Here is a 57,671-nt window from a genome sequence, read left to right on the forward strand (position 1 = left end):
GTCCGGTATGTTTACGATGCACTGTGGATCGACAGCCATTATTAGGAGTGGAGTTTCGATGGACAGGATCGCAGCGACACCCGACGCGATTCGTGAATTCGGGAACGCCTCGGCGACGATGGCCACTACCGTGGCCGCGCTGGGTAACGTCGACCAGGCCGCCACCATGGCTGCGGCGGTGCCGGTGTTCGGTTTGTTGGGGCAGGATTTCCTGTTCTCGTACGCGGGCGCGCAGCTCAACCACATCACCTCGGTGAACGAGCTGGCCGCGGTGCACGCCGGCACGGCGCTGACGTTGCACGAGGCCGCGGCCCACTACGAGCACACCGACGGCGGCTCGGCCGCGAACCTGGACGACATCGGCCGTCAGGCCTGACGATGTCGCAGCCTTCGCTCGACCCCACGGTGCTGGAACTGCTTCGGGGCAGCAACCTCGCCCCGATGCTGGACCAGCCCGTGAGTCACATCCTGCATCAGATGGGCCTGCCTCAGCTGCCGATCATTCCGCCGGCACCGCCGCTTCCGGGCCTGCCGCCGCTCCCGCCGCTGGACATCGGCGCGCTGATGCGCCCGCTGACCGATCTGGCGGGCGCCTTCGGCACCGGTCAGATCGGCACCCCGGCCGTCCATGACGCGCCGGCCGCGCCCGCGCAAACTCCGGTCCCGGCAGCGAATCCCGAGGCCGCCCCGGCCCACAACGGCCTGCCCACCCCCAATGGTGCTGACGCCCCCGGCACCCCGCAGGACTCCGCCGCGCCGATGCCCCCGAATGGCGTGCCCGGCCCGGTCGCCGGGCAGGCTCCCGCGATCGATCCGATGCACGTGCTCAACGGCATCACCCAGGGCCTGCAGATCGTGATGCAGCTGGGCACCACGGCCCTACAGATCGCGATGCAGCTCTGGCAGAGCGACGGCGCCCAGTCGGCCGCTACCAAAAGCACTGCCGCACAGGTGAACGGCGGCGAGCTGGCCACGCAGAGCGGCGGTCAGCAGGCCGTGCTCGGCAACGCCGCCTTCTCGATGTTCACCGGGAACGCGCTGATGGCGGGTGTGGTGGGCCAGTACGCCACCACCACCGCGATGGTGGCGCCGTTCCTGGTTACCCCGCCTGGTCAGGCGTTCCTGCTGTCCTCGACCATCGAGGCGATCAGCGAGGGCCTTGCGGTGGTGGGTAAGACGCGCGCCGAGATGGCCGTGCACTCGGTGAATATGGCGCATGTCGGTACCAAGATCCCGATCACCGGCGCGCCCAAGGGCCTCAATGCCCAAGGTCTGCAAGAACTCATGCAACTGGTGCAGCCGCTGGCACAGGTGGCGCAGACCGGCGCCCGGGCCGCGCAGCAGTTGCAGACCGCGAACACCTCGCTCAGCGCGCCGAAGTCGATCGATGCGGCGCAGAAGGATTCGATGTCGCCCGCGTCGTTCCCCCGAGGGGGCGGCGTGCCAGGTGGTCTCGGCGGTGCTGGAGTCGGTGGCGGCGGTATGCCGGTACTGGGCGTCCCGGCCACGCCGTTGAGCCCCTGGACCGGCACCAGCGCCACGGGTGCGCCCCGCATACCGACCCAAACGGCCGCGGCCGCAAACCTTTCCGCACTGGAGCCGATGTCGAGCCCGGTCTCGTCCGGTGCCTCGCCGGGCATGCTGCCGACGGGCGGTGCTGCCGGCGCCGCCGCCTCGGCCGTGCGGGATACCGGGCAGGCGGCGCACCAGGCGAATCTGGTGACGGGCAGCAACGGCGACGCCGTAGTCGGCCCGGTCGTCGGGGTCACGCTGCCGGTGGTAGGCGCCGCAGGCAAGCAGACCGCTGAACCCCCGGCGGATAAGGAATTCACGCTGTAACACTCCGGCGGTGGACCCACCGACCTGAGTTCATAACAAATGAGGGAGGTCGTCATGGCCGGTACGGATAATTTCGACGGGGTGTATTTCGACCCCGCGGCGGCGCGTGGTGCGGCCGCCGGCCTGGACGGCTTGGCGCAGCGGCTCGAGGACGAGCTGCGGGCCGCTGAGCCCACGCTGACCGTCGCGCCCGCGGGCGCGGAGGAGGTGTCGTTGCGCGCGGCGCAGTCCATGAACGGGGTCGCCGAGTCCTACACCACCAGCGCCGCCGCCGGGGTGCAGGAGATCCGGAAGCTGGCCGCCGCGCTGCGCGCCCAGGCCGGCCACTATGAGCAGATCGATAGCGACAGCGCCGCGCACGTCGCCCGATCGGTCTGAGCCGCAGCGCGATTCGGACAAAGGGTTACCGACGATGATCGAGTCACCACAGCCCGGGTTCACCGGTGTGGTCTGGGAGGCGCGCGAGGCCGGTCGGCTCGCGCACGAGCTGACCACCGGTCCGGGTCCCGTGCCGATGGCCGAGGCGGGCGCGAGCTGGTCGCGGCTGTCGCTCGCCTTCGGTGCAGCGGTCGTCGAGTACCAGCAGATCCTCGCGGCGCTGCAGAATGCCTGGCAGTCGCAGGGCAGTAATGCGGTGCACGAGCGGATCAGCAAGTTGCGAGACTGGCTGGCCGACGCCGCCGCCCAGGCGGCAAACAACGCCACCCGGGCCGCGAGCCAGGCTGCCGCTTACGAAATCGCCCGGCTGGCGATGCCGAACACTGCCGACATCGCCATCCTGGAGGCGGTGCAGCGCTCGCTGGAGCAGATCGGTACCGCGCTCGGCGCCCCGATCAAGGCGGTGGCGGCAACCACCGAAACCGACGCCGATGTCGCGAAGGCCGCGGCGTCGCGGGTGATGCGCACCTACGAGGCGGCGACCGAACCGCTGGCCGAACCCTGGACGCAGGCACCGCCGCCGGCGCTCACCTCCGGTATCGCGCTGGCCGCGGAACAGGCTGCCGCCCAAACGGTCGCGACGCCCACGATGTCCTTGGGTGCGCTGCCGGCCATGCCGAACTTCACCCCGCCCACGTTCACCATGCCGCCGGTACAGACGGTGTATCGGGCGCCCTCGGTGGTGCAGACCCGGACTACCACGGAAGCGCTGGTGACACAGTCGACTCCGGTGACCACCGCGTCCGCGAGCAGCAGTCCGATCGCCTCGCCGATGGCTGCGGGTGCCCCGGTCGGCGGCACCGCGGCCGAGCATCGGTCCGGTCTCGTCAAGGAAACCACCACGGGCCGTGACGAACTCGGCGTGGACACCAGAATCGTCAGCGCCCCCGCGGTATTGGGCGGGGTGGCCGCACCGGCTCCGCCGGTCGAGCCGGGTGCTACCGGTACGGGTGCGCCATGACGACGCTGACTAACGACGGTCTGTTCGCGGTGGCCAAGCGCCTCGGGGTGCAAACTCTGCCGGTGGTGCTCGCCGTTGCGCCGCAACATGATTCGTATGACGACTGGCGCGATGCGCAGGAGCGGGCGACCGCGGACCTGACCGCCGCCGGTGTCCTCGACCCCTATGGCGAAGTGGAATCCGAACTGGCTCTGGCGTTGTTCGCGTTGTCTCAGCCGGATCGCGAGATCGTCGCCCGGATCTATGCCACCGCACCGGAATCCGCGGACGCCGAACCGGAATCCACGCCCGAGCAGCCGACTGAGCTCACCCGCCCCGCCGGCTTACCATCCGCCAGGGTGGTACGCGTCTGCGTGGCCCGGCGCGGCGAACAGCATGCCGCGGCCGTGCGCACCGGCGACAGCTTCGACATCGAGGCGATCTGGTCCGACGGCTCGGGCACCGCGCTGGCCCGCCCGCTGCTGCAGGCACTGGGCGCGGGCACGCCTGCGGATGTGGCGACTTTCAGCGCCCCGGCCGACGAACTGGCCCAGCGACTGGACGAATCCACCACGGCCGTCGATTACGCCGATGCCCTTTATGCGCTCGGTGTCGCCGACCGCGATGCCACGGTATTGGGCCTGGCATTCGCATCCTGCCGTGGTTATGCCGAAATAGTGGTCTATGCGCACGAGGACGGTTCGACAATCCGTTCGCCCGGCGCGATCGCCATTTACGAAACCGGCCGCGGGCGAGTTCTCGTCACCGCGGGAATTGCGCCGGACCAGCAGCTTTGGTCCACCGTCGCACCGGGTACCGATCGTCGAATCGCGGAAGCTCTTTCCACGGTGGTCGAGATGTTGCCCGGGGGAAGGTGGCTGACGGACTGATTCCTGCGAAATATGTATGCATCTCCTATTTCGACGGGCGATCGGACTTTGATCGCCGAGATTGAATTCAACGATGAGGAAAGGTTCGGAAAATGGTGAACTTCATGGGCGGTGGCGACGTCGTCGCCCTGGACCACACACAGCACAAGAATGTCGTCAAAGACATGCACGATGCGATCAACCAGATCAAGAACAAGATTCAGGAAATCGAGGACTCGGCCGATCGCGCCAAGGCGGGCTGGAAGGGTGACGCGAACGCGTCGTTCCTGAAGGCCGCGACCGAATGGCACAACGAGGCTGAAACCCTGAAGGGCAGGCTGAACGCGCTGAGCGATGCCGTCGACAAGGGCGGTCACACCATCACGAGCATGGACCAGCAGACCTAATTCTGCGGTTCGCGCCCACTTTACGGAGTCGATCGCTGACGAGGCGATTCCGATCAGAAATTCCAGACTCGAAACGAGGTTTCACACATGGTTGACATTCTTTACGACCCCGCCACTATGACCGCATTGCATGATGAACTAGAGGGTGCGCACAAGGATCTGAACCACGAGGCCAGCAACCTGGTCGACACGGCCAAGCGTTTCCACCAGGCCCTGCAGGGTGATCAGGCCAAGGCCGCCTTCGACGGCGTCTTCAAGAACTGGTCCGACGAGTACGACAACAACCTGGTCGTGCTGCAGAAGCTCTACGACTCGGTCAACGACGCGATGCATCGTGCGCGTCAGGCCGACGGTGTCGTCGCGGACGGCTTCTCGGGTTTCTGAGTTCGCACAGCGTTATAGCGTGGGCCGGTCGGCGAAATTATCGCCGACCGGCCCACCGCTTTCCGTGCGTCACTGCGCTTCCCGGGTGACCAATGATTCCCCGATGTATTGCATTTCGTCCGGCGTCGTCACCATCTGCACCGTCGACGATCCGGCGGCGGTGCGCACGGTGATCTGATTCGGTGTTGACGGCTGCTGCATCAGCGTCACATCCGCATCGAACGGCGCGTGGCCCTGCTCGTCCGCGTGCACGTACACGATGGTGGCTCCGCCCGGCAGTGCGGTCGGTGTAATGCCGTCGAAGACCACCATCGTGGTCGTCGGATACGGCGCACTGGCTGGCTCGACCGGCGCGCTGGTGGGCTCCCGTGTCCCCATTGAGCGCGGCGCCAGCGAGAGCGCATGCGGCGCCCCGACGTGGTTGACCATGGTGTACCAGGCCTCGGTGCGGGTCGTGTGCACCACTGCCCGCGCGCCCAGCGCCAGCGCTCGCAACACAACCTGTTGTGCCAGATCGAGATTGCCGATCACCTCGAGATAGCGGGTGCCCTCGCCGAGCAGCGGCACCGCGATGCCCTGGCCGGTGGTGTCGGCGCCGATAAGCTGCCCGCATCCGGCCGTGGGCACGGTGAGATCGGTGAGCGCGTCGAGCGGGCCGCGCTGCTCGTCGGCCGGGCGGTCCGGGGTGCCTATGGGCAGCGTGTTCAGCAGCGCGCGGCGCTGCTGGCCGGGGAGCCGGCGCAGGCCGGGCACGGGCGCACCCTCGGGCGCGGTCATGGTGTCGAAGCGCACCAGCGCATTCAGCGAGACCAGCCCCGATACCGCGCGCTGGTCGCCGCGCGGCGGCACCGGCCGCAACCGCACCGCGATCGTGGTGGACAGGCTCGGCGTGGACCACAGATCGGCGAAGCCGCGGGTGCCGATGAGATCGTTGCCGATCGTGTAGCTGGTCAGATGCACGCCCTGGTATTGCAGCGAGGCCGTGGTCTCGGTGAACTGATCGACGGAGATGCCGTGGGTGAGCTGCTGCACCGCGGTGTTGATCTCGGCGGCAGTCAGCACCGACACCGTGATGCCGTGCGCGGCAAGGCGATTGGCGACGCGGCGGGTGGCGATGATCGCGGTGCGCAGCGCGCCCTCCCCGCCGCCGCTGCGGTTGGCGACGGCCTCGGCATTGGCCAGTGGATCCAGCCGCAGCACCAGCCACACCGTGCGGCGGGCGATGGCCGGCAGCGGCCCCAGGATGCTGTCGTAGATCTGCGCGACGGGCCCGTTGCTGGCGGTGCGGGCCCCGGCGCTGATCACGTCGATGGAGGAGAGCGTGATGTCGAACTGCGACAGGCAGTTCGCGACCTCGCCCAGCGGCAGCAGCTGCCCGGCATCCAGCGAGCCGGGCCGCAGCCAGGTCACCATGTCCGGCGGCGGCTCGATGCGCAGCATGGTGATCAGCCGGTCGTTGTCCCAGCGCAGGCCGTAACTGCCGCCTTCGGGCACCGGCACGTCGAACGGCTCCGGCGGCCGGGTGCTCGGATTGTGCCGCATCCGGTACCACCGGAACCCCACGGCGCCGGCGCACATTCCGGCGAGCGAGCGAGGTGCGCGGCGCCGCATCGGTGCCAGCCCCAGCAACAGCACGGCCGCGCCGATCCCGGCCACGGCCGCCAGCGGCAGCGCGAAAACCGTTGCAACCCAGGTGGCCGCGGCGGTGACCAGCACCACCGGTGTCACCACGGACAGCGGATAGTCGCGGAACAGCCAGAAGTCCTCGTCGCGCAGGGCCGCTCGGGGCGCGGCGGTGACGCCGGTGGGCGCCGTGCCCTCATCAGTGGATGCTGGTGCGCCACCTGGATTCTCCGGACCAGTGTGCGCGGTCGTCGTTTCGTCGACCATTGTCACCGGTCTTTCTCCTTCACAGTTTTGTTCATAATTATCCGCCGCGGGTAGAACCAGCCGTTGACCAATAAACTCGCCGGCCGGCCTCGCGAGTATCGTGCCCCGCAACCGATTCGGCGCGAATAACGTTACTCGTTCCGAGGGGGCTGGCTGGCGGAGCCGGCGGGATTGGTATGAAATTGCCGTAAGTGGCGTCCCGGCGGTGCACCACATAGTCTTTGAGCCAGAGCACACTTATTAGTTAGGGGTAGCAGGTGCCGGCACAGCTGACCACCCGGGCTCAGGTCAACGGCTATCGCTTTCTACTGCGGCGCCTCGACCACGCCCTTGTGCGCCGCGATGTGCGCATGTTGCATGATCCGTTGCGCTCGCAGAGCCGATCGCTGGTCGTGGGCGCGATCCTGGGGCTGCTGGTGGTTGCCGGTGCGGCGATCCTGGCGTTCATCCGCCCGCAGGGCGCGATCGGGCAGTCGAAGATCGTGATGGGTAAGGACAGCGGCGCCCTCTACGCGGTGGTCACCGACAAGTCCGGCAGCTCCACCCTGCACCCGGTGCTGAACCTGGCCTCGGCCCGGCTGATCACCGGCAGCAACGAAGCGCCCGCCTCGATCAAGGAGGGCAAGCTCGGCTCCATGCCGCGCGGCCCGCTGCTCGGCATTCCCGGTGCGCCGCAATCGCTTCCGGGTTCCAGCCAGGGCTCCCGCTCGGACTGGACGCTGTGCGACGCGGTGCAGCTCTCGGCCACCGGCAGCTTCACCGGGGTCACCTCCACCACCTCGACGGTACTGGCCGGGCCGCCGCGACTGGGCGACCGGATACACTCGGCCGGGGCGAACGAGGCCGTGCTGGTGTACCGCGCCGACCAGACCTTCCTGATCTACGATGGCAAGCGCGCCGAGATCGACCCGAACAACTCGGTGCTGGCCCGCACCCTCAACCTGTCAGCGCATCCGGCCCGCCCGGCCGGCGCCGGCCTGATAAATGCCGCCACCGCGGTGCCGCCGCTCACCCCACCGTCGATTCCGGATGCCGGTAAGCCCGGCCCAGGCAAGCTGTCGGGTGTGCCGGTGGGCGGCGTGGTGTCGGTGGCCGGTGTGAACGACAGCGACAAGCCGGAGCTGTACGCGGTGCTCTCCGATGGGGTGCAGCGGATTTCGCCGTTCACCGCCGCGCTTCTGCGCAATGCCGATTCGCACGGCATGAGCCAGATCAAAACCGTCCCACCGGATCTGCTCGACGGGGTGCCGGTGGTGACCGATCTGCAGATCGCGCAATTCCCGGCCGAGGTACCGAAAATCGTTGCGGCCGAGGATGCCCCGGTGACCTGCGTGAACTGGCACAAGGACGCCGGGTTGGTGTCGCCGGACGCCAAGAGCGATCCGGCCGACAAGGCGAGGGTGTCGCTGCTGCTGGGCGCTCTTCTGCCGCTGGCGGATCCGGCCAAGCCGGTGGAGCTGGCCAGCGCCGGCTCGGCCGATCACGTCTCCAATGTGTACGTGCCGCCGTCGACCGGTGAGTTCGTGCAGGCCACCGGGATGACCTCGGGCAACGTGCGGCGCGACGGCCTGTTCTTCATCAGCGACATCGGAATCCGTTACGGCATACCGGATACCAACACCGCCAAGCTGCTGGGCCTGGGTGATTCACCGCGCCTGGCGCCGTGGGCGGTCGTGAGCCAGCTGGTGCCAGGGCCGACCTTGTCCCGCCAGGATGCCCTGGCCAGTTACGACACGTTGCCGCCCCAGAACAGCAACTGACAGCTCCGCCGTCCGCATGCGAGCCCCCGTCATTCCGGCATGCTTTCAGCCGGAATTCGCCGGGGCACAGTGGATCCCGGCTAAAAGCATGCCGGGGTGACGAGATGTCGTACCGGGGGATGGCGAGGGATCAGTTCAGCTGCTGGCTCAGCCCCAGCGACGCCAGCACGCCTTCGAGTGCGGTTTGCATGTCGGGGCGTTCGATCCGCATCAGCACCGATTCGTCGACCTCGGACAGATCGAGGGTGTCGTCGTTGGCGAGGCGGAATTCGCGTTCCTCCTCGGCGGCCTCGATGATGTTGCGGATGAAGCGACCGTTGCCGGCCAGGTCGACCCCGCGGCGGGGTTGGCCGCTCTGGTCGGTGCTTTCCAGGTTGTAGAGCCGCTCGCACACTTCTTCCAGGAGTTCCTGTGCGGCGGTGGCGAGTTCGGAGTCGCGGGCGGTGGCGATGACCCGTCCGATCTGGCCGAGTTCGGGAGCGGTGTAGGAGGGGAACTGCAGCCGCTTGGCGAAGCGCGACGCCAAACCGTCGTTGGCGGCCAGCAGCCGGTCGATCTCACCGTCGTAGCCGGCGATGATGACCACGAGCCGGTCGCGGTCGTTCTCCATCCGCGCCAGCAGCGTGTCGACGGCCTCACGGCCGAACGCATCCCCGCCGGAGAGCCCGGTCTGGATCAGGGTGTAGGCCTCGTCGATGAACAGCACCCCGTCCATCGCGGAGTCGATCAGCTTGTCGGTCTTGATCGCCGTGGATCCGAGGTGTTCGCCGACCAGGTCCATGCGTTTGGCCTCGACCACCTTGTCGGTCTTGAGCAGCCCGAGCCCGCAGTAGATCTTGGCGACCACACGGGCGATGGTCGTCTTACCGGTACCGGGCGGCCCGGTGAAGGCGAGGTGGTTGCCGCGCGGTGCGGACGCCAATCCCTTCTCGGCGCGGATCTTGGCCAACTGCGCGGACGACTGCAGCTTTGCCACCTGATTCTTCACCGCCGTCAGGCCGATCTGCCGCTCCAGCTCCGCGCGCGCCTCGGCCAGGATCCGCTTGGCCCGGTCCTCGGTTTCGGCGGCCTGTGTGTCCTCCAGCGACGGTGCGGAAGCAGGGTCCCACCTGTCGGTTCGGGCCTCGATCTGCTCACGGCTGGTGACCTGGATGCGGTAGCCGCGGTCCCGCATGGCCTCGGTGTTGGCGGCGAAGTCCGGGGCCTGCGAGTGCACCTTCTCGAACAGGCGCTGCGCCTCTTCCCCGCTGCCGGACTCGCGGAGGCACAACCCGCGGCAGAACATCGCGGTGATGCGGGCGGCGGGGATCGGCCCCCGCTCGGCCAGCTCCATACGCCGGATCGCCTCGCCGAACAGGCCCAACTGAGCGCACGCCGACCCGACCATCACGTGCGCGCCTGCGGTCATGAAAGGGTCGTCCCAGCTTTCGGAGCCGGCGAGCACGGTCATCACGTCGGGCCAGCGTTGGGTGTTGTAGTGCAGTACCCCGCGCGTGTACGCGGCCAGTCGCGCATCCGCGCCGACGTCGACGCCGGTCTGGGTGCGCTGATAGTCGGCGAGCCCATCGAGAACCCGCACCGCCTCGTCGAACTGCTTGTCGGCGATCAGCATCGTCGCCTGCGCCACACAGATCTCGGAGTAGTTGGCCAATGGATAGTCGATGTACAGCCCGGTGGAAAACCGCCCCGCCAACGCCCGCGACGGCAGCCCGAGGCGGCGTTGTTCGCGATACAGCGTGGAACCGGCGGTTTCGTACAGCGAGTTCACCACCGCGGACGTGACCTCGCCGGCGGCGGCCAAGCCCAGCCAGGCATCGCACATCGTCGGATCCCACTCCGTGGCCCGCTGGAACGCCAGTTTGGCGTACTCCAAATCGCGGGTCGATTCCTGGCCGTCGATGGACAGTCCCAGGGAAAGAACACCGGCCTTGAATGCGCGTTGTGCTTGGCGGTTGCCGGTCATAGCTGCCTATCCTCGAATGTTTCTGTTGTAATGGCGAATTCAATTCACTCTGACCATCGTTGTGATGGCGCAGTTACTGCTTAATGATGGCGCAGTTACTGCTTAATGATGGCGCAGTTACTGCCTGGTGATGGCGCAGTTTGCTGCCTGCTGGATACATTATGGTCGGCACCGAGAGGTTGCCAAGTGAGATCGTCAACTAAAGTGAGAGTGGCAATTTGACCGCGCCTGATCCCGTCCGCCGAGCGGTCGTCGGACCCGAATTGTGCCGCGTGTCCGTCATTGGGGGAGATACTCAACTCGATGTCGGACTGCCGGTGTCTGTCCCGATCGCGTCGTTCATCGGTGAGTTGGTTGCGCTGATCGGTTCGCGGACACCGGATCTCGGTGACAGCGACGAGGACACCAGCCCAGCGGAAGCCCAGCACTGGACGCTGGCCCGGCTCGGCCGCGAGGCCATCCCGCCCAGCCGCACCCTGACCGAGGCCGAGGTACGCGACGGTAACCTGCTGGTTTTACGTGCAGTGGGCGCCAAGGAGTCCCCGGCGCTGTTCGATGACGTCATCGACGCGGTATCGCGGCTGACCACGGTTTCGTTCCGGGGCTGGTCGCCGAGTGCGGCCCGCTGGACCGGGCTGGTATCGGGCGTGATCGCCGTGGGGTTGGCCGCACTGCTGCTGACGCTGGTGCGCGCCAACGGCGCGGGCTGGGTGCCCTCGGTGCTGTCGCTGGGCGTCGGGGTGGCGGCCCTGACGGCGGCGGCCATCGCGGCCCGGCGCTACTCGGACACGCTCTCGGCGGTGTGGTTGGCGCTGTCCGCGCTGGTGCTGTTCTTCAGCGGCGCCGCCCTGCTGGCTCCGGGTTCGCTGGGCAGTCCGCATCTGCTGCTTGCCTTCTCGGTGACCTTGGTCGCCGCGGCGGTGGGGTATCGCGCCACCGGCGTCGGCACCACCCTGTTTTCGCTGGTGATCACGGTGTGCCTGATCGGCATGGTGATCTCGGCGGTGCGCATGATCTGGGATCCGGCGTTGCCCAAGATCGCCGCAGGCATGTCGATCGGGGCACTGATCCTGCTGTCGATGGTGCCGCGGCTGGCCGCGCTGCTGGCCCGGCTTCCGGTGCCGCCGGTGCCGACCGCGGGCGCGGCCATCGATCCCGCCGATCACGAACCCAGCCCCACCATCGAAGGCATCGGTGCGATCGGCGCGACGGCCCTGCCGTCCGCGGTCGGGCTCGGCCGCCGCGCCGAGGCCGCCAACCAGTATCAGACCGGCCTACTGGGCGCGTGCACGATCGCCGCGGTGTTCGGCGGGGTCGGTGCGGCCGATACGTTGGGCGGCGCCCGCTGGCAGGGGCTGGCGCTGGCGGTCATCCTCGCGATCATCCTCGCGTTGCGCGGCCGGTCCTTCGCCGATCTGACTCAGGCGGGGACGCTGATCGCCGGCGGTGCCGTCACCTTCGCCGCGGTCGTGGCCGGTGTGGCGCTGGGGAATTCGTACGAGCATCCTGGGGTGACGCTGGTTGCCGCCGTGGTCCTGCTCGTCTTCGCCGCGGCCACCGTCGCCTTCGGGGTCATCGGCCCGCACGTGGAGATCACCCCGATCGCCCGGCGCGTCGGCGAGATCTTCGAATACCTGCTGATCATCCTGGTGATCCCGCTGGTGCTGTGGATCATGGGTGTGTACTCGATGGCGCGCAACATCTGATGAGGTTCGCGCGAATCGGTTGTGCCGCAGCGGTTCTCGTTGTCGCGATGCTCGGCGTCCCCGGACCGGCGGGCGCTGTCCCACTGCCCGGTGTCGACCCGGGCGCCATCGGCCTCGCCCTGGCGCTGAGCCAGAATCCGGCCCCGCTCGAGCCCACCGAGCAGAAGGTGCAGTGCGCCGAACCGGTGCTCAAGGGCGTCCCGCCGCGGGAGCCGCCGGTCGCGCAGCGGGTGCTGAATCTTCCCGAGGCCTGGCAGTTCAGTCGCGGCGCGGGTCAGCGGGTCGCCGTCATCGACACCGGGGTCAACCGGCATCCGCGGCTGCCCGGGCTGCAGGCCGGCGGCGACTTCGTCTCCACCACCGACGGCACTGAGGACTGCGACGGTCACGGCACCATCGTCGCCGGCATCATCGGCGCGCAGCCCAGCCCTGGCGACGCCTTCGTCGGGGTGGCCCCCGATGCCCAGGTGCTCACCATCCGCCAGCTCAGCCTCGCTTATCAAGTGAAGAACAGCGCCGTCGGCAATCAGGTGCCCGGCGCCATCACCGGTACCGGATATGGCAATGTGCTCACACTGGCCGCAGCCATCGTGCGGGCCACCGACATGGGCGCCACGGTGATCAACATCTCCGAGGTCGCCTGCACCCCGGCCGGCGCCGACACCGCCGACGGCGCGCTCGGCGCGGCCGTGAAATACGCCTTCGACCACAACGTCGTCGTGGTGGCCGCGGCCGGCAACCTGCAGCAGGACGGCGCCTGCCAGGTGCAGAACAGTGGCTCGGGCTGGTCGGACGTGCAGACCATTTCGAGTCCGGCCTGGTTCGACAAGTACGTGCTGTCGGTCGCCTCGATCGACCCGACCGGCGCCACGTCCGAGCTCACCCTGCGCGGTCCCTGGATCGGGGTGGCCGCGATCGGCCGCCAGATCACCTCGCTGGACAGTAAGCGCGGTGGCACCGGCCTGATCGACGCGGTGCAGACCCGCGAAGGTCCGCACGATATCGAGGGCACCAGCTTCGCGGCGCCGTACGTGTCCGGGCTGGCCGCGCTGGTGCGGGCCAGGTTCCCGGAGCTGAACGCCGCACAGGTGATCGACCGGATCGAACGCACCGCACACGGGCCGGGCACCGGCCGCGACGACGGCGTCGGGCACGGGCTGATCGATCTGGTGGCCGCGCTCACCGCGCAGCTGCCGGCGCAACCGGTCAATCCGGCCGCCACTGTGCGACACGACATTCCGGCGCCCTATGTGCCGCCGGCCCCGGACCCGCGGCCGCGGCGCTGGGCGATCATCGGCTCCACCGCCTCGGTGGCGGTGCTGGGAATCGGTGCGCTGGTGGCGATTCCGTTCCGGCGCCGGCACAGCGACCACGAAATCGACCAGTCCTTGCTCGACAGCGAGCGCTGACCACAGATTCGCGAGGCAGACCCATGATTACCGAAGGCTTCGTCCGCCGCCCCCGGATCGCGCCGCCGCGCGCGCCGGGTGGCGAGATTACGCTGACTCCGCCGCCGGAGGTGTCACGGCCGCTGCCGGCGCCGCTGCTCGCCCGGCTCATGCCGCTGGTGATGGTGGTCGCAGTGGTCGGCATGCTGGCGCTGTTTGTGATGATGGGCAAGCAGCTGTTGTCCAACCCGTTCATGCTGATGTTCCCGATGATGATGCTGATGTCGATGGCCGGCATGATGATGGGCTTCGGGCGCGGCGGACCGAAATCGGCGACCGAGCTCAACGAGGAGCGCAAGGACTACTTCCGCTACCTGGATCAGATCCGCAAGGACACCCGCCGGACCGGGCTCAAACAGCTGGAATCGCTGACTTGGAGTCACCCCGAGCCGGCCGATCTGGAATCGCTGGTTGGCACCCGCCGGATGTGGGAGCGCCGCCCCAACGACCCGGACTTCGGGCACGTGCGGGTCGGGGTGGGCAGCCATCGGCTCGCCACCAAGCTGGCCCGGCCGGAGACCGGCCCGCTGGAGGATCTGGAACCGGTGTCGACGGTGGCGCTGCGGCGTTTCTTGCGCACCCATTCGGTGGTGCACGGGCTGCCGACCGCGGTGTCGCTGCGGGCGTTCCCGGCCATCAACATCGAGGGCACTGCGGAGGAAGCCCGGATGCTGGCCCGCTCAATGCTCCTGGCGTTCAGCGCATTTCACGGTCCTGACCACGTCGCGGTGGCGATCGTATGCGCGGATCCGGACGGTCCGGCCTGGTCGTGGGCGAAATGGCTGCCGCAGCTGCAACATTCGACGGTGCGTGACGGCATGGGTTCGGCTCGGATGATGTACGGCTCGCTGGGGGAGCTGGAGACGGCGCTGTCGGCCGAGCTGCTCGAGCGCGGGCGGTTCATGCGCAACCCGCAGCCTACCCAGGGCCGCACGCACCTGCTGGTGATCATCGACGACGGCTTCGTCAACGGCACCGAGCGGCTGGTCAGCGAGTCCGGCCTGGATTCGGTGACGGTGCTGGATCTGACCGCGCCGGAGAACGGCCTGGCTGCCCGCCGCGGCCTGCAGTTGGTGGTCGCCGACGGCGCGGTGAGCGCGCGCAGTGCGGCCGGCGTGGAGCGCTTCGCCACTGTGGACGAGGTGAGCATCGCCGAGGCCGAGGCCTTCGCCCGCACCTTGGCCCGCTTCCGGATCGCCACCGCCGCGCAGATCGTGAGCCTGGGCGATGACACCCGCGTCGATCCCGGCCTGATGGCGCTGTTGAAGATTCCCGATGCGGCACAGATCGATCCGGTCAAGGTGTGGCGCCCGCGCACCCCCCGGGAGCGGCTGCGGGTGCCGATCGGCATCACCCCCGACGGAGCGCCGGTCGAGCTGGACATCAAGGAGTCCGCCGAGAACGGCATGGGTCCGCACGGATTGTGCATCGGCGCAACGGGTTCGGGTAAGTCGGAGTTCCTGCGCACACTGGTGTTGTCGCTGGTGACCTCGCACTCGCCGGATGCGCTGAATCTGATTCTGGTCGACTTCAAGGGTGGCGCAACGTTTCTCGGGTTGGATCCGCTGCCGCACGTGGCCGCGGTCATCACGAACCTGGAGGCCGAGCTCTCCATGGTCGACCGCATGCGCGACGCGCTGGCCGGCGAGATGAACCGCCGCCAGGAACTGCTGCGCTCGGCGGGCAATTTCGCCAACGTCACCGATTATGAGAAGGCCCGTGCCGCGGGTGCGGCGCTGGATCCGCTGCCGGCACTGTTCGTGGTGGTCGACGAGTTCTCCGAATTGCTTTCGCAGAAGCCAGATTTCGCGGATCTGTTCGTGATGATCGGCCGGCTGGGCCGGTCGCTGCATGTACATCTGTTGCTGGCCTCACAGCGGTTGGAGGAGAACAAACTTCGCGGCCTCGACTCGCATCTGTCCTACCGCATCGGCCTGCGCACCTTCTCCGCCAACGAATCTCGTGCGGTGCTTGGCATCACCGACGCCTACCATCTGCCCAGCATTCCCGGCTCCGGCTATCTGAAGACCGACGCCGATGATCCGTTGCGGTTCAACGCCACCTACGTCTCGGGTCCCTACACCCCGCCGCGCGGCAGCGGCCCGGTGAGCGAGGACGGCCGCGCGCCGAGCGGCTCGCCCACCGTGTTCACCGCCGGCCTGGTGGAGATGCCCGAACTGTCGGATCCGGAATTCGAGGACCCGCTGGGACTGCCGCCTCCGCCGCCCGCCGAACCGGTTGCCGAGGAAGGCATTCCGGACACACTGCTGCAGGTCGTGGTGGGCCGCCTCACCGGGCACGGCCGTCCCGCGCACGAGGTCTGGCTGCCGCCGCTGGACGAATCGCCCTCGGTGGACATGCTGCTGCCGGATCCGGATTGGCGCTCGCCGGTGAACCGACACCAGCAGCTGTGGATGCCGATCGGCATCATCGACAAGCCCTACGAGCAGCGCCGCGACGTGCTCACCATCCAATTAGCCGGCGCCCAAGGCAATGTCGCGGTGGTGGGCGGTCCGCAGTCGGGCAAGTCCACCGCGCTGCGCACCATCATCATCGCCACCGCCGCCACACACACCCCCGAGCAGGTGCAGTTCTACTGCCTGGACTTCGGCGGCGGTTCCATGGCCGGTCTGGTCGGGCTGCCGCATGTCGGCTCGGTCGCCGGCCGATTGGATGTCGACCGGGTGCGCCGCACCATCGCCGAGCTCACCGCGCTGATGCGCCAGCGCGAGGAGCGCTTCAGCGAGCTCGGCATCGAGTCGATGGCCGAGTTCCGCCGCCGCAAGTTCGCCGATCTGCGGCCCGACGGCACCCTGCCGCCCGGTCATCCCCTCGAGGAGGACCGGTTCGGCGATGTCTTCCTGGTGATCGATGGCTACGCCTCGGTTCGCGAGGAATTCGACACCCTGGAGGGCTCGATCAACGCGATTGCCGCGCAGGGTCTTTCGTACGGCATCCACCTCATGCTGGGTGCGGCCCGGTGGGCGGAGATCCGGCCGGTGGTCAAGGACCAGATCGGCACCCGGCTCGAGCTGCGGCTCGGCGATCCCTCCGATTCCGAAATGGGCCGCCGCACAGCCGCTCTGGTACCGGTCGGACGCCCGGGCCGCGGCCTGACGCCGGACCAGCTGCACCTGCTGATGGCGCTGCCGCGGCTGGACTCCGATACCGATCCGTCGAATCTGTCCGAGGGTGTCGCCGCGTCCCGGCAGGCGATGGAACAGCTGTGGGGCGACCGCCGCGCCCCCGAGGTGCGGATGCTGCCGGCGCAGCTCGATCGGGCCGAACTGCTGGCCACGGCCGCCGCGCGCGGCATCGAGCAGAACGCCACCCGCGTCGTCGTCGGACTCGGTGAGGACGAATTGGAGCCGCTGGTACTGGATTTCGGTGCCGAACCGCATCTGATGGCGTTCGCGGACGTGGAGTGCGGCAAGACCACGCTGCTGCGCAACATCGTCTTGGGCATCACCGAGAATTCGACCGCCGAGGAGGCCGTCGTCGTCCTCGTCGACTACCGCCGGACCATGCTCGGCGTTCTGGAGGGTGAGCAGCTCGCCGGGTATTCGACGTCCTCGCAGACCTGCGGGTCGATGATCAACAATCTGGTCAAGTTCCTCACCGACCGCATCCCGGGCTCCGACATCACCCCGCAGCAGTTGCGCGAACGCAGCTGGTGGAGCGGGCCCGAGGTCTACATCATCGTCGACGACTACGACATGGTGACCACCGGCTCGAATCCGCTGCTGCCGTTGCTGGAATTCCTGCCGCAGGCCCGCGACATCGGCCTGCATCTGATCATCACCCGCCGCACCGGTGGTGTCTCGCGCGCCCTGTTCGATCAGGTGCTCGGCACCATGAAGAATATGTCGGTGGACGTGCTGCTGATGTCCGGCCCGCGGGACGAGGGCCGGCTCTTCGGCGACGTGCGCCCGATGAAGCTGCCCCCGGGCCGCGGCATGTACATCTCCCGCACCCGCGGCAACGAAATGGCGCAGGTCGCCTACCTGCCACCGCTGTGATCCCCTGGCCCGTAGGGGTTTCACCAGGGCTGGTAGTCCAAGTATTCGAGGCCGGGCTTCCCCAGCATCGAACCCACCGCACAGCGTGCAGACCAGCCATGAACAGGCGGCACTCGTCTTCGACGATCGGCTATCCCATTACGGGATGTAGGTGAAGGGTGTGGCGTTGCTGGTGCCTCCGGGGTCGGTCACGGTGACGTTCACCGCTCCGGCAGCGTTCGGGGTGTTGCGGCGGTGATCTGACTGCCGGAATCTATGGTGAACGACGGGGCTGGAGTAGATCGACGCCGTCGCCTCGTCACTACGACTCAGCCCCGACCAGCGGCTGCACCTGCACAATCTTGCGTGGCCACCGAAACTCGACGCCCCCACTGTCGACCGACCGGTCGTGCGGGCCGGGTTGCGGCAACTGCTGGACTCGTTGACCAGCACACCGGCCTACGTGGTGGGAACACTGCACCAACATCCTCGCGTGGAACCGAGCCACCCGACCGGTGTTCGGCATTGATTTCGCGGAGCTGCCCGAGGACGAACGCACATGGATCGACCTGGTCTTCGGCTGGTTGCCGGACAGCGGCCGGGCGATCCGGACCTGATCCGGCTGCTGCACCGTATGACCGCCGGCAGCCCCGAATTCCGCGACATGTGGGCAACCCACAACGTCAATGACACCGCCCACGGCCGATACCACCTCGACCACGACCTTGTCGGCACACTGCACCTGGACTTCGAATTCATCCCCCTCCCCGCCGATCCGGGTGTCTGGGCGATCTGCCTATACTCCGCCGAACCGGGCACTCCTTCGGCAATCGCGCTGCAAGACCTGATCATGCGGGATCTCGAAGCGAGTTGAATGACCGCTTATGATCGCTATGGTCAGCGTCGGTTCAGTCGACGGTCCAGGGCCGCAGTTTCTCCGGGTTCCAGGTCACCCAGATGCGAGTGATCCGGCCGTCGGCGATGTCGAAGGCATAGACCGACACGATGGTGTCGTCGAGCTGCGCCACCAGGCCGGGTTGGCCGTTTACCGTGCGCTCGAGCAGCGTTATCTCGGGGCCGCGGGCAGCGATTTCGATCCAGGCGCATGTGATCTGCTCGCCGCCGATAATCGGGTGGCGCAGGACCAAGCCACCGCTGTCGGCGGTCGCGGTCGGATCGAGCAAACCGATCAGGGCCTCGATATCGCTTGTCTCCCAGGCTCGTTTGAAGTCCCGACGTCCGTTGACAGCGTCAGCAGCGCGCTGTGAACCACATCGCGACGTAGACAGGACATCCGGGCCACGGTGTGGTTAGGATCCAGCATCAAACCCGTGATGTTAGGTAACAGCCGAACGTGACAGCCTCTGACTTGGGTCAGCCCAAAACTGGGAGCCGCGACGCGGATTCGAGCGCGTCGCGAGAGATTTCCGTGGACTTCACCGTCTCGGATGAGGCAGCGCGTGGATTCGACGCGTTCGGGCGCGAGTGGGGGGCGCGGTTCGGCGCTGACCAACCGATGCCTACCTTCAGCCCGGACACGGTCGGCGACTACCGGGTGAGGACCCATGCTGCCCGGATGCGTGACCTGACAATGATCGACATGCACAGCGTATTGCCCCTCCGGACGGAACGCCCGGCCGACGGTGTCGACGGGGCGATCCAGCTGTACGTGGTGTCGCGCGGCGTTTGGAGATGGGGCGACCGGTCCGGTCGCAGCGAGCACACCGTGTCGGCCGGGCAGTTCCTGCTCCGGCAGCTCAGGCAACCGAAGCATTTCGACACTCAGCCACACACGACGGCGAAGATCATTCTCGGCATGCCGCAGACCGCCATCGAACCGCTGCTCCGGAACCGGACCATCACCGGACCGGCCGACTCTGCCGAGATCCGGTTGCTGGTGGCCCACACGAACATGGTCCGCGAAACGATGGCCGACCTCAGCGAGGCAGGTGAACGCGCCGCGCAAAACGCCCTGGTCGAGTTCGTCAAGGCGGTGGCCCTGGGCAGGTTCGACGACGTGGAACCCCAGTTGACTGCCGCGCTCACGCAGGCGGCCAAGGATCTCGCGAACCGCCGGCTCGCCGACCCCGACCTTTCTCCGACGATGCTGGCGCGTGAGCTCAATGTTTCCATCCGTACTCTGCAACGGGCGTTCGCCTCGGTCGGGGAGTCGGTGGCCGCCTACATCTGGCACCGGCGGCTGGAAGAGGCCAGACTCGCTCTCACCACGTCACCCAACCTGCTGAGTATCTCCGAACTTGCCGCCTACTGGCAGTTCTCGGACAGCAGCCACTTCATCCGGACCTTCAAGAAGACCTACGGCCTGACGCCCGCCGAATACGCTCGCTCGGCGCCCTGATCCTCGACGGCCGGTGCAGGCGCCAATGTGCCGCACGGTGACGCGGGCGTGCTGGTGACCGGCTATACCACCACCGCAAATCACCCACCGAATGCGCGCCGGTCCCCACATACGCCGTGAACGCCTTGGTCACCGCCGGCCCCGCCGCGCCGAAGAAGTCCCGGATGAACTCCAGCAGTTCTACCAACCCCAAGGCTTCATTAACGTCGATACGTATCCCGTTGTCGGCCATGGCTTCCCACCATGCCTCAACACACCCCGGCCCGCGCCCCTACCGCCATCACCCGTCTGGACCCACACAGGCGCCGTCCAAATCCGCGGACACTACCCCTGTCCGATTTTCCAGTGCCGTCCATATTCGTGGACAGACGCCGTCCAGATCAGTGGACGTAGCCAGTGAACCGCAGAAAGTGTATGAGTCAGTGACGGATCGCTGACGCAAATGTTCCAGGGCGGTATCGGCGGGCCGATCGCCATACAGCTGGCCGGGCCGGTCCTGGTCGACTGCGACGGCGCCGCGCACGCCTGGTCGGGTCAGCTGGTCGCGCCCGGCGCCGGGCGCTGCCGAACGACTCCGGCGGCACCGTCACCGTCACGCTCACCAGGGGGAAGGCAGTCGTCGCCTCGACCGGACCGCAACCCGTCCGGATCGCTCGCTGAACCCGCTGCGCGAGACCAGCTCTTTCCACCTTGTCGGCGAACAGCGGGACGGGATCCAATCCCGTCCCGCTGATGTGATCGGCGGTTGTCGTGCAACCTCGTCGTACACGGCATCGGGCCAGACGCATTACTGTTCGAAGCTGCGGATCCCAAAGGTTTCCGGCAGGGTAGTCACGCAGCTCCGAGTTGATCTACGTGTTGTGGCAAAACGAAGGTTACGCGATGAATTCTGGTCCCAGCTCCCCGATCGATACCGCTCGGGCCGAGTACGAGGGGATTGCCGTCGTGGGGATCGGCTGCCGGTTCCCCGGACAGGTACACGATGCCGGCGACTTCTGGCGGCTGCTGATAGAAGAACGTGACGCGGTCAGCGAGGTTCCCGAAGACCGTTGGTCTGCAACGGCTTTCTACGATCGCGATCCCCGGCGGCCCGGTCGTATGCGCACCCGTGCGGGCGGTTTTCTCGACGATGTCGCATCGTTCGACGCACACTTCTTCGGCATCACCCCGACCGAGGCGTCGCGGATGGACCCGCAGCAGCGGCTGTTCCTGGAGACGACCTGGGAAGCGTTGCAGGACGCGGGAATCGTCCCCGAACACCTCGCCGGTGAGCAGGTCGCCGTGTACGCCGGTGTCTCCGGCCACGACTACAGCGTGATTCAACTCGGTGCGGAGAACCGGAATCTGATCGGCGGTCACACCATGACCGGGGTCACGAACGCCATTGTGGCCAACCGGGTTTCGTATCTGCTGGACCTGCGCGGCCCGAGTATGACGGTGGATACCGCGTGTTCGTCCTCGCTGGTGGCAATGCACCTGGCGCTCCGCAGCATTCGTTCGGGCGAGGCGACGATGGCACTGGTCGGCGGGGTCAGCACGGTGCTGGTGCCCGGGGGGACCGTCGGGTTCAGCCAGGGCACCTTCCTGTCGCCCGAGGGACGCTCGAAATCGTTCGGCCGCAACGCCGACGGCTATATCCGCAGTGAGGGTTCGGGCACGGTCGTGCTGAAGCCACTGTCGGCGGCCGTCACCGACGGCGACCGGATCTACGCGGTGCTCCGCGGGAGTGCGGTCAATCAGGACGGCCGCACCCGGGGCATCGCGGTGCCGAGCGAAGACGCCCAGGCCCGGATGGTTCTCGACGCCTGCCGGGATGCGGGTGTCGACCCTGCCGATATCGGCTATATCGAGGCGCACGGCACCGGAACTGCTATCGGTGACCCGATCGAGGCGCGGGCGCTGGGAAAGGCGCTGGGCGCCGGGCGAAACGGCCGCGGCCCCTGCATCATCGGCGCGGTGAAGTCGAACCTCGGCCACCTCGAGGCGGCGGCGGGCATGGCCGGGATCATCAAGGCCTGTCTGGTCCTCTCCAACGGCGAGATTCCCGCGAATCTGCATGCGGAGCAGCCGAATCCGGAAATTCCGTTCGAGGAACTGGGGTTGCGGCTCGCACAGACCCGCCAGCCCTGGCCTGGTGAGGGTCCGCGGTTGGCGGGTGTGAACTCCTTCGGGTTCGGCGGATCCAATGCGCACGTGGTCCTCGAGGGCCCGCCCACGGCTGCGGCACAACAGGATTCGAAGGCCGCAGCACAGCAGGACCCGAGGATTGCGGCACTGCAGAACCCAACGGTCGCGGCACAACAAGGTCCGAGAGTTACGGTGCCGCAGCAGGATTCGATGACCGAGACCGCTGCGCCCGTACTGTTCACACTCAGCGCGAAGACCAAGGACGCGCTGCGCGCCTACGCCGAGACCTACGCCGATTTCCTAGCGAATCCGGCGACGACGGCCGGGCTGCCCGCGATCGCCTCCGCACAGGCGCGCACACGGTCGCATTACGACCATCGGCTGGCGGTGGTCGGTTCGTCCACGGCGGAACTGCGAGAGGCCTTGCGCGACATGGCCGCAGGGTTGGAGCCCGAGACGCTGCGTAGCGGTGTGACATCGTCCGGTATGTCCTCGGTGGCGTTCGTCTTCTCCGGCCAGGGCTCGCAGTGGTGGGGTATGGCGCGGGAACTGCTCGCGCACAACCGGGTGTTCCGGCGGACCGTGGAGCGGGTCGACGCCGAACTGCGCCGGTATGCGGACTGGAGTGTGGTCGAGGAACTGGGCCGGGACGAGGTCGAGAGCCGGATCGGTGAGACCTTCATCGCGCAACCCGCGCTGTTCGCGGTGCAGCTCGGGCTGGCGGCGCTGTGGCACAGCTGGGGTATCACCCCCGTGGCGGTGATCGGGCACAGTATCGGCGAGGTCGCCGCCGCCTGCGTGTCGGATGCCCTGTCGTTCGAGGACGCGGTCCGGGTGATCTTCCATCGCAGCCGGGTGCAGCAGCGCGCCTCCGGCAGAGGCGGCATGCTCGCCGTCGGCCTGCCCGTCGACCAGGCGGCACAGCGTATCGCCGGTTATCACGGGCGGGCCGAAATCGCCGCGCTCAACGGCCTCGAATCCACCGCTGTGGCAGGCGATCCCGACGCACTCGAAGAGATCGCGGCGGGCCTGGCGCGAGACGGAATCTTCTGCCGCATGCTCGACGTCGCGGTGGCGTTCCACAGCCATCACATGGATCCGCTGCGCGACGAGGTGCTGGCGTCGCTGTCCGGAATCGCCTCGGATGAGCCCACGATTCCGATGTATTCGACGGTCACCGCCGATCTCGTGCCGAACGGTGGGCTCGACGCGGAGTATTGGTGGCGCAATATCCGTGAGCCCGTCCGGTTCGCCCCCGCCATCGATCGCCTCATCGAGGACCGGCATCTGGTCTTCGTCGAACTCGGTCCGCACCCGATCCACACGACCGCGATCGGAGACCTGCTGGGCCGCCGCGGACTCGCCGGTGTCGCGGTCGGGTCGTTGCACCGCAGGCACAGCGACCGGGAGACGCTGCTGTCCGCACTGGGCTCGCTGTATGTGGCGGGTGTCGATCCGGTGTGGGAGTCGGTGTTCGACCGCAACCGTGGTCTCGGTCCTGATGCCGGTCCCGCGCGGGTGGCGCTGCCGTTCTACCCGTGGCAGCGCGAAACCCACTGGCTGGAAACCCCGGCCTCTCGTGCCAAAAGGTTTCCGCCCCTGGGACATCCGCTCGTCGGAACCCGCCTGCCCGCCGCCGACGAGCCCGACAAGCATGTCTGGGAGCTGGTCCTGGATCCGGCCGAGTTCCCGTGGCTCGAGGACCACCGCGTCCAGGGACCCATCGTGCTGCCCGGCGCGGGCCACCTCGACCTGATCACCGGCTGCGCCCACGACGCGTTCGGGACAGGCGCGTACACGGTCGAGGGCGTCGAATTCCGGCGCCCGCTGTTCGTCTTCGACGACCGCCCCGCCCCACGCGTCCAAGTGGTCCTGACCCCGGCGCTGCGGTTCGGGATCTACAGCCTCCAGCACGGCGACCGGGACTGGGTGCTGCACTCGGAAGGAACCCTGCGCCGCGGCGCACCCGAGCCCCAAGTGCCCGTGCCCTTCTCGGACCTGGACGGGCACTGCCCGCACGATTTCGATCCCGCACGGGTCGCCGCGCGGTTCCGCGACAACGGGTTGCTGCTGGGCCCGGCCTTCCGGGCGATCACGAAACTGAGCTACGGCAAGCTGTGCTCGCTCGGTCGCATCGACACCCCGGACACCATCGCCGACGAAGCAGCATGGCACCTGATCCACCCGGCCGTGCTGGACGCCTGCTTCCAGTCCCTGTCCATCGCGATGGGCAACGACCCGGACAGCGACGACACCGCGCTCTACATCCCCTACGACGTGGGGCGGTTCAGTTTCCACGCCGCGGCGGGCCCGCGCGTGTATTGCTACGGACAGGCGCGCGTCTCCGCGGACCCGGCCTACTGCGAGGGCGACCTGTGGCTGTTCAACTCCGACGGCACCCTGGTAGCCGAATTCGAAGACTTCAAAGGCAAGTCGATCACCCAGCCCGCCGAGGATCGTGATGCGCTGCTGGGGTGGCTCTACGCGTACCGGTGGCGGCCCGCGCCGACGCGCCCGCGCACACCGCTGCCCGCCGATTTCGTGCCGGGAGAGGCGGCCCTGGCAGCCGCCGTCGATCCGGTCATCAGCGAAATACGCGACCAGCCGCTCTACCGTGAGTACTACGCGCGGGTTGAACCGGAGGCGAACCTGCTGTGCGTCGCATACGTGACCGAGGCCTTGCATCAGCTCGGCATGGACTTCACACCGGGCCGGCGCTTCACGCTCGATGAACTCGCCCGCGAGCTGGGCGTGCACGACAAACACCGCGGCCACTTCGCACTGCTGCTGGATTTGCTTGCCCGGTACGAGATTATGAGCAAGGACGGCGAGCACTGGCAGTTGCGAACGGTGCCCGATCGGGTCGATACCGCGGCGGTGCTGGCCGGGCTGCGCGCACGGTATCCCGGATTCGAAGCCGAGTTCGCGGTCCTGGCGCGCGGCGGTACCGAACAGGCCGCGGTGCTGCGCGGCGAGGTCGATCCGATCGAACTTCTCTTCTCCGAGAGCGAATTCGGGCCGGTGGCCGACCTCTACTCGACCTCGTTCTCGCACGAACGGTGCAATCGCCTGGTCGCCGCGGTGGTCGCCGAGACCGTCCGGGCGCTGCCGCATGATCGGCCGCTGCGGGTGCTGGAAATCGGTGCGGGCACCGGCGGCACCACCGGCTGGATCCTCGACCAGCTACCGGCCGACCGCACCGAGTACGTGTTCACCGATATCGGGCAGCTGTTCCCGAACAAGGCGCGGCAGCGTTTCGCCGGGTTCGAGTTCGTGGACTACCGCGTCCTCGACATCGAACGCGACATCGCCGAGCAGGGATTCGACCCGCACTACTTCGACATCGTCGTGGCCGCGAACGTATTGCACGCCACCGAGAACCTCCGCACCACCCTCGGCAACGTGGAGCGGTTGCTCACCTCCCGCGGGATGCTGCTGCTCGTCGAGTGGACCAACCCGTCGTACGGGCTCGATCTGACCTTCGGCAGCACCGAAGGACGGTGGCGCTTCACCGATCACGATCTACGCCCGGATCATGCGCTGCTGCCGGATGCGGGGTGGCGGGACCTGCTGCCCACCGTCGGCTTCGAGAACGTGCAGATCTTCTCCGATATGACCGGACCGGAACAGACCGGCTGCTCGCTGATCGTCGCTCGCACAACGGAATTGGAACTCGCACCCCATCAGCCGCAGATCGAGCGGGGGGCGTGGGTCGTGCTGGCCGACACCGGTGGCGTCGCCGAACACTACCTCGAACTGCTCGGGGAGGCCACCGCCGGCAGTGTGCTCGTCACCAGGGGCGAAACCTTCGAGCAGGCCGGTGACCGTGCCTATCGGGTGCGTCCGACCAGTTACGCGGATCTCGCACGGGTGCTGACCGAGGTGCGTGCGCGTGCCGGATCCGTCGCCGGTGTGCTGCACCTGTGGAATCTGGACTACGCCGCGGCGGAGCTCACCACCGAACTGCTGGCAGCAGCGCAACTGCACGGCGCCTACAGCGTGATCGCGCTGGCGCAAGCGGTCGAAGAGCTGGATTGGCCGGTGGCCCCGCGGTTCTGGGTGGCTACCACCGGCGGCGTAGCGGTGGATCGCACGGATCCGATCGCGCCATCGCAGACGCCGAGCTGGGGCATCCTGCGGGTGCTGCTCGGCGAGAACAGCAGACTCCGGGCGAAGATCATCGACCTCGACCCGGCAGCCGATGCGGGCACTCGGGCGGGGCACCTGTTCGACGAATTGCGGCACGTGCGCACGGCGGAAGAGGAGGTCGCCTATCGCGGCGACACCCGCTTCGCCGACCGCTTCGAACACCTCTCACTCGAAGAATTCGAGGCCGCGACCGCGACTCCCACCCGGACAATCGGGGAGACCCCATTCGAACTGGTGGTTCCCGCCGAGCCAGGTATCGACCAACTCCGGTACCGGACAACGCATCCGGCCGCTCTCGGCCCCACCGAGGTGGCCATCCGGCCCACGGCGACCGGATTGAACTTCCGCGACCTCATGCTCACCCTCGGGCTGTTGTCGGAGGAGGCGATCGCCGGCGGGCTGTACGAGCACACCCTCGGCCTCGAATGCGCCGGTGTCGTCACCCAGGTCGGCACCGCGGTCGAGGGACTCGCCCCGGGCGACCGGGTAATCGCCTTCGCGCGTGGTTGTTTCGGCTCTACGGTGATCACCGAGGCGCACCACGTCTACCCGGTGCCGGGTGAGCTGCCGGACGCTGCGGCCGCGACCTTGCCGATCGCCTACCTCACCGCGTGGTACGCACTCGTCGAGGTCGGCCGATTGCGGGCGGGCGAGCGGGTTCTCGTGCATGCCGCCGCCGGTGGTGTGGGTCTGGCCGCGGTGCACATCGCCCACCTGCTCGGTGCGACGGTGCTGGCCACCGCCGGCAGCGAGGACAAGCGGGAATACCTGCGGTCGCTGGGCGTGGAGGCGGTCTTCGACTCCCGGTCGCTGTCCTTCGCCGAGGAGATCCGCAAGTACTACGGCAGTGCCGGGGCCGGTGTGGGCGCCGGTGGCGGGGGCGGTTCCGGCGCGAGTGCGGGCACTGGAGCGGGGACCGGTGGTGGCGGTGGCAGCGCGAGTGCGGGTGCCGGGGCCGGGACCCGCGGTGGTGGCGGTGTCGATGTAGTGCTGAATTCGCTGCAGGGCGAGGCGATTCCGAAGAGCCTCGGGCTGCTGCGCTCGCACGGCCGGTTCGTCGAGATCGGCAAGCAGGATATCTACGACAACTACCAGCTGGGCCTGAAACCCTTCGGCAACAACCTGTCCTACTCGGCTGTCGATATCGACGGCATGCTGCTCGAGGTCCCGGCCCGGTGCCGCGAGGTCATGACGCGGGTCCTCGAGCATGTCGCCGCGGGCACGCTGCCGCCACTGCCGCACACCGATTTCACTGCCGCCGAGGTGGTTTCGGCGTTCCGGTGCATGGCCGACGCCCGGCAGACCGGCAAGATCGTGGTCGGTTTCGGTGCCGCACACGGCGAATTGGATACCGCCGCATCGGATTCCGGCGAATCGGAGGCTGCCGCCGAGGTGCTCGTGTACCCGGCAGTGACCGGTGGCGTGACCTTGGATCCCGCGGGCAGTTATCTGATCACCGGCGGCTACACCGGCTTCGGCCTGCGGACCGCGCGGTGGCTGGCCGACAACGGCGCCCGGACCATCGTGCTGGCCGGTCGCCGCGCCGCGATCGATGCCGAGAACGAGGCGCCGATCGCGGCGATGCGGGCGCTGGGTGTCGCGGTCGTGCTCGAACGCGCCGACGTCTCGGTCGAGGCCGAGGTGGTGGGCCTGCTCGAACGGATCTCGGCACTGCCGCCGCTGCGCGGGATCTACCACGCGGCCATGGTGCTCGCGGACGGCCGGCTGGCCACGATGACCGAGGAGCAGTTCCTGCGGACCGTGCGTCCGAAGGCCGACGGCGCCTGGCACCTGCATCACCACACCCGGCACCTCGACCTGGACGCCTTCGTCATGTACTCCTCGGGAAGCTGGAACGTCGGCACGCCCGGTCAGTCGAATTACGCCGCGGCCAATGGGTTCCTGGAGGCACTGGCCCTGCACCGCCGCCGGCTCGGGCTCCCGGCCCTCACGGTCAACTGGGGCGCCATCGGCGAGATCGGATACGTCGCGCGCAACCAGCTCGACAGCCTGTCGCGGCTGGGCTGGAAACCGATCTCACCGGCCGCCGCCCTCGAATTCCTCGGTCGCTGCCTGGCCCAAGGTATCGCGCGTGCCAGTGTCGCGAACGTGAACTGGACGAAGATGAGTCACGTCATGCCGATCGTGCGCAGCTCACCGCGCCTGTCGCACCTCCCGGACGCGGAGGACCCCACGACCGTCTTCGGCATCGAGGGGCTGCGCGCCGAACTGCTCGGCCTGCCCACCGGCGAGCGCGAGCAGCGGCTGGCAACGGCACTGGCGCAACAGATCTCGCGGATCTTCAATATGCCGGTCGAGCGACTGCCCCGCGATGTCGGCCTGACCGATCTCGGGATGGACTCGCTGCTGGCCGGGCAGATCCGCATCATGCTGGCCAAGCACCTGGAGATCGACTTCCCGACCATGGGCCTGATGAGTGGCCCGACGATCGTGGAACTGGCCGGTGCGGCGCTCGCCCGGATGCTCGGCGAAACCAATGGAGCCGCAACGGGTTCGACGGCGCGGACCACTGGCTGACCCTGTCTGAGAGGCCGGGCACCACCGCGCCCGGCCCGACCACGATCAACGTGCCGCCGGGGACGATGCGGACCCGGGCGCGATGGTCCGGTCAGGGCCGTAACAGCGATTCCACCTCGTCGGCGAACAGCAGCGCCGGATCGAATCCCATTCCGTTGAAGTGGCCGGCCAGTTCCAGCGACAGCACGCCGTGCACCCGGGTCCAGAACGACAGGGCCCGGTGCATGGTCGCGGCCGCCTCCGGGCTCTGGTGCTGTTCGAGGTGGGTGTCGAAAGCGGTTGCGGGCCTTGCGGGTAGGCGGCCGTGCGCTTCCAGCAGCACCGTGAGGATCTCGTCCGAGATCGCGGTGGTCTCCGCGGGTGCGTGATATCCGGGGACGGGCGTTCCGTAGATCAGCAGATATCGCTGCGGATCGCGCAGCGCCCATTCCCGCACTGTTTTGGCGAGCCCGGCCACGTCGGCACCGGAGTCGAGCGCCGCCCGGACGGAATCCGCGAGGCTTCGGTACGCGTCCCGGATGAGTTCGGTGATCAGCTCGTCACGGCTGGCGAAATACCGGTAGAGCGCGGGCCCGCTCATACCCACCTGTTTGGCGATCGCGTTGAGCGACAACGCGGCCGCGCCGGCGGTGCCTATCTGCTCCCAGGCGTGCTGTTCGATCTCCCCGCGCACCTGCCCGCGAAAGCGCTCTCGCGGACTCTTCGCCCCACGTCCGCCATCGACACTCCATTCCCGGCCCTTGCGCACCGCTCCGACCTGGAATCTATAACCCGACCGTCGCGATGATCAAACAACACGCCTGGGTACGGCACGCTCCTCCGCGGTTCCGATGGCGCGAGCGTATTCGGCGGGCGTCCGGCCGTAGGCCTTCTTGAAGGCCCGGATGAAGTGGCTGCTGTCCGAGAACTGCCAGTAGGCGGCGAGTTCCGAGACGCTCGGCCGGTCGGGTGAGGCGGTGAGGGCGAGCCTGGCCTCCTCCAGCCGCCGGTACCGGATATAGGTGTTGGCCGACTCCCCCACCGCGGCGAACGCCCGTTGCAGCGTGCGCATCGAGACATTGAGCTCGCGCGCCAGCAGCGCCGGCGAAAGCTCGGGATCGGCGAGCCGGCGGTCCGCCAGGTCCTTCGCCGCCTGGGCCAGCGCGGGCGCCAGCCGGGGTTCCATATCGTCGAACCGGCCCAATGCCGCCCCCTTGACCAGCTCGATCAGGGCGTTGCGCGCGGCGTGCGCACCGTCCGGACCGAGGTCCGCCAGCATTGTGCGGACCATATTCGCGTGTGCCATCAGCAGCCGGATCTCGGCTGATTCCGCGGCTCCGGTAATACCCCGTTTCCGGAGCAGCGGTTCGAGTGTGGACGACATGGCCGCGATGACCTTCGCCGTCGTATGCGGCTGCATTTCGAAATTCCCCGGCCGCTCGAGGCGGCGGAGCAGGAACTGACCGGCCGGCACGGTGTATCCACCGCGGCCGGACCCGTCATCCAATGTGTAGGCGCCACTGGACACCACATACAGCTGGATTTCGCCCTCCACGCTGTTGGCCGGGCGTTCTGTCCGAATTCCGGACACGCCGTGGATGTCGACCATCATCAGGTCACGCATCCGGACGGCGTGGGCCCGGACCCGGAAATAGCCGGTGGTCGCCGAGCTGAAGCCGGGCAGCCTGGCGCCGAGCTGGCTGTCCCACTTGTTCCGGTAGGTGTCGAATCCGCGGGCCGCAGTGTCCGGGAGCGTGGAGTCCATCGAGAACTCGGCTTCCGGCGTGCGGTAATCCGTTCTGCGGCTTCCGGTTCCAGGCCGTATCACGTCGTCCGTTTATCCATGTTGTCCATCTTGTCCGCGGCGTCGCGCATGCCCTTGCTGAACTTGCCCGTCGAACCGACCATATTGTCGCCGCCGGTCAGCAAGTTCTCCTCGGACTTGGTGTAGCCCTTGTCGCCCTTGGTGAACTTGTCGCCGTATTCGTCGTGGCCCCACGGGAAGTTCTGCGCGTGGACGGTGGTCTTCAGCGTGTCGATGATGTCCTTGGTCTTGTTGCCGACCTCGTCCATCCGATCCGCGGCCTGCCGTAATTTGGTGGTGTCCACCCGGATTCGATCGTTTGCTGCCATTGTGCTCTCCTGACTCCTGATCCGAACTCAGTACCGGTCTTCGGGACGTCCCCATTCCCAATGGGTTTCCAGGCGCTCCATCAGGTCGTTGATCTCCTTGTGGATCCGATTGACCAGCTCCTGCCGGCCCGTCGAGACGGCCGCGGTGGCCCGGCCGTCCCGCACCGCCATCACATACCGGCCGTCATCGGCCACATCCCGCCACAGCAGTATTCGCTCCTCGATACCGCGCGGGCCGAACTTCGACCGGCCCTGCACCACCGTGATCGCCCCCGTCAACTCCGCACGCTGCTGGAAAAACCGCTGCGTCCGATACACCGGCCGATCCTCGGCATCGTCCCGCACAAAGCTGCTACCCCAGCTCGGCGCGATATGCTCCACCGGATCGGTCACCAGCGGAATATCCGGCAACCGGCCACCCTCCACATTCGGCAGCAGCCGCACCACCGCCACCGACAACGCCCGCGGATCACACTCGGTGACAACGACCATCGGCGCATCGTAGGTCAGGGTTCCTCGCACCTGTTCGAACACGAACCCCAACGCACCCGCCCGCGCCACATGCACACGCAACGCCTTGTCCTTGTTACCCCGATCCTGCTCATCCCAACTCTTCACCTGCACAAACAATTCCGGCGCACGCAGCACCTCGATCACGCCATCGAACGAACCATCCAACCGCCGCTGCAAGTCCTCCCACACCGCACGCTTACGACGGTCCATCTGATCGACCGTCACCTCCTCGTCACTCTCGAACGCCAGTGGCCGCGGCATCGCACCGGCGCGATAGTGGTCGCACAGCACCAGGAATTCGAGGGCGGTGAACTTCCACTGCTGCGTCATGGCTCGATCACCGGGCGCACCCGATCCACATCGGGCCCGACCGCGTCATCGAAATTGGTGGTCGAGTCCAGGAACTTGGCGCGCTTGTGCTCCTTCCCGCCGGCGCCCTGCCCGCCCATACCGCCGCCCATACCGCCCATCGGCGGCATGCCACCGGTGGCACCACCAGTGGACGAGGCCGGCATGGTCGGCATCTGACTGCCGTCGAAACTGCTCGGAGCACCCGCCCGCGGGAACAACTTCGACGCCTCCGACGGATAAGCCGCCGTGATCGGCTGATGCCCACCGGCACCACCACTACCATTGCCACCACCACCCGGCGCCCCGCCGTGACCACCACCGAACGCGGCCGCGAAATCATTCGGGATCGCACTATCGGGAAGACCCGGAATATGCTGCATATCGCCCATACCCGGGATACCGACCATGCCGTTGTTCACCAAACCGGCCACGGCATCGGCGGTGGTCTTGACGACATCCCCGATCGCCCCCGTCACCGTCTTGACTCCATCGGTCAGCGCCTTGAACAGCTCCGCGCCGCCCGGCGTCTGCGACATGGTGTGTTGCAGATTCTGCAGCGACTCCGGGCTCAGATCCTTCAACGCATCGGGCCCGACGCCGTTCATGATGTCCGAACCGAACTTCTGCAAATCCTGCGGACTCAGATGCTGCACGAAGTCCTGCCCCAGCTTCTGCAACGCCTCCGGGCTCATCTGCTTCAACAGATCCGGGCTCACATCCCCGAGCAGATCCGAACCGATCTTCTGCAACTGGTCCGGATTCAGGTTCTGGAACGGATTCTGGCCGTGCATCAGCTGATTGAGCAGGTCCTGCGGCGACTTCGGAGGCTGGAGGGGACCCGGCCCCCCGTTCTGGTTCTTCGGGTTCGAGTTGTTCGGCTGGTTGGGGTATTGCCCCTTGTTGTTCAGGTACGGGTTCTGGTTGGCCGAATCGCCGTTGTTGCCGCTGTTTCCGCTGTTTCCGCTGTCGCCGTTATTACCGCTGTTTCCGCTGTCGCCGTTGTTGCCGCTGCTGTCGTTATTTTGACCGTTCTTGCCCATGATGTCCCCGGCGGCCTTTTTGTAGCCGTCCTGGTAACCGGCCTGGTAGTCGGGGCTGTTCTTATTTATGCCGCCGTTACCCTGGTTGTTGCCGCCACCCTGGTTGCTGCCGTCGCCCTGGTTGTTACCACCACCCTGGTTACTGCCATCACCTTGGTTGCCGCCGCCCTGGTTGCCGCCACCTTGGTTACCGCCGCCCTGGTTACCGCCACCTTGGTTGCCACCACCCTGGTTACCGCCACCTTGATTGTTGCCGCCACCCTGGTTGTTACCACCGCCTTGGTTATTGCCGCTGTTGTTGTTGCGGTCGTTCTGGCCATCCTTGAAACCAGCCTTGTAATTGGGGCTGTTCTTGTCAATATTTCCGTTGTTGTTTCCGTTACCATCTCCGTTGCCGTTATTGTTATTGCCGTTGCCGTTGCCGTTGCCGTTATTGTTCTTGCCGCCGCCGTTGTTGTTGTTGTTGCCGCCGCCGTTGTTGTTCCCGCCGTTATTATTGTTGTTGCCGCCGCCATTGTTGTTGTTGCCGCCGTTGTTGTTCCCGCCGTTGTTACCCGGCGGCGGCGGAGGCGGCGGGGGCGGCTGCTTTACGGTACCGGTCACGGTTATCGCGGGCATCGCGGCTACAGCGCCATTGATACCGGGCACCCAGACCGCCTTGTAGGTTTCCCTATAACCATCGCGCCAGTTGTCCTCGGTACTGTCCGTCGGCCCATGATCTGGGTAGGAATCCGAGGGCGTGTCGTTAAACATGGCGTAAATCCACTTCGCGCAATACTTCAGGTTCTCGCCCAGATTTTGGATACTGGTAGCGAAAATAAGCGAGTTCGCAGTGAACCGCTTGGTCGCATCCTTGGCCTTATTCGCGCCATCACCGGTCCACAGCGCATCACTTCCATCAGGGCCTACAATATTATTGAGGGCTGCGTTGAGATTGGTGAGGTCATCCTTGATCTGTGCCGCCATCCATACATATTGTATACCAGCACCGTTCGCAACCCAGTCTTTTCCCTTTATCGCCTGGCCGAAACTACGGAATTTCTGGTAACTCCAATTACCGCCATCGCTGATGGTGATCGGGATGCCACTGTCTGCGCCCGGTGGTGGTGGCGGTGCAGTCGGGTGGTCTCCCTTGTTGGAGGGCGTGAAATCATTCGGCTTGACAGCCTTCGGCTCCATAGGGTCGACTTTCGACAGGTCGCCGATGTCCTTGAAGGCATCCGACGAATGCCCATCGGCATCCTTGTACTTGCGACCCGCACTAGTGAAAGTGTCCCCCATATCCTCCATGATCTTCTTCAGGTCACCCATCCGATCGATGACCTCCTGACCTTTGGCATTGAAACGCCGCGTCAGCTCTTCAGCGCCGGATTCCTCGGTCCCGGACCAGCTCGGCATAGTATCCATGCCCCGGTCGCCGATCCATTTCTGGTACCACTCCAGCTTTCCGATCATGTCGTGGCACGCTTGCGCAGCCGCGGCGAAAGCCTTCGGATCGGCCTTCACCGTGAGGTTCAGCTTGTTGTTATCCGCCAGCCCACGCAGATCATGCCAGTCGTTGATGTCGGTCTTGGTCGTATTGTCGACCGTCGCCTTTTTGTCGTCAGCCATCTGTAGTACTCCTGGTGGTCTTCGTGGTGGGTCGCTTCTCGATCACCGGCTCGGTCGCGGAGGTCGAAGCTCCCAGAGTGAACGGGACATCGGTCGAGTCGTCGGGGCCGGCGCGCTGCTCGGGGGCCTCGTCCGGCGAGGGCATCAGCACCGACTTCGGCTTCTTTCGCGGCTTGTCGTCCTTCTTGCGATTCCGGCGCGACTCTTTCTTCTTCGCCCCTTCGCCACCGCCGGGCGGCGTTCCGGAAGGCGGGGCCCCGGGTGCGGCGGGCGCGCCGCCGGGTGCGGACGACCCGCCGGGTTGATGCCCGTCCTGCATCGGGGGCATCCTCGGCGCGGACGACTGCGACCCGTTGGATCCGGAATTCCCTTGCTGCCCAGGGTCTCCCGAATGCTGCGGCGATTGGCCCAGGTTCTTCGTCGCCTCCGGATGCTGCGGGTCACCCGGATGGCTTCCAGTTCCCGGCGCACCGTGCTGGTCGCCGGAACCCGGAGCACCCGAATGGTCTCCGGAGCCGGTGCCATCCGAAGGGTTCCCGGAATACGGTGCGCCCGAATGGTTCTCGGATCCCGGAGCACCCGGTTGGTGCTGGGAACCGGGTCCGCCCGGCTGATTCTCCGAACCCGGAGCACCCGGCTGATTGCCTGTTCCCGGGTGTTCACCCGATCCGGGTGAGCCCGAATTATTCTCGCCACCAGTGGCATTCGGATCTCCCAGTCGGGTCGTCGGCTGCTGGCCGTCCGAATTCTGGGGTGCGCCAGGACTATTCGGCCCACCCGGCTGGCCGGGTGCTCCCGGATGATCCTGCGTGCCCGGTTCGCCCTGTGTACCGGGACCGCCCTGCGTGCCCGGACCACCCTGCGCGGCCGGATCCTGCGACGGGTCCGGCCGATCCCCGGCACCCGGCGCGTTCGGGGAGCCGGGCTGACCGGCTCCTCCCTGTCCCAGACCGCCGGATCCCAATCCTCCCGCTCGATCGAGAGCCTCGCGCATCGCCGACAGATCCGGCGGACGGGAACCGCTTCCGCCGCCAGGGGATTGCTGCGACGGGTTTGAATCACCGTTCGATCCGTTCGAGCCCGGCCCACCGGCCGAACCACCCGGGGGCGTCGACGAACCGTTGCCGGGGCCCAAGCGCCAGAAGTCCGGCGATTGCTCGCCCTGACCGTTCGGCCCCGTGTCACCCCCGCCCGGTGGCGGGAACGAACTGTTCAGTCCCGGCGGCGGCGCCATCCCGTCCGCACCGTGCAGGTTCTGGAGCATCCGCTGCAACATCGCCGGATCCGGTCGCGGCGGTGGCGGTGGCCGGTTGTCGGCCTGCGACTGCCGGTTGTTGTCCGACGAGCCGTGATCACCGCCGGAACCGCCCCGGTCACCACCGGAGTTTCCGCCACCGTCACCCGAACCGGAGCCACCCGAGTTGCCACCGTGACCGGAACCGCCCGAGTTGCCGCCATGGCCGGAACCGCCGGAGTTACCACCCTGGCCGGAACCACCGGAATTACCACCCGAGCCACCGGAATTACCACCCTGACCGGAACCGCCGTTGCCGTAATGATTGCCGTTCCCGCCCGGACCCTGGGAATTCTGGTCGCACGGATCGTCATTCGACCAATCCCCGTCATCCGGACCGGGATCCGGCGGACCCCAATAATCCGGATCGGGCGGACCCCAATAGTCCGGATCCGGTGGCCCCCACATGTTCTGGTTCGGCGAATCCTGGTTGAACGGGACCGGCGGCACCTTGCCGTTCTCGTACCCCTGCGGAATCCAGTCCTCGGCGAACGGCGGGGTCGGCGCCTCGTACCCGCCGGGCAGCCCATCGTTGTCGTCCAGCTGATGCGGCTTGATCTTGGCGGTCTGGTGGGCGCCGCCGATATACGGACTATTGCGATCGACGGGCGGCGCGACGGTCCCATCGGGATCCGAGACGTGCACCTTGTTCTTGTCGTCGACCGTCCAGGTCGTGCCGTCTCCCCTACTGCCCCAAGCGGTCTCGTCCCCGACGGTGACCCGCACGGCCCCGTCACCGCGGACCTCACGCACCGGCCCGTCCTCCCCGTGGTCGACGAAAGCCGTTCCATTCGGGCGGGTCCCGCGCACCACACCGTCGCCGTCGGTGAAACTCACTCCGCGCGGACCGATCTCGGAGACAGTGCCGTCGTCGTGGGTGACCCGGAACCCGCCCGGTGTCTTCTCCAGCTCCGCGCCGTTGGACAGCTCGATCGGCTCTTTCAGCGACTTGGATTCGGTGTGCCCGTTCGGCGCAGTGACCTGTACGTTCCCACGCGAACCCGGCTCGTAGGTGGTGCCATCGCCGTCGAATACCTTGATGCCCTTGGGCGATGATTCGAACCCGATTCCGTCGGGCCGATCCATCTGGATCACAGCGGGCTTGTGCGGGCCGTCCGGAACGAAGCCGCCGAACCGCTTCTGCGCCCCGGTGTCGCTCAGGTCGTGATGGATCACCGTCCCGTCGGGGTGCCTGGTACGCCCGCCACCGTGGCGATCCGCGCCGTCGAACACCACATGCGTGGTGTTGTCGGGATGTTCGACGGTGACCGCGCCGCCGGGTTCGGCGGTCTGCTTGGTCTGATCGGGGCCGGTGGTCACGGTCGGCTTACCCGGCCCGGACTCGACCACGGTGTCGTCCGCCTTGTGCACGATCGTGTCGCCGGTGTGTGAGGTGAACTCCGTTGCGCCGTTGGGCCTTACGGTCAAGGTCCAACTGCCCGGGGACTCCGTCCGCACCGAGCCGTCACCGAGCACCGTGTGCGAGACACCATCGGGCCGGGTGAACGTCGGCGAATGCCCACCGGTGCCCTTACCCGACACCGCTCCGGGACGGGGAGTCGGAGCGGCGCCATCCGGGCCGACGAACACGATCGAATGGTCGGTATCAATCTTTATCCGCTGCGGATCACCCGGGCGGCCCACCAGAATGGTCCCGTCGTCACCGACCACATGCTCGGTGCCGTCTGGTGAGGTGACAACCACGTTGCCGTCCTCATCCTTCTCCCGCCCCGGCGTGCCGATGTGCACGGTGTCGTCGTGCGTATCGACCACCGTCGAGTCGTCCGGCCGGGTGCCGATGTGCACAGTGTTGTCGTGCGTATCGACCACCGTCGGGTCGTCCGGCCGGGTGTGGGTGGTGTTTCCCTCCGGATCGAAGTCCGTCCGGTCACCCCACGGCGAATGGAGTTCCGCGCCGCCGCTGCGCTTGACGATCGTCGTCGACCCGTCCGGAGACTTCGTCTGCACCGAACCGTTGTCGAGCACCGTGTGCTCGGTGCCGTCGTCCCGGCTGAAACTGCCGTCGTCCTCCCGGACCGGTCCACTCGGCTCGTCACTCCGCGGACCATGTTCTGCCCCAGCATCATTGCCGCTCTTGGGCACGAATTCGACCGAGCCGTCCAGACCGACCTTCACCCACGCCGGATCCTCCGGACGCCCGATGTAGATGTTCTGATCCTTGTCCACCCAATGCTCGGTGCCATCGGGCGAGGTGACCACCACATCACCCGACTCGCTGCGCGCCCAGTTCGGATGCTCCTGATCACCCTCGAACGACCGCACACCCGGGCCGTTGTCGTCGTGCCCGCGCTGCCCGCCCGAACCCGAATGCTGCTCCGGCGGAACCGATCCCCGCGGCGGCGGATCTCCTTCGGAGGGCCGCGAGCGCGGCGGCGGTGCCCCACCGGCATCCGGCGGACGCTGCCGCGACGGTGAGCTGCCGCCCGCATCCGAACCGGGCACAGGAGTTCGCCGCGGCGGCTGGTCACCCGGGCCGGAACCCGGCGCCGAGGACCGCGGCGGCCTCGAATCATTCGACCCCGCATCCGAACCCGGCGTCCGCTGCGGCGGACCACCGGGGCTCGAATCGGAGGGACGCCGCGGCGGCGGCACCGAATCATCCGAACCCAACGACGACACCGCCGACGAACGCGGAGGCCGCCCCGCATCGCTCGAACCCAGCGACGACACCGACGCCGGCCCCCGCTGCGACTGCCCCGCAACGATATTCGTGTCGGGCGTCGACCGCGAAGGCATCTGGACACCACTCTTGGGCGGTTGCGACACCGACCCATCGCTCCCGGGAGCCGGACGCCCACCGGGCGCGCCACCGCGACCGTCGACCGGCCCGCCCGCGGGCCGATCGCTCGATCCGCTGACCACCGACGAACCGCGGCTATCACCGGACAGATTCGACGACGGCGAGCGCGACGGCGGCCCGTCGTTCGAACCCGCCGAACTTCCTTGACTCCCACCAGAATTCGAGGACGAGGACTCATTGCGACTTCCCCCGCCGTCGGACGGCCCATTCGACGAATGCGAACCACCGTTCGACGACCCATTCGACGAGTCCGAACCACCGTCCGACGAATGCGAGCTACCGTTCGACGATCCACTCGAGGAGCTCGGACCATCGCTCGACGAGTGCGAGCCGGCGTTCGACGACCCGCCCGACGAGTCCGAACCATTGCTCGAACCACCGGAATTCGACGTCAGCCTCTCGTACTGATTGGACGAACCACCCGACTGGCTGCTGTTGTCGTTCGTTACCGGAGGCGGCTGCTTGCTCGTACTCGAGCTGTTCGATCCCGAGTTGTTCGAGCCATAGCCACCCTCGCCGTCCGACTCGTGCTGCGAGATGCTCCTGGGCGGCGGCGCGGGCGGCCCGTCCGAGTGATTACCGGTGTAAGAGGTCGGGTGTGTCTGCGGCGAATTCTGCCCGCCCCCATACGTTTCCGGCCGGTCACCGGGCACATGCGAGTTATCGAAGGTGAAGTCGCGGTCGCCACCCCGCGGTCCCCACGTTCCGATCGGCGGGTTCTGGGTCGCGACATGATCACCGTAGAAGCCGTTGTCGGAGCCGTTGTTACGGTTCCCGGAACCGTTGGGTCCGAGTCCGCCCGGATCATCCGAAAACCCGCCCCGCACCGGTATATCCACCGACCCGTCCCCGGGCGCCTTCCAGTTGACCTCGAAGTTGTGGTCGCCGTTGAACCCCTTACCTCCGAAGTGCCCCCTGGAACCACCCACCATCCCGCCCTGGGCCACGCCACCGACCCAGCCGTGCGGGTTGTTGAACGTCCCCTCCCAATCACCGGTGACCAGCGCGGAGCCGATACCGCCGAAGGCGCTGAATACCGGGCCGGAACCGGCCCCCACGATCACGCCGTTGCCGATCCGGACCCACGGATTCGACAGCTTGTCCCCGAAGAACTTCGACGTGTACTTGTTGATCCAGTTCGCCGCCGCCCGGCCGAACGGGGCACCGATGCCCCCGCCGGCCATCGCACCACCGAACTCTTTCCAGTCGAAATGCTTCCGATGCCCACCCGGGCCCATCTGGCCGACCTGCACGGCCGCGTCCAGCCCACCGGAAATCAACGCGCCCTCGAGAATCTTCATCACCCACCCCTTACTGAGGTTGGCGAACTTCTCCCCGAAGACCGACAGCACCTTAGCCACGATCTTTTCCTGGATCTGCAATTCCAGGCGGCGCAGAATGAATTGGGTGGCCGCTTCATCGGCCGCTATCTCGGCCGCTGCGGTCGGCGGGAAGACCAAATCCCACGCGATTTCGATGGCGAGCGCGATCAGCGAGACGATCGTCATCAGTTTCGCGCTCTGAATCGACGTGCCGAAATCTTCGGTCGCGTCGGAGATCTGATCCATGAATTTCGCCAGCGAATCCATCGATTGATCGCCGGTCAGCATCTGGTCGAACAGCGCACTGATCTTGTCGCCGCCCGCGCCCTCGGGATAGGCGGAGACCGCGGTGCTTTTGACGCCCTCGATTTCCGGGGTCAGTTTCCGCAGTGCCTCGGCGGCCTCCTTGAAGGCGCTCGACACCGCCCAGCACTTGTCCTCGTCACCGTCCGGCCAGGTACCACCCGCGATCCACCCCAGCCAGCGCAGTTCCGGCGGCAGATACAGACTCATCCCGCAGCGACCTCACTTGTCGAGATCACTGACCATCGACCGGCGTTCGAACGGCTCCGCATCGCCGAAACGCGCTCCCTCGTCGTCGTATTGGCGTTCCGGCGAGTTCGGCGGCGCGGTCGACACCTTCGGCGCCACCGGCATCATGGACCGCACATCCGGCATGTCCTCGAGGAGCGCCGACAGCGGCGGCAACCGATCCTTGCGCTCCCGCAGCGGCTCCATCAGCTCCCGGCCCTGCTCGCTCACCTTCCGGGCGGCGCCCTGCACCGCCTCGGTCATCGCCGCGGCGATCTCGGCGAAGGTCAGATCGCCGATATCCTCGGCGAACCGGGTCTCGATGAGAATGCCATCGGCATTGACGGTCACGCTGATTCGCTTCTGACATGCGGTAACAGTCGCGGTGAGCCGGGCGCGATCACGCTGGATCTTCGCGAGACCCGCCATTTGATCGGTGAACGCCTCCATCATCATCGCGGCATCGGCCTGCAGTCGTTCATTCACCACCAGGGGCCTCCGCATCGTAGGTCGAGCCGTAACGCAACGCCGCGCTGAACATTTGCTACCAATTGGGATTCAACACCATGCCGATCAGATTCGAGTAATACCGGCATAACAGGGCACCGCCGACGAGTCATAAAGGCATGAAAAATGCGTCACAGCGGAAATTCCGGCGGTTACGGGAGACATGTTCGCGGGGTAATCGCTGCGGGCCCGCTCACATTTCTTCGCACGCCAGGATAACTCGCCGTGAACGCTCATCGAACCGAGAGCGACCGGGCGAGGTTACCGGCACGGGTTCGAGACGAACGTCGAGCAGGCGACGATCGTGACGTGATCGTTCAGGCGCCCGGTTAGCCTTCCGGATACTGCACGTCACCTTCGGTGCTCACCGGATTCGACGCGGGTATCGCACGATCGATCCGCGCAGACCTCATATGCGCGTGTACCTCGTGCCGAGGCGAATCGACGTGGTCCTCCGGAGTCAGCCGCGACACCGAACCCCGCAGCCGCCGCGCCATCGGAGCCTGCATCGTTTCCCCGGCACGCAACGGCTGCGTCGGCTCCGTACCGCGATTCGGGTAATCCGCGCGCCGCGCCATCGGCGCCTGCACTGTCTCCCCCGCACGCAACGGCTCCCTACCGCGATCCGGGAGATCCGCCCGACGCGCCATCGGAGCCTGCCACGGCTGCTCGGTACCCTCCTGACTCACCGGATTCGTGCCCGGTATCGAACGCTCGAACCGCCGCGGTGCCAGCGGAGCCTCCCTCGGCTGCTCGGTACCCTCCTGACTCACCGGATCCGTGGCCGGTATCGAACTCTCGGTGCGCCGCAATCTCCGTGGGGCCGAATAGGTTTCGAGTCTCCCCGATTCCTCCTGGACATCGCCGCGGTCCCGGTTGCGGAGCTTGTACCGAGGCTGTTCTTGTTGCAGCACACCGCGATCCTGATTCTGCGGGCGCAGTCTCGACTGCTCCTGCTCGTTCTTCTCGAACGTGGTCGCCGAGTCACGGAGATTCTTGGCGTTCGCCCCGAAGACCTCGGCGACCTTGGACAGGGATTCGAAGGTGTTGTCGCGGTTCTTGATGTACCCCTTGTCCCCGTCGGCGAACTTGTGCCCGCTCTTGTCGTCCCCCCACGCCTCACCCTTGCTGCCGGAGCTCGATTTCAGCGTCTCCAGCAGCTTCTTGGTCTCGTCGACGAGTTCGTCGAATTCGTTTGCGGAACGGCGCAATCCGTCCGGATTGAGCTCAACGCGATCGTTCATCGTGCTCCTCCTCCATTGGTGGTTTCTCGGCTGGGCGTCGCGGCGCCCGATTGCGTCATTGGTTCATCTCGACCACCTGGCGGATCCGTCGCCCGGTCCCGTGGCCCGGAAAGAGCGCCCCGGCGCGTGAATCGTGACAATAGACGAATCGACGGCTACTTTCCCGTCCGCGCCGCGAGCTCGGAGATAGCCGTGCACCGCATTGCTGATCTCCCCGCCGAGGTTCCGGCGCGCCACCATGCTCAGATACTCCACCAGGCGACTGTCACTGTCGGCGCGCACCACCGCTCGGTCGAGTTCCCGCAAGGTCTCCCAACGGCGTACCTCTCCACCCGGGAGAGGTGGCAACACACGCCCCGGAGCCAGCGCCCGCGCGTGCGCGTCTGTGACAACCACGGTCGGTGTCCGCAGAAAACCCTTCGCCATCCATCGATCCTGAGTGCGGTCGGTGTCGTGGTCCTCGACCCGGCGTCGCTCGAAGGTCTCGATGATCTGCTCGACCGGTCCCTCCAAGCGTTCCGCTGTGCCCGCATCGAGGTGCATCGGCGCCAGCCATTCCCCTACACCGACCGGTTCACGCGCGACCGACGGATCCCAGACCATCCAGTCGGCGTGACCATTCCGGTCGCGGGTGTAGACCAGGTTGGCGACGTGATGACCCCAGTCCAGTTCCTTGGACGTGCCGTCCGGCAAGGTCTGCGTCATCCGCAGGTCCGCACCGTTGACCAGAATCTTGCGGGGATAGGTGCCCAGCCGGATCAGGGCCAGTGTGACGTGGTGCGCGAGATCCGCGCACCCGTTCTCGAGGTAGGTGTGCGGCAACGGGTGGTCACCGGTCCAATGCTCGAAGGTCATGGACTCGAGGTGCGCGAACCATTGCCGTGCCGTATCCCATTCCACCGGCACCGGCTCCGCACCCGGCGCCCACGCGGCGGATTCCGTTGGCGCCTCGGCGAATACGTGATCGACGTAGTCGGTCTCCTCCGGAAACACACTACGCAAGTCCTCGGCGAGATCGTGCCCCTGGTGCGGGTACGCGGCCTGTATTGCCCACAACTTGCGCGGATCCCGATCCAGCCGCGCCACCAACGCCAGCGCGATCTCCGGCGTAGACGCCCACCCCACCGCCGCCGCGTACGCACGCACGGCCGGCAGTTCCTCCGGCCGCTGGCCCGGCCGGACTGCCACACGGGGCGGGGCGGGTGCATCGGCAGGCAACTCGGTATCCGGCTGCCGGCCGATCAACCGTGCTATCCGCCGCGCCTGCGCCTGGGACAACCGCTCTTGTTCGAACGCGCGCCGGACCGCATCCACCAGCGTCAGATCGTTCTCGCTCGCGAACGCTTCCTCGAACAGGCGCCCGTCCCGTGCGACATCAGCGTGGCGCAGGATGGTCAGCACGCGGTGGAAGTCGATCGGGCCGGACCCGGCCAGCACAGCGTTCAATGCCTGCGCATATGGCCGGTGCCCGGCCGTATGTGGTGCGGCGTTGTCGTCGTCGGTCCGGTCGCTGGCGCGGATCAGGGCCTCGCCATGGATTTCGGCGCCATCGGCACCCTGCTCGGCGACGCTGGGCACGGGACCGCCGATTCGGCTGGCCGGTTCGGGGGCAAGGGCCGGCGCTGTGGTGCGGTTCCGCCGAGCGTTGCCGTCGGGTGCGGTTGCGCCGCGGGAGGCGGTGGTGCGGTCGTGCACGGTGATGATATCGGAATCTGTATGTCGGGCAACGGATTTCGCGACTGATTCGGGGGCGAAGACGTGGATCCGCCGGGCCGCGGGATGGGTGCGGGTGAAGTCGGTGAGTGCTGTGCTCACCCGGTCGGGTTCGCGGGTCCGGGACGCGAGTTTCGGTGCGCCGGTGGCGGAGTCGATCCAGATCACAGTGGCGCGATCTCGGTGTGCGCGTGCGGTTCTCGTGTGGTGCTGTGCCCCATGGGTTATCGCGTCGGCGGACGAACCGAGAACCGCGTCGGCCGGAATGTGCCAGTCCACGGTTGCCGCGGTGTCGATGGGCCCCAACCCGATAACGATTCGGCCGCGCCGGCCCGCGGCGTCCTGGTCGAAACCGAGCAGATACACCTCCGGCCGCTCGACACCGGCCTGCCGGACGTCTTCGGTTTCCAGCTCGGCGGTGAACAGGTAGGTGAATGCGGCTTTGAGGTTGTGCAGTCGGCGGCGCTGGTTCGACGGCAGCGGCCCCGGAAGGCTATGCAGGCGGTGGATTTCCAGCTGCAAGTATCGGGTGTTGAGGGTGTGCCGGGCCGGCGCGGGCACGGCATCGTTGGTGCGCAGGCCGGGATAATCGACGAGCAGGCTCTCTTGGTAGCCGGGCGCGAGATCGTCGAAATGCAGGTCGTCCCACCAGGTTTTGCCGGTATAGACCCACCAGTTACCGACGGCGTGCACCGATGCCCGTGCGGAGTCCAGTCCAGGCGGTACCCGGGGCGGGACGAGCCGGTCCTCAGGCCGCTCGGGGCTCGGGTGGGCGAACAGCTCCTCCCCCAGATCGGGCTGAATTACGTTCTGCTCGAGCCCGTTTCGCCAGCCGCTCAACCGACTCTGCCGAGTGTCCAGCGACTCGCGCCGCACCCGCAGCGCAGCGGAGTCGTTCGGGGAACCGGAAGCAGCGAGCGCGTTCTCCTCGCGGGTCAGTGCCACGTTTTCGGCGTCGAGCATGATCTGCCGGTATTCGACCTCGGCGCGCTGGCGGTCGAGTTCACCGAAGCGATCGCGGCGCTGATTGTCGAAGGTGAGCCGGACGAAGTCCCTGGCGGGCCGCAGCCCCTGTCCCCGGAGCGTATCGAGGACATAGTCATTGACTCCCTCGGCTGTCCTGTAATGACCGGTGTGGTTGTCCATGACGGTGAGTTCGCCGTCACGCACGGCGATCGAGCCGCCGCCGCTGACAATGCCCCCGCGGCGGAACGACGAATGATGGACGAGACCGATCACCTTCATCCCCGCATAGAGGTTACCGAACACGTCCATCACGAAGATCGCACGGCCACCGCCCTCCGACGGCTCCTCGGTGGGGAGCCTGCTGGTATCGAACCAGCGGCCGTCGACGGCCCGGAACAACCGGCCGCCGGGACCGACGAACAACCGATGCGCCTCGAGCTCGTCGGGAGTCATATATCGGACCGGGGTGTGATATTCGAGTTTGGGCAGTTCATCGAGCGGCCGGGCGTTTTCGATCGGTCCGATCTCGGTCCTGATCGTGATCGGCCGCCGTTCCTTCAGATACTTCTTCCGGAGGGCCGCGCCACCGAGCAGCGGGATCTGCGGCGCTGCGAGCACCCGGACCCGCGGCTTCGGGATCTGCTCCGCGGGCACCACCGGACCGTGCTCGGAGCTCAGTTCCGGCGGGGCGAGGTGGGAAGGCCGCTCGGCGTAGAGATGGCCGTCTTCGGTGGCACCGATCGCATAATGGCTCGGCTTGTCATCGCCCTCCTGGTAGAGCACGTACACACGCGGGTCGCCGCCCGCGGGACTGTGCTCGTTTTGAAAACCGTTCTCGTGCACGATAGTGAGGTTGATTCGGTAGGCCCGCGCGGCTAGGCCCAGCAACTTGTGCTTGGCGACCATGAGCCGCGATCCGAGCGCGTCCCTGGGGTGTTCCAGCATCTCCCGCTGCTGGGCGATCCCGTCGTCGAAATACTGCCGATCCCTTACTGCGGCCTGCCATGCCGCCGCGGTGACCCGTCCCTGCCGCCACCGTTGCTCTATCGCGCGGAGCCGCTCATCCTCCCTCTGAATTTGCTGGTGCAGATACTCATTGATCTGGTCGTGCACACCATCGATGTTCCGCACACCCATAATCCGTGCCATGACAGCCGAGGCAGGGTCGTCGGGGTGCTCCACCGCTATCCAGCGCAGCGTGGACAAGACATCCGCCTCGCCGTCGCTGATCGACCGGTCGTCGTCGCCGGATTCGCTTCCGTCGCTGGTGCTTTCGTCGACACTGCGCGTAGGCGCGGGCGAACTGTTGTCGTCGCTGCCCCCGTAGCGGGAGTGCGCGCTGCTGCCGCGATCGCGCCCGCGTCCGGATTCCTCGTCACCCGACCGGGACCGATCACCGGATTCGCTTCCGTCGCTGGCGGTTTCGTCCGCACTGGCCGAAGACGCGGGCGAGCTGCGTCCGGAACTGTCACCGCCGTGCGAATGCGCGACACCGTCATCGCGCCCACTGCCGAAGCCGTCGCCGCCTTCGCGGTGACCATCGACTGCGGCGCGCTCCGGCCCGTACAGGATGTACGCGCCGGGGCCACTCAGGGCGAGGTTGTCCGCAACCGGCTCCGGTGAGGTGTGGAGGGCGCCCGCTATGGGTCGCTTGGCTGCGGGTGTCGGACCAGGAGGTTCGAGCCCGACCGTGCCCTCGTTGCGGACCAAACGCCCACCCAGCGGCGCATCGAACCCGCGCCGCGGCGCAACCGCCACACCCGGCCCACTCAACGGCGACCAGGGCGAGAACAGCACAGCGGAAGTACCCGCCGCCACGGGCAGCAGCCCCGGCCGGAATCTCTTGCGCGTCACCACCAGCACGCCGTCCGGGCCTACGAACTCATCGACAATCCATACGCCGTCCTCGTCATTCGTCATCAGATACGTGTGCGCACCGACGCCCCGGTCATTCCTGGCGTGCTCGTCCACGATCACCGCCGTCGAACCCACCCCGATCCCGGCCAGCTCCGTGGCGATGTGGTCATGCTGCTGATACCGCCGGAACTCTCCCGGTATCGCGCCCAAGAAGTCCGCCTCCGGCGTCCCACCGATACCCACTACCCCGTCCAGCAGGCCGACATCCTCGTTTCCGGTGCGCGCACGCAACCTCGCCGCGGTATTCGGACCGCACCTATTCAAGTTCGACTCTGCGTAGCCGGGCGGGTCGTGCGCGGGCGGCGGCCCGGCCGGCCGCGCCGCCGAATCGTCCAGTGTCACCGCATCATCCGGCATGCGCTCGAAGGCCGGCGGGAGTCCGCGCGGCTGCATTGCCAAATCATCCAGTGCCGCCTCATAGTTCGGCGGAAACAGGTCGCGCGCGGCATCGACCGCGCCAGCCATCGTCATCCGACCGGGTGCCGCCGCCTGCCGCGCGGGCTCGCGGATGACCAGATCGGTGATGCGGAGCTCAGCCATTCGCAGGCCCAGCGTCGCCGCGTTGGTTCGCCCGGCCATACCACCGGAACTGGGATCGTCGAGATCGTAGACGCGGAACTCATCCGTATCTCCGACGCGTCGCACTGCCAGCGTGCGGAAATCGTTGGAGTGAGCCACATTGTTCGGATTGACCAAATTATCCGGATTGGCCATCCACACCAGCGCATCGGCCGGCAGGTCCCGCATATCGATTTCGCGCCGGAACCGGTGTACGGCACCTTCGCCCAGACTCAGCTGTGCCCACCGGACCCACTGGGCCGCAGTCTGTTCCGCACTGTCGGCATACAATCCGACGATCACGTCGATCGCGTCCTGGCGCTGCGCCGTGGTGAGCGTGTTGTAGTCGAGTCTGCGTTCCCCGGCCGACTCGTGGAGCAGCCAATGCATTCCCAGCCAGCCCCCGAACCGGCCCACCACACAACCGGGGACCACTCCCCGACGGCCTTCGGCCGGGATGACCCGATGCTCGGGGCGGACCCACGCGTCCCACTTCTTACCTTGGCCGCTCAAATGCAGATAGGGATTGCGCATGAGCGAACGTCCGTGCTGGTCCTCGGTAGACACGTTCCGGTGGCGGCCGTTGACCATCATCGTCGGGAGCCGACGCGTGAGCCCCTGGAACAACCGGCTTATCCCGGACCTCGAACCGCCGGGACGCTGCTGCCGCTCGACCGGGGCCAATGACCCCGGAAATACCTGATGCGCCTGCGCCTGCGCCTGCTCCGGCTCCTGCGGTGCCGTCTTCCGCGGCGGCGCAGTCGATTCGCCCGCTGCCGGGAAGCTCGGCGTGTTGTGTTGATACCCGGAATGCGTTGGCGCCCTTGCGGTCGAGGGGCTGGCCTCGTCCGGCTCGGGCCGCACGGTACTGCCATCCGTTCCCGGGGCGATGGAGTCCCGGCGTTCGATCGTGGATGTTGTTGCGTCGTCACGAGATTGGGGGCGCGTCACGACACCGTCGCCGACGGGCGGCGTGTCGCCGGGTGCCGCGGGTTCGGGCACGTCGTAGACAAGATCGTCGACATCCTCGAACTGCCCGGGCTCCCCGATCATGCCGCCCAACATCGCGTCCGGACGACTCATCTCGAACGGACCCAAATCAGCCGCCGCCCAAGATGTTTCGCCTTGCTGATCGCGCGCCCCGACACCCGGCGTGGGCTGCGCGCCCGGTGCGCCGGAGGCGATGCGTGGTGTGGCGATGGGAGTGTGGTGTTCCGCGCCATGGACGCTCGATCCAGCGGCCGGTCGCGCTGTCGCCTGCTGCGTGTTTCCGCGGTTGTCGAGGCCGTCGGTCTCCGGTTCGGGTAGCAGGATCTCGGCGTCGATGATAACCGTGTCGTTCGTTTCGTCTCGGGTCACCCTGGTGATGCGGTACCGAGTGCCGCGCGCGAACACGAGTTCATTGTCGAGCCGGCCGATCCATAGGCCCTCGGCGCCGGGCGGCACCGTCAGATTCAGTTGGTAGCCGAAACGGCCTTCCCCCATGGCGGTCAGCTCATGGCCGACCGAGGTGGACAGGTAGCCGGGATCCTGTTGCACGGTGCCCACGAGCCTGGACGGGTCCGCGGCGAGAAGTGGTATCCGGTTTCCGGCGTTGTCCCGCATGAAGCCGATGCTGACCAGGCCCCGCACGACCCGGATCGGCTCGGTGTTCGGCAGTGGTCGTCGAGTTGCTTGATCGAACAGGCCGATCCCGCGCTCGAGGGCGTCGATTTGTGGCGATGTGCCGAGGAAGCGTTCGAAGAGCGGTTGCAGCCCATCCCGGTACTCGTGATGGTCGCCGACCAGCTGCGCCAGTGCGAACTCCGGAATGTCGCTTTCGGCGATCGAGACGATAGTCCGCCAGATTGCACTCACGCGATCCGGATCGTGGATTTTCTGGTCTACTGCCCCTTCTCCGGATCGGTAATACTCCATCAGCTCGGTCAATGACAGCCGACCTGGTCCGACCAGTTCGGTCAGCAGCGCAACGGACTCGGAGCCGGCGCACAGTCGGTCGAAATTCTCCTGCGTCTTGTCTCGGCCGTCCCGCAGCAGCACGTTGAAAGCCGGCAAAGTCCGGTAGGCCCATGACACGTGGCGCTGTTGCGAGGTGAGTTCGTGCCAGCGATCGAGCACGGTCACGCCGTAATTCGAGGCCGCCTCGCCGGAATCGAATACGCGCACACCGTTCTCGTCGAGATGCCCGATGCCGTGGCGTTCGGTTCGGGGGTGCGCTGCCGGTTGCCACTCGTGCCCGGAAGGTGATTCGTACGTGGCCGGGGCGTCGAGCTGGTCCGGGCGAATTCTGAGTAGGGTGCCGTCGGCGGTCCTGGCCACATGCAGATGCTCCGGATGTTCCGCAGACGTGAACAACAGAGTGAACGACGTGCCCGGCATTCCATGGTGATAGACATCGCGAGGTCCGTCCGGGTGCAATACGACAATGTTGAGCTGAAGTTCTCGGGCGACGATGGGAAGCAGGTCGGCACTCATCAGATGGTCCGTAGACCTGCGCGAGTCGCGCACGGTGTCGAGCAGGTACCCCAGCCGGTCCATCGCACGTCGGCGAACTGATTCATCGAACTGCCGAACGGATTCCTCGAATGGCGCACGACGGTGCGTTTCCGCCGCATTCTCCGCTGCGGTCCTGCTCATATGCTCGTCGAATGAGAGTTCGCCGCTGGCAATGAGTTCGCCGGCTCGACGGGCGCGGCGCCGGCGATCCATCTCGAATTCGGTCACCGACCGGGCGCGGCGGAACTCCTCGATACTCTGCTCTTTCCGCCCCGCAGGGGTGAAGGAGGGGAGCAAGTCGACGTAGTCCTCGAGGTGCGCTTCCATGCGCTGGGCGAGCGTGGCACGTGCCCGGTCCGGCGTCGTGTGGTCGGTGGACTGTGCGAACACCTCCAGCAGATGGTTCCCATCCTGTGGTGACGGCTCCCAGACCGGTGCGAGCGCCTCGGTGTCGTCCTCCCGCTGTTCCTGAGCCACGGTGATCCGGCGCCTGATGTCCTCCACTCGGACACCGGGTTCGGTGTCCTGGCGGTCGGCGGCCGCGAGCCGCAAATCGAGGGCCAACTCGGGAGTCACCCGAAGCGCTGTTACCGCGCTGTCGAAATGATCCTGTAATTCCGGCCGCAGTTGCCGGGCGAACTCCACACTGTCCCAAGGGTCCGCGGAATATATCGCATTGCTGATCCTGGCGAATTCGCGCAGCGCCCGGCTCTCCGCCTCCGTCAATTCCCGGAGGTCGGGGGTCTGCGCGCGGGCCGGGGTCGCCTCCGGTGCGGGGACGTCGAGCCCGAAGAACTCCATATCCGTGCGGGTGTCGAGCTCCTGATGTGCGACGTCCCGCACGCTCATCCCCAAGTTGTCGGCCTGGTCCTGCCATCCTACGGCCTGTAGCGGGGTCGTGCCGAGTGCTTCCGCCGCGCTGGAGAGGTCGCTGCGAAGGTTCGGTCTCATTCGTTCGACGAGGCGGAAGACCTCATCCTCGTCGATGCCCGAGAACGAGCGGAACCGGCTGTGCACGATCCGTTGGATCTCGGCGTACTCGAACAGTGCCTCGTTCTCGTCCGGTGTCAGCTCCCGAATCGCGAGCTGCTCGGCGTCGATGTCGTCCCTGGAGCCGACCCGATGCGGCGGCACGACGTCATCCCCGCGCAAGGTCGCGAACGGCGATCCGTCGGCATTGCGCCCGATCTCGTAGTGGCCGGGCGCGGTGCGGCGGATGTAGTGGGTCTGCTGGTTGCCTTCCCCGGTCCGGATCGGCGGCCCGGCGGGGTGTTCCAGCGCGACGTCGGCACCGAACCGGCGGCTCGCGAGGATCAGGAGTTCCCGGAGCGTTTCCTGGCTGCTGGACGGCAGCACCGGCACACCGTCAGGGCCTACGGCATCGTCGACAACCCAGATGCCATCGCCGTCGTCCGGTGCGCCGATTCGGATGCCGGGCGGGAATTTCCGGATCGGTTCGCCGCGACGGCGGAGACCCCGGGTCGGGGCGCCGGTCGGGGTATAGAGCACAGCGAACAAGGCAGCCGAATCACTTCGCCCCGGCGGCCTGCTGGTCCGGCCGGCGGCACCGTCATAGTCGCGGACTACGACGGTGCCGCCCTCGTTGACCATCCGATACGCGTGCGCGCCGATACCGTTGGCATTCACGGCAGGGTGCACGCCGACAACCAGCGCCTGCGCACCTGGGCCGAGACGCTCCAGCTGCGTGGCGATGCGGTGCTCGTCGGTGTAACTGCGGAGCTTCCCGCCGGCGGCCCCCTCAGCGTCCTGCTGCGAGCGGCCGGGCAGTCCCGGCTGCGAGCCGCCGAGCGGCGGCGTGGATCGGTAATCCGGCTGAATCGCGGTGCTGTTGTTATCACGCTGGATGTCGGTGAGAGTCTGGGCGAGGCAGTCGAAATCCGTCTCCGAACCGCGCACAGCGGCCTGCGGTAGATCGACGGTCGAGCGAGCGGCGGAACCGTCACCGTGAACGGATTCCACACCGGCCGTTTCGACCTGGACGGATTCGAACGTATCGAGCAGAGCGTCACCGAAATAGGTCTCGCCGGGACCTGGCTCGAATACCGGAGCCGGCCGTGGCGTACTCGGCTCCAGGCCACCCAGCACATAATCCTCGGGCCCCTCCAGCAACGGCCGATTTCCCTGCCCACGACCGGAAGTGTGCACAGCGGGCGCGGTCGGTATTTCGAGGTATCCGTAGAAGACGGTGAAGTCAGGGTTGTAGAAGGATTTGAAAGGGTCTGTTCCGATTCCGGTGATTCGGAAGCCGGTATTGCGCGCGAACAGAAGTTCGTTCTCGCGTACGGCGTGCGCGCGGCCGTCGCGGCCGAGGTAGGCCCCGCGCAGGCCGGGGCCGGGCGGTACGGCGAGTTCGAAGCGATAGTTCGCTTTGGTGCTGGTGGCGACCACTTCCGTGGTCAGTGAGGTGGAAAGGAAGGTGTCGTCCCGCTGGAGGACGTTGAAAAGAAGGCTGAGGTCTTTGCGTCCGCCCAGCGCGGTGCCGTCCGCGGTGACCAGGAAGTCGATGTTGCCGACAGCACGGATGACGAGGAACGGTTCGGTCGCCAGCAGTGGCCGGCTGGTTCCCCGGTCGAGCAACTCCAGATAGCGGCGGACATTTTCCAGTGTGGGCTCGGCATCGAAATTTTCTCGATACGCCTCGTCGAGTTGGCCGTAGATCATCGCGTCGAAACGGATCTCTTCCCAGTACGCTTCCGGGCGGTGGTGCTGCAGAATATCGTTCAGCGCGTGCAGCTTACGAGTTTCGGAATCGTCGAGATATACGCTCTCCAATCTGCGAATCGTGTCACGGTCGGCGGCGGTGCGGTCGTCGGCCTTCTTGTCCAGCAGTGGCCGCAACGCCTGCCCTTCGGACGCGGTACATCTGCTGAACAGAACGTCCTGCAGATCTTGTCTCGACTCGACCAGCTCGCCTAGATCGAGTGTTCTGGAGCCTTCGCTGAGGAGGTCCGCGAAGGCGGCATAGCGCTGGAACCGGTCGAACAATTCCTCGAAACCCTCGCCCGAGCCGCGCATCCTCCGGATCAGCGTGTTGGTGAGGGAAGATGATTGCTGGTAGGTCATCAGCGCTTTGCGTACTTCGGGTGGCTGCTGGTGCCAGGTGCGTAGCATTTCGTGACCGAAGTCGGCCCCGTCCCGGTCGCTGGTGAATACGCGCACACCGCTGAATGGGAGCTCGGCGGCCGAGGTGTCTGTGGTCGGGGGATGTACCGTCACCGTGGACGAACCGGTGTGCGGCAGGGATGTGGTGATCGCCGCGGGCGCATGTACGCGGATCTGCTGTGCGGCGGGATGATTGGCGGTGAATTGGGCGATCGCCGTACCCAGCCGGTCCGCGGAATCACCGGATACCTCGGAGCCGTAGTCGATCCAGACGACGGTGGCGTCGCCGGGATGCGCGCGGATCGTATCGGCATGCAGCGCCGCGACACGGCCGGGCATGCCGTACATCGAATCGGCGGAGGCCGCCGAGTATGCGTACCAGTGCACCCTCGACGCGGTGTCGACGGGACCGAAACCGATCGCCATGCGGCCACGCCGGCCCAAGTCGTCCTCGGCGAAGCACAACAGATGCACGGCTGATGGCGTGCCGCCGGAACCACCGGCGGCCACCCCGGCGTTCGTTACCGCGGCGCGCACGTAGTTGCGGGGAATGTCCAGGTTGTTCCACCGTTCCAGCAGGTCCGGCGGAAGCCCGTCGTCGAAATCATCATGCTCTTGGAACCAGTCCCTCGTGACGACGAGGTACTGGATATTGCGGGTGTGCCGAATCGGGGCGGGGATGCCGTCGCTGTTACGCAGAGCGGGGAACCTGTCGAACAACCGGAGCACCTCGTCGTTCATCCAGTCGTCGACGAGCAGGTTGTCCCACCAGGTCCGGCCGGTACCCGGATAGGTGTAGGGCGAATCCGGCACGTACAGCTGCCGCACCACATCCGGTGGGAGCTCGCCGTTGTCGTCAGCGAGCTTTTCGAGCCGGGCCAGCTCGAGGTCGATCAGTCTCCTTCGGAGCAGACTCTCCATCTCGAACGGGACGTTGTTGCGCAGAGCGGGGAACTCTGTCAGCACACGCAACTGTTCGGCATCCGACAGGCGATCGAAATGCAGGTTGTTCCACCAGGTTTCGCCGACATCGCGCCACCAGGTGCCCGACGTGCCGAGCCCGGCGGGCGGCCGCAGTGGATCGGGGGTCTGCAGTCTGATCGTGCCGTTGGACAGGATAGTGGCGGTCGTGTTGTCGGAGAGGTGGATCTCGGTGCCCGTGGGGAGGGCGTTCTGGTGGATACGGCGTGCGAGGTCGTCGCGGGTGGTCGGATCGGTGGCGTCAGCGGCAGGGTAGCCGGGATCGGTGTAGCCGGTCGCGTCAGCGTCGGATGGCGCACCGATGCGGATGTCCCGTGGGAACGCCGGTCCCTTGACGCCGCGCCGGGTAAACGAGTGAATCGGGTCACCGCCCATGGGAGTCGGGCGGGCCGTGGTGCCGGTCGGGGTGTAGAGAACGGCGAACCGACTGGCCGAGTCGCGACGCGCGGGTGGCCTGCTGGTCCGGCCTTTGGCGTCGGGAACGTAGTCGCGGACAAAGATTGCGCCGTCCTCGTTGACCATCCGGTAGGCATGCGCGCCAATGCCGTTCAGATTGACCTCAGGGTGCTTGCGAACGACCAGCGCCTGCGCGCCCGGGCCGAGAAGTTGCAGCTGCCTGCCGATCTCGGCCTCGCCGTCATATCCGCGGAGCTTCCCGCCGGCGGCCTTCTCCGCCTGCCGCTTCGAATAGCCCGGCAGCGCTGCCCGCCCACGACGCGGCCGGGATTCGGTGTCGCCGCCGGATTCGCTGCCCGTGATCGCTCGGAGTCTGATTGCGCTGCTGGCGATGCCGCGTCGGGCGAATCCGTTGCTGATGCCGGTGAGCGAGCGGACGAGGCACTGGTCGTCGTCGGACTTGACACTGCGAACAGCGGCATATGGTCGGCTGATGACGGTCGTGCGGGTGCCGGCGCCGTCACCGCCGGCGGAAGCGACGGCCGTGCGAGCGCCGGTGCCGTCGCCACGATTGGGGGTGACAGCCGTGCGGGCGCCGGTGCCGCCACCGCTGACCGGCGCGGCAACCGTGCGTCCGGTGGGAGTTGTTGTGCTGCTGGTTGTCCGGCTCCAGCGCTGGAAGAGGGCTCGGACGCGCCGGTGTGAAGTGCGCTCACCCGATGAAGTGGGCTGTGCCGCAGGCAGTGTCGTCGCCTCGCTCGATGCGTTACGACTGCCGAGACGGGAGATGAAGCCCCGAAGCCGTTGCACCGTGCGGGATCCGGGTGAGGGTTGCGCACGCGGGAGGCCGAGGGTCCGGATATGTTGCTCGCCGTCGGCTCCGATGTAGATGACCCGGCCGTCGGCTGCGACTGTTGTTGTGACGTCACGAGACTGGCCGACATCACCGACCGGCTGGGTGTCACGGACGGGTGTGCTGCCGTCGGTTCCCGGAGCAGCGATCTTCCGGCCATCGTGTACGGATGTTGTTGTGCCGTCGCGGGACTGGCCGCCGTCAGCGGCCGGTTGTGTGTCGTCGATGTGGTCGTCACGTACCGCCGCTTCGGTACCCGGCGCATCGTAGACATGGTCGGGGAAGTCCTCGAACAGCCCCGGCTCTCCGTCCTCGCGAGCCGTCTCGTAGGGACTGGTCATCTCGAACGGGCCCAAACCGGCCCCCGCCTGCGATGTTTCGTCCGGTTCGCGCTGCGTCCGGGAGTCCGGTGTTGCCGCCCGCTGGCGTACATCGCGTGGCGGCACCAGCGTTTCCTGGCTGCTGGACGGCAGCTTCGGCCGGAATTGTTGCGTTTCCGGGGTCGATACCGACAGGTCGAACGTATCGGGCAGTCCGGAGCGCACGACTTTTCCATCCGTGCCGTGAATGTTCCTGACGGGAAACCGGTTCTGCCGGAAGGGATCGTCCCGCCACCGCCGGTCCGGTATGGACTTGTTTCGGCCCGGGATATCAACGATGAACTCTTGGGTACGCGGAGCCCGCCCAGAGTCCTCGGCCTCCTTCGCGGACCGTGACGAAGTGGTTCGGGCGTGCGGAGCCTGCCCAGAGGTCTCGGTCTCCCGCGCAGGCCGTAGCGAACTGGTTCGGGGTTGAATCACGAAGGGAACGAACGGACCATGCGGACGGTTCTGCGGTTCGGTCCCGGACTTCCGCGTGCCCTCGAGCGCCCCGGAATCCTCCGGCACGGTGTCCTCGATCGGGCGGATGGCCGGATCGATCGGGGAGATCCGTCCGTCCTCGATCTGCTCGGATTCATGGGATCGCGCGGTGTGGTCCGCATCGGAGCGGTGGGCCGACGACCCGTCGTCGGAGCGCGAAGCTGACGGCAAATGAGTTGTGGGCGAGGCGGACCCGCGGGTATCGCGGTGACGATCGAGCGGGCTGAAGTGGTCGGACAACCGCTCGGCGTCGCGCTGGTGCTGGGCGAAGTCCACGTCGATCGGTGTCTGCGACCGCGACGGCGTAGACGATTCCTGATGTTCGGTTTCGGTGGTGCCGACCGGTTCCTGAGGGGACGGCGGTGCGTGCCGGACGGTCCCGGTGGACTCGGCGGTGCCCGTGGGTGAGGACGGCCGGACGATGCTCGCGGGTGGGCCCCGAGGTGCGTCCGCCGGATCGCTCCGGTGTGCCGCGTCGTCGCGCGATGTCTCGCCGAACTGCTGCTCGGCGAGCACGTTTCGGCGCCATTCCTCCACCCGGGCCATGGTGGCGGAGTCGTCCACCACGTCGGCGTCGCGCGGCTCCTCCTGCTCGCGGCGCGGCTGCTCGCTCGGGTCCGAGGCGCGGTGCTGGTCGCGGCCCCGTCGTTCCGCGCGCTCCGAGGGTGATTCGACGTCGGACTGCTGCTCGTCGGTTTCGGAGGTGAGCAGGTTCAGGTGTACTTCTTCGGGGTCGATGCCGCGGATGCGGAGCTGATGCCGCACCTCGGTGGCGAAGTCCTCGAACGTGCCGTGGCGGTAGATGTCGAGTGCGGCGAATATCGCGAAGGCCCGGGTCACACCAGAACTGCCCGACGTCGTTTCGGCGCCGAAGGCGACACCGGCGGCGACCTGCTCGGTTCCCGGCGGCACGCCCCACCGGAACATCGCGGCGTGCGACCCCTGGAATTCCCGCAGCCACGCCGCCACCCGGCGCACCGCCGCCGGATTGCTGAGGTGGACCACGATGCTGCCCGACCGCGCCTCCTCCGGGCCGAACGCCTTCACCTCGCCGACCCCCGGGAAGCCGGCGTGGTCGTCGAGGACGCCGAGGACGAGGTGCTCGGCTACCGTGGACCGCGCGTCACCGAAGGTATTCACGTAAAGCTTGAATCCGGTGCCCTCGATCGGCACATCGTCGAGCACATTCTGCCGGGCGAAACTCACGCCCGAAATATCTTCGGGGACCCAACTGTCGGCGTTGTCGGGCGTGAGCACGCCGAGCTCCTCCACAGCAGCCTGCCGCGCCGGTCCGGGCCTACGTTGCGCCAGAATCCGGGCCATCTCGTCACGGAAAGCGCGCGGATCCCCGGGCCGCTCCCCCGCTCCCAGATCCAAATACGCTTCGTAAATATCGTACGCATTCTGAATCGACTCGCGATCGTCCCACAGAATCTGCAGGAAAGCGTCCAGATTTTCCCGCGAGACCGTGGGCGGTAGCACCCCGTTGCGCACGTAGGTGTGCGTGCGCAATTCCATCAGATCGTCGAAAGACACATCCGGCCAACGCGGCCGCAGCTCGTTGTACAACTCGTCCAGTGTGCGCGGGCGGTCGAATATATCCGCGAATTCCCGGTTGGCCCGCGACAGTGCGGAGCCCGGCCGGTG

Annotated in this window: 26 protein-coding genes (1 of these 26 running past the window's edge); 14 read left to right on the forward strand and 12 right to left on the reverse strand. The window is 67.0% G+C overall.

The genetic code is table 11. From position 1 onward, the window contains the following. Positions 1 to 58 precede the first annotated feature (58 nt). The 7 genes from ACWEO2_RS36355 to ACWEO2_RS36385 all read left to right on the forward strand — a co-directional run bounded on the left by ACWEO2_RS36355 (position 59) and on the right by ACWEO2_RS36385 (position 4,877). A complete protein-coding gene (locus ACWEO2_RS36355; RefSeq protein WP_354961930.1) occupies positions 59 to 376 on the forward strand; it encodes a type VII secretion target in 318 nt (105 codons plus the stop codon). Positions 377 to 378: 2 nt separating this feature from the next. Beyond that, positions 379 to 1,839, forward strand: coding sequence for a hypothetical protein (locus ACWEO2_RS36360; protein ID WP_452409511.1), 1,461 nt, complete (start codon positions 379 to 381; stop codon positions 1,837 to 1,839). A gap of 54 nt (positions 1,840 to 1,893) precedes the next feature. Beyond that, positions 1,894 to 2,217, forward strand: coding sequence for a PE family protein (locus tag ACWEO2_RS36365; RefSeq protein ID WP_452409512.1), 324 nt, complete (start codon positions 1,894 to 1,896; stop codon positions 2,215 to 2,217). A gap of 34 nt (positions 2,218 to 2,251) precedes the next feature. Next, on the forward strand, positions 2,252 to 3,238 hold the full coding sequence (locus ACWEO2_RS36370) for a PPE domain-containing protein (protein WP_452409513.1): 987 nt from the start codon (positions 2,252 to 2,254) through the stop codon (positions 3,236 to 3,238). After that, positions 3,235 to 4,107 carry an ESX secretion-associated protein EspG gene (locus ACWEO2_RS36375; RefSeq protein ID WP_452409514.1) on the forward strand — a complete coding sequence of 291 codons (873 nt, stop codon included), beginning with the start codon at positions 3,235 to 3,237 and terminating at the stop codon, positions 4,105 to 4,107. Before ACWEO2_RS36370 ends, ACWEO2_RS36375 begins: the two co-directional genes overlap by 4 nt. A 92-nt stretch (positions 4,108 to 4,199) precedes the next feature. Next, positions 4,200 to 4,493, forward strand: a complete 294-nt coding sequence (locus ACWEO2_RS36380; RefSeq protein WP_452409515.1) for a WXG100 family type VII secretion target — start codon at positions 4,200 to 4,202, stop codon at positions 4,491 to 4,493. An 87-nt stretch (positions 4,494 to 4,580) separates the two neighbouring features. Beyond that, positions 4,581 to 4,877: a WXG100 family type VII secretion target gene (locus tag ACWEO2_RS36385; protein ID WP_354961924.1), complete on the forward strand. Its 297-nt coding sequence runs from the start codon at positions 4,581 to 4,583 to the stop codon at positions 4,875 to 4,877. 69 nt (positions 4,878 to 4,946) lie between these two features. On the opposite strand, the gene eccE is transcribed toward ACWEO2_RS36385, so the two are convergent. Continuing rightward, entirely contained in the window at positions 4,947 to 6,767 is a 1,821-nt protein-coding gene (gene eccE / locus ACWEO2_RS36390; protein WP_452409534.1) for a type VII secretion protein EccE, read from the reverse strand. Positions 6,768 to 7,024: 257 nt separating this feature from the next. Here eccE and eccB point away from each other — a divergent pair, with 257 nt between their 5' ends. Continuing rightward, positions 7,025 to 8,527, forward strand: a complete 1,503-nt coding sequence (gene eccB / locus ACWEO2_RS36395; protein WP_452409516.1) for a type VII secretion protein EccB — start codon at positions 7,025 to 7,027, stop codon at positions 8,525 to 8,527. Between the two features lie 130 nt (positions 8,528 to 8,657). On the opposite strand, the gene eccA is transcribed toward eccB, so the two are convergent. Beyond that, positions 8,658 to 10,490: a type VII secretion AAA-ATPase EccA gene (eccA, locus tag ACWEO2_RS36400; RefSeq protein WP_452409517.1), complete on the reverse strand. Its 1,833-nt coding sequence runs from the start codon at positions 10,488 to 10,490 to the stop codon at positions 8,658 to 8,660. 272 nt (positions 10,491 to 10,762) lie between these two features. On the opposite strand from eccA, the gene eccD reads away from it, so the two are divergent. The 4 genes from eccD (at position 10,763) to ACWEO2_RS36420 (ending at position 18,516) form a co-directional block, all read left to right on the forward strand. Further along, the gene (gene eccD, locus ACWEO2_RS36405; protein WP_452409518.1) at positions 10,763 to 12,196 is read left to right on the forward strand and encodes a type VII secretion integral membrane protein EccD; all 1,434 of its coding nucleotides are present in this window, start codon (positions 10,763 to 10,765) and stop codon (positions 12,194 to 12,196) included. Next, entirely contained in the window at positions 12,196 to 13,605 is a 1,410-nt protein-coding gene (mycP, locus tag ACWEO2_RS36410; protein ID WP_452409519.1) for a type VII secretion-associated serine protease mycosin, read from the forward strand. The genes eccD and mycP overlap by 1 nt, the downstream gene beginning before the upstream one ends. A 23-nt stretch (positions 13,606 to 13,628) precedes the next feature. Next, positions 13,629 to 17,663: a type VII secretion protein EccCa gene (gene eccCa / locus ACWEO2_RS36415; RefSeq protein WP_452409520.1), complete on the forward strand. Its 4,035-nt coding sequence runs from the start codon at positions 13,629 to 13,631 to the stop codon at positions 17,661 to 17,663. A gap of 538 nt (positions 17,664 to 18,201) precedes the next feature. Continuing rightward, positions 18,202 to 18,516, forward strand: coding sequence for an MmyB family transcriptional regulator (locus tag ACWEO2_RS36420; RefSeq protein WP_452409521.1), 315 nt, complete (start codon positions 18,202 to 18,204; stop codon positions 18,514 to 18,516). A 34-nt stretch (positions 18,517 to 18,550) separates the two neighbouring features. Here ACWEO2_RS36420 and ACWEO2_RS36425 read toward each other — a convergent pair whose 3' ends face one another. Then, the gene (locus ACWEO2_RS36425; protein WP_452409522.1) at positions 18,551 to 18,826 is read right to left on the reverse strand and encodes a hypothetical protein; all 276 of its coding nucleotides are present in this window, start codon (positions 18,824 to 18,826) and stop codon (positions 18,551 to 18,553) included. A 245-nt stretch (positions 18,827 to 19,071) separates the two neighbouring features. On the opposite strand from ACWEO2_RS36425, the gene ACWEO2_RS36430 reads away from it, so the two are divergent. Both ACWEO2_RS36430 and ACWEO2_RS36435 read left to right on the forward strand, forming a co-directional pair. Then, complete coding sequence (locus ACWEO2_RS36430; RefSeq protein ID WP_452409523.1) at positions 19,072 to 20,001, forward strand: helix-turn-helix domain-containing protein; 930 nt, start codon at positions 19,072 to 19,074, stop codon at positions 19,999 to 20,001. An 882-nt stretch (positions 20,002 to 20,883) separates the two neighbouring features. Beyond that, positions 20,884 to 28,815, forward strand: a complete 7,932-nt coding sequence (locus ACWEO2_RS36435) for an SDR family NAD(P)-dependent oxidoreductase (RefSeq protein ID WP_452409524.1) — start codon at positions 20,884 to 20,886, stop codon at positions 28,813 to 28,815. A 91-nt stretch (positions 28,816 to 28,906) separates the two neighbouring features. On the opposite strand, the gene ACWEO2_RS36440 is transcribed toward ACWEO2_RS36435, so the two are convergent. The 9 genes from ACWEO2_RS36440 to ACWEO2_RS36480 all read right to left on the reverse strand — a co-directional run. Then, a complete protein-coding gene (locus ACWEO2_RS36440) occupies positions 28,907 to 29,563 on the reverse strand; it encodes a TetR/AcrR family transcriptional regulator (protein WP_452409525.1) in 657 nt (218 codons plus the stop codon). 39 nt (positions 29,564 to 29,602) lie between these two features. Next, positions 29,603 to 30,559, reverse strand: a complete 957-nt coding sequence (locus ACWEO2_RS36445) for a helix-turn-helix domain-containing protein (protein WP_452409526.1) — start codon at positions 30,557 to 30,559, stop codon at positions 29,603 to 29,605. A 59-nt stretch (positions 30,560 to 30,618) separates the two neighbouring features. After that, complete coding sequence (locus ACWEO2_RS36450) at positions 30,619 to 30,927, reverse strand: hypothetical protein (RefSeq protein WP_452409527.1); 309 nt, start codon at positions 30,925 to 30,927, stop codon at positions 30,619 to 30,621. Positions 30,928 to 30,954: 27 nt separating this feature from the next. After that, on the reverse strand, positions 30,955 to 31,770 hold the full coding sequence (locus ACWEO2_RS36455; RefSeq protein WP_452409528.1) for an ESX secretion-associated protein EspG: 816 nt from the start codon (positions 31,768 to 31,770) through the stop codon (positions 30,955 to 30,957). After that, a complete protein-coding gene (locus ACWEO2_RS36460) occupies positions 31,767 to 34,442 on the reverse strand; it encodes a hypothetical protein (protein WP_452409529.1) in 2,676 nt (891 codons plus the stop codon). The genes ACWEO2_RS36455 and ACWEO2_RS36460 overlap by 4 nt, the downstream gene beginning before the upstream one ends. Then, positions 34,435 to 40,392: a WXG100-like domain-containing protein gene (locus ACWEO2_RS36465; protein WP_452409530.1), complete on the reverse strand. Its 5,958-nt coding sequence runs from the start codon at positions 40,390 to 40,392 to the stop codon at positions 34,435 to 34,437. Before ACWEO2_RS36465 ends, ACWEO2_RS36460 begins: the two co-directional genes overlap by 8 nt. A gap of 12 nt (positions 40,393 to 40,404) precedes the next feature. Continuing rightward, positions 40,405 to 40,899, reverse strand: coding sequence for a YbaB/EbfC family nucleoid-associated protein (locus ACWEO2_RS36470; protein ID WP_452409531.1), 495 nt, complete (start codon positions 40,897 to 40,899; stop codon positions 40,405 to 40,407). 347 nt (positions 40,900 to 41,246) lie between these two features. Then, the gene (locus ACWEO2_RS36475; RefSeq protein WP_452409532.1) at positions 41,247 to 42,161 is read right to left on the reverse strand and encodes a hypothetical protein; all 915 of its coding nucleotides are present in this window, start codon (positions 42,159 to 42,161) and stop codon (positions 41,247 to 41,249) included. 63 nt (positions 42,162 to 42,224) lie between these two features. Then, a protein-coding gene (locus tag ACWEO2_RS36480; protein WP_452409533.1) for a protein-glutamine glutaminase family protein crosses the window boundary here: on the reverse strand, positions 42,225 to 57,671 show its 3' portion. Its footprint extends 20,841 nt past the window's final position; only the last 15,447 of its 36,288 coding nucleotides appear in the window; its start codon lies off the right edge, out of view; the stop codon is at positions 42,225 to 42,227.

It is taken from the genome of Nocardia sp. NPDC004278 (genome assembly GCF_053602975.1).

What these genes read in the sequence shown, in the direction of transcription:
- ACWEO2_RS36355 (WP_354961930.1), top strand. Translation starts at nt 59, where the DNA reads ATGGACAGGATCGCAGCGACACCCGACGCGATTCGTGAATTCGGGAAC.
- ACWEO2_RS36360 (WP_452409511.1), top strand. Translation starts at nt 379, where the DNA reads ATGTCGCAGCCTTCGCTCGACCCCACGGTGCTGGAACTGCTTCGGGGC.
- ACWEO2_RS36365 (WP_452409512.1), top strand. Translation starts at nt 1,894, where the DNA reads ATGGCCGGTACGGATAATTTCGACGGGGTGTATTTCGACCCCGCGGCG.
- ACWEO2_RS36370 (WP_452409513.1), top strand. Translation starts at nt 2,252, where the DNA reads ATGATCGAGTCACCACAGCCCGGGTTCACCGGTGTGGTCTGGGAGGCG.
- ACWEO2_RS36375 (WP_452409514.1), top strand. Translation starts at nt 3,235, where the DNA reads ATGACGACGCTGACTAACGACGGTCTGTTCGCGGTGGCCAAGCGCCTC.
- ACWEO2_RS36380 (WP_452409515.1), top strand. Translation starts at nt 4,200, where the DNA reads ATGGTGAACTTCATGGGCGGTGGCGACGTCGTCGCCCTGGACCACACA.
- ACWEO2_RS36385 (WP_354961924.1), top strand. Translation starts at nt 4,581, where the DNA reads ATGGTTGACATTCTTTACGACCCCGCCACTATGACCGCATTGCATGAT.
- eccE (WP_452409534.1), bottom strand. Translation starts at nt 6,767, where the DNA reads ATGGTCGACGAAACGACGACCGCGCACACTGGTCCGGAGAATCCAGGT.
- eccA (WP_452409517.1), bottom strand. Translation starts at nt 10,490, where the DNA reads ATGACCGGCAACCGCCAAGCACAACGCGCATTCAAGGCCGGTGTTCTT.
- mycP (WP_452409519.1), top strand. Translation starts at nt 12,196, where the DNA reads ATGAGGTTCGCGCGAATCGGTTGTGCCGCAGCGGTTCTCGTTGTCGCG.
- eccCa (WP_452409520.1), top strand. Translation starts at nt 13,629, where the DNA reads ATGATTACCGAAGGCTTCGTCCGCCGCCCCCGGATCGCGCCGCCGCGC.
- ACWEO2_RS36420 (WP_452409521.1), top strand. Translation starts at nt 18,202, where the DNA reads ATGGATCGACCTGGTCTTCGGCTGGTTGCCGGACAGCGGCCGGGCGAT.
- ACWEO2_RS36435 (WP_452409524.1), top strand. Translation starts at nt 20,884, where the DNA reads ATGAATTCTGGTCCCAGCTCCCCGATCGATACCGCTCGGGCCGAGTAC.
- ACWEO2_RS36445 (WP_452409526.1), bottom strand. Translation starts at nt 30,559, where the DNA reads ATGGACTCCACGCTCCCGGACACTGCGGCCCGCGGATTCGACACCTAC.
- ACWEO2_RS36450 (WP_452409527.1), bottom strand. Translation starts at nt 30,927, where the DNA reads ATGGCAGCAAACGATCGAATCCGGGTGGACACCACCAAATTACGGCAG.
- ACWEO2_RS36455 (WP_452409528.1), bottom strand. Translation starts at nt 31,770, where the DNA reads ATGACGCAGCAGTGGAAGTTCACCGCCCTCGAATTCCTGGTGCTGTGC.
- ACWEO2_RS36460 (WP_452409529.1), bottom strand. Translation starts at nt 34,442, where the DNA reads ATGGCTGACGACAAAAAGGCGACGGTCGACAATACGACCAAGACCGAC.
- ACWEO2_RS36465 (WP_452409530.1), bottom strand. Translation starts at nt 40,392, where the DNA reads ATGAGTCTGTATCTGCCGCCGGAACTGCGCTGGCTGGGGTGGATCGCG.
- ACWEO2_RS36475 (WP_452409532.1), bottom strand. Translation starts at nt 42,161, where the DNA reads ATGAACGATCGCGTTGAGCTCAATCCGGACGGATTGCGCCGTTCCGCA.